At 32.7% G+C, this 57,671-nt stretch carries 60 protein-coding genes, 1 tRNA gene and 1 pseudogene (2 of these 62 running past the window's edge); 34 read left to right on the plus strand and 28 right to left on the minus strand.

Features of this window, described 5'->3' with window-relative positions; all coding sequences use genetic code 11:
- Window positions 1–401, plus strand: the 3' portion of a protein-coding gene (gene sufD / locus BC748_RS05120; protein ID WP_133532393.1) for a Fe-S cluster assembly protein SufD. Its footprint begins 916 nt before the window's first position; 401 of the gene's 1,317 nt are visible here — the last part of the coding sequence; its start codon lies beyond the left edge, outside the window; its stop codon occupies window positions 399–401.
- Window positions 402–435: 34 nt separating this feature from the next.
- Here sufD and BC748_RS05125 read toward each other — a convergent pair whose 3' ends face one another.
- Together BC748_RS05125 and BC748_RS05130 are read right to left on the minus strand one after the other, a co-directional pair.
- A complete protein-coding gene (locus BC748_RS05125) occupies window positions 436–1,137 on the minus strand; it encodes a hypothetical protein (protein WP_133532394.1) in 702 nt (233 codons plus the stop codon).
- A gap of 58 nt (window positions 1,138–1,195) precedes the next feature.
- Window positions 1,196–2,542 (minus strand): serine hydrolase domain-containing protein, encoded by a 1,347-nt coding sequence (locus tag BC748_RS05130; protein WP_133532395.1) that lies wholly within the window; start codon window positions 2,540–2,542, stop codon window positions 1,196–1,198.
- A 256-nt stretch (window positions 2,543–2,798) separates the two neighbouring features.
- On the opposite strand from BC748_RS05130, the gene BC748_RS05135 reads away from it, so the two are divergent.
- The 7 genes from BC748_RS05135 to BC748_RS05165 all read left to right on the plus strand — a co-directional run bounded on the left by BC748_RS05135 (window position 2,799) and on the right by BC748_RS05165 (window position 7,484).
- A complete protein-coding gene (locus BC748_RS05135; protein WP_133532396.1) occupies window positions 2,799–4,013 on the plus strand; it encodes an aminotransferase class V-fold PLP-dependent enzyme in 1,215 nt (404 codons plus the stop codon).
- A 10-nt stretch (window positions 4,014–4,023) separates the two neighbouring features.
- Entirely contained in the window at window positions 4,024–4,464 is a 441-nt protein-coding gene (locus BC748_RS05140; protein WP_133532397.1) for a hypothetical protein, read from the plus strand.
- Window positions 4,461–4,880 (plus strand): SufE family protein, encoded by a 420-nt coding sequence (locus BC748_RS05145; RefSeq protein WP_133532398.1) that lies wholly within the window; start codon window positions 4,461–4,463, stop codon window positions 4,878–4,880. Before BC748_RS05140 ends, BC748_RS05145 begins: the two co-directional genes overlap by 4 nt.
- A 45-nt stretch (window positions 4,881–4,925) precedes the next feature.
- Window positions 4,926–5,333: a GxxExxY protein gene (locus tag BC748_RS05150; RefSeq protein ID WP_133532399.1), complete on the plus strand. Its 408-nt coding sequence runs from the start codon at window positions 4,926–4,928 to the stop codon at window positions 5,331–5,333.
- Window positions 5,334–5,377: 44 nt separating this feature from the next.
- Window positions 5,378–5,701, plus strand: a complete 324-nt coding sequence (locus tag BC748_RS05155) for an SUF system Fe-S cluster assembly protein (RefSeq protein ID WP_133532400.1) — start codon at window positions 5,378–5,380, stop codon at window positions 5,699–5,701.
- A gap of 78 nt (window positions 5,702–5,779) precedes the next feature.
- Entirely contained in the window at window positions 5,780–6,286 is a 507-nt protein-coding gene (locus BC748_RS05160) for a DUF2480 family protein (RefSeq protein ID WP_133532401.1), read from the plus strand.
- 289 nt (window positions 6,287–6,575) lie between these two features.
- On the plus strand, window positions 6,576–7,484 hold the full coding sequence (locus BC748_RS05165) for a DUF3078 domain-containing protein (protein WP_133532402.1): 909 nt from the start codon (window positions 6,576–6,578) through the stop codon (window positions 7,482–7,484).
- 53 nt (window positions 7,485–7,537) lie between these two features.
- Here BC748_RS05165 and BC748_RS05170 read toward each other — a convergent pair whose 3' ends face one another.
- Window positions 7,538–8,680 (minus strand): cystathionine gamma-synthase, encoded by a 1,143-nt coding sequence (locus tag BC748_RS05170; RefSeq protein ID WP_133532403.1) that lies wholly within the window; start codon window positions 8,678–8,680, stop codon window positions 7,538–7,540.
- 257 nt (window positions 8,681–8,937) lie between these two features.
- Between BC748_RS05170 and BC748_RS05175 the strand changes: the two genes are divergently transcribed.
- The 8 genes from BC748_RS05175 to BC748_RS05210 all read left to right on the plus strand — a co-directional run bounded on the left by BC748_RS05175 (window position 8,938) and on the right by BC748_RS05210 (window position 15,580).
- Window positions 8,938–9,291 (plus strand): arsenate reductase family protein, encoded by a 354-nt coding sequence (locus BC748_RS05175; protein ID WP_133532404.1) that lies wholly within the window; start codon window positions 8,938–8,940, stop codon window positions 9,289–9,291.
- Window positions 9,291–10,178, plus strand: coding sequence for a DMT family transporter (locus tag BC748_RS05180; RefSeq protein ID WP_133532405.1), 888 nt, complete (start codon window positions 9,291–9,293; stop codon window positions 10,176–10,178). Before BC748_RS05175 ends, BC748_RS05180 begins: the two co-directional genes overlap by 1 nt.
- Window positions 10,179–10,265: 87 nt before the next feature.
- Window positions 10,266–11,126 (plus strand): YicC/YloC family endoribonuclease, encoded by an 861-nt coding sequence (locus tag BC748_RS05185; protein ID WP_133532406.1) that lies wholly within the window; start codon window positions 10,266–10,268, stop codon window positions 11,124–11,126.
- A gap of 44 nt (window positions 11,127–11,170) precedes the next feature.
- Complete coding sequence (gmk, locus tag BC748_RS05190) at window positions 11,171–11,743, plus strand: guanylate kinase (RefSeq protein ID WP_133532407.1); 573 nt, start codon at window positions 11,171–11,173, stop codon at window positions 11,741–11,743.
- An 87-nt stretch (window positions 11,744–11,830) separates the two neighbouring features.
- Window positions 11,831–12,412, plus strand: coding sequence for a nicotinate (nicotinamide) nucleotide adenylyltransferase (gene nadD, locus BC748_RS05195; protein ID WP_133532408.1), 582 nt, complete (start codon window positions 11,831–11,833; stop codon window positions 12,410–12,412).
- Window positions 12,413–12,417: 5 nt separating this feature from the next.
- Complete coding sequence (locus tag BC748_RS05200) at window positions 12,418–13,080, plus strand: hypothetical protein (RefSeq protein ID WP_133532409.1); 663 nt, start codon at window positions 12,418–12,420, stop codon at window positions 13,078–13,080.
- A gap of 68 nt (window positions 13,081–13,148) precedes the next feature.
- The gene (locus BC748_RS05205) at window positions 13,149–14,315 is read left to right on the plus strand and encodes an iron-containing alcohol dehydrogenase (RefSeq protein ID WP_133532410.1); all 1,167 of its coding nucleotides are present in this window, start codon (window positions 13,149–13,151) and stop codon (window positions 14,313–14,315) included.
- A 269-nt stretch (window positions 14,316–14,584) separates the two neighbouring features.
- Entirely contained in the window at window positions 14,585–15,580 is a 996-nt protein-coding gene (locus BC748_RS05210; protein ID WP_133532411.1) for an NAD(P)H-dependent glycerol-3-phosphate dehydrogenase, read from the plus strand.
- Between the two features lie 69 nt (window positions 15,581–15,649).
- On the opposite strand, the gene BC748_RS05215 is transcribed toward BC748_RS05210, so the two are convergent.
- From BC748_RS05215 to BC748_RS05265, 11 genes are all read right to left on the minus strand, one after another.
- Window positions 15,650–16,057: a hypothetical protein gene (locus tag BC748_RS05215; RefSeq protein ID WP_133532412.1), complete on the minus strand. Its 408-nt coding sequence runs from the start codon at window positions 16,055–16,057 to the stop codon at window positions 15,650–15,652.
- Between the two features lie 77 nt (window positions 16,058–16,134).
- Window positions 16,135–17,154: a phenylalanine--tRNA ligase subunit alpha gene (locus tag BC748_RS05220; protein WP_133532413.1), complete on the minus strand. Its 1,020-nt coding sequence runs from the start codon at window positions 17,152–17,154 to the stop codon at window positions 16,135–16,137.
- Between the two features lie 108 nt (window positions 17,155–17,262).
- Window positions 17,263–17,619 carry a hypothetical protein gene (locus BC748_RS05225; protein ID WP_133532414.1) on the minus strand — a complete coding sequence of 119 codons (357 nt, stop codon included), beginning with the start codon at window positions 17,617–17,619 and terminating at the stop codon, window positions 17,263–17,265.
- Window positions 17,620–17,743: 124 nt separating this feature from the next.
- Window positions 17,744–18,490 carry a tetratricopeptide repeat protein gene (locus tag BC748_RS05230; RefSeq protein WP_133532415.1) on the minus strand — a complete coding sequence of 249 codons (747 nt, stop codon included), beginning with the start codon at window positions 18,488–18,490 and terminating at the stop codon, window positions 17,744–17,746.
- Between the two features lies 1 nt (window position 18,491).
- On the minus strand, window positions 18,492–20,258 hold the full coding sequence (locus BC748_RS05235) for a BatD family protein (RefSeq protein WP_133532416.1): 1,767 nt from the start codon (window positions 20,256–20,258) through the stop codon (window positions 18,492–18,494).
- 38 nt (window positions 20,259–20,296) lie between these two features.
- Window positions 20,297–21,058, minus strand: a complete 762-nt coding sequence (locus BC748_RS05240; RefSeq protein WP_133532417.1) for a tetratricopeptide repeat protein — start codon at window positions 21,056–21,058, stop codon at window positions 20,297–20,299.
- Window positions 21,059–21,142: 84 nt separating this feature from the next.
- Complete coding sequence (locus BC748_RS05245; RefSeq protein ID WP_133532418.1) at window positions 21,143–22,183, minus strand: VWA domain-containing protein; 1,041 nt, start codon at window positions 22,181–22,183, stop codon at window positions 21,143–21,145.
- Window positions 22,184–22,273: 90 nt separating this feature from the next.
- Window positions 22,274–23,272, minus strand: coding sequence for a vWA domain-containing protein (locus tag BC748_RS05250; protein WP_133532684.1), 999 nt, complete (start codon window positions 23,270–23,272; stop codon window positions 22,274–22,276).
- Window positions 23,272–24,906, minus strand: a complete 1,635-nt coding sequence (locus BC748_RS05255; protein WP_133532419.1) for a BatD family protein — start codon at window positions 24,904–24,906, stop codon at window positions 23,272–23,274. Before BC748_RS05255 ends, BC748_RS05250 begins: the two co-directional genes overlap by 1 nt.
- Window positions 24,907–24,908: 2 nt before the next feature.
- Complete coding sequence (locus BC748_RS05260) at window positions 24,909–25,778, minus strand: DUF58 domain-containing protein (protein WP_133532420.1); 870 nt, start codon at window positions 25,776–25,778, stop codon at window positions 24,909–24,911.
- 84 nt (window positions 25,779–25,862) lie between these two features.
- Complete coding sequence (locus tag BC748_RS05265; RefSeq protein WP_133532421.1) at window positions 25,863–26,867, minus strand: AAA family ATPase; 1,005 nt, start codon at window positions 26,865–26,867, stop codon at window positions 25,863–25,865.
- A gap of 248 nt (window positions 26,868–27,115) precedes the next feature.
- Here BC748_RS05265 and BC748_RS05270 point away from each other — a divergent pair, with 248 nt between their 5' ends.
- The 7 genes and pseudogenes from BC748_RS05270 to BC748_RS14290 form a co-directional block, all read left to right on the plus strand.
- Entirely contained in the window at window positions 27,116–27,982 is an 867-nt protein-coding gene (locus BC748_RS05270; RefSeq protein ID WP_133532422.1) for an aldo/keto reductase, read from the plus strand.
- Window positions 27,983–28,054: 72 nt separating this feature from the next.
- The gene (locus BC748_RS05275; protein WP_133532423.1) at window positions 28,055–29,206 is read left to right on the plus strand and encodes an ATP-binding protein; all 1,152 of its coding nucleotides are present in this window, start codon (window positions 28,055–28,057) and stop codon (window positions 29,204–29,206) included.
- Window positions 29,199–29,927, plus strand: coding sequence for a metallophosphoesterase family protein (locus tag BC748_RS05280; protein WP_133532424.1), 729 nt, complete (start codon window positions 29,199–29,201; stop codon window positions 29,925–29,927). The genes BC748_RS05275 and BC748_RS05280 overlap by 8 nt, the downstream gene beginning before the upstream one ends.
- 41 nt (window positions 29,928–29,968) lie before the next feature.
- On the plus strand, window positions 29,969–30,463 hold the full coding sequence (locus BC748_RS05285; RefSeq protein WP_133532425.1) for a DUF6646 family protein: 495 nt from the start codon (window positions 29,969–29,971) through the stop codon (window positions 30,461–30,463).
- A 13-nt stretch (window positions 30,464–30,476) separates the two neighbouring features.
- Window positions 30,477–31,052 carry a PhnA domain-containing protein gene (locus BC748_RS05290; RefSeq protein WP_133532426.1) on the plus strand — a complete coding sequence of 192 codons (576 nt, stop codon included), beginning with the start codon at window positions 30,477–30,479 and terminating at the stop codon, window positions 31,050–31,052.
- 12 nt (window positions 31,053–31,064) lie between these two features.
- Window positions 31,065–32,465 carry a hypothetical protein gene (locus BC748_RS05295; RefSeq protein ID WP_133532427.1) on the plus strand — a complete coding sequence of 467 codons (1,401 nt, stop codon included), beginning with the start codon at window positions 31,065–31,067 and terminating at the stop codon, window positions 32,463–32,465.
- Window positions 32,466–32,477: 12 nt separating this feature from the next.
- A pseudogene (locus tag BC748_RS14290) lies at window positions 32,478–32,618 on the plus strand (PhnA domain-containing protein); the annotation flags it as partial.
- 653 nt (window positions 32,619–33,271) lie between these two features.
- On the opposite strand, the gene BC748_RS05305 reads toward BC748_RS14290, so the two are convergent.
- The 4 genes from BC748_RS05305 to BC748_RS05320 all read right to left on the minus strand — a co-directional run bounded on the left by BC748_RS05305 (window position 33,272) and on the right by BC748_RS05320 (window position 37,243).
- Entirely contained in the window at window positions 33,272–33,643 is a 372-nt protein-coding gene (locus BC748_RS05305; RefSeq protein ID WP_133532428.1) for a PEGA domain-containing protein, read from the minus strand.
- Window positions 33,644–33,770: 127 nt separating this feature from the next.
- Window positions 33,771–35,324, minus strand: coding sequence for an L-piperidine-6-carboxylate dehydrogenase (amaB, locus tag BC748_RS05310; protein ID WP_133532429.1), 1,554 nt, complete (start codon window positions 35,322–35,324; stop codon window positions 33,771–33,773).
- Window positions 35,325–35,543: 219 nt separating this feature from the next.
- Entirely contained in the window at window positions 35,544–36,080 is a 537-nt protein-coding gene (locus BC748_RS05315; RefSeq protein ID WP_133532430.1) for a 3-hydroxyanthranilate 3,4-dioxygenase, read from the minus strand.
- Between the two features lie 59 nt (window positions 36,081–36,139).
- A complete protein-coding gene (locus tag BC748_RS05320) occupies window positions 36,140–37,243 on the minus strand; it encodes an endonuclease/exonuclease/phosphatase family protein (protein ID WP_133532431.1) in 1,104 nt (367 codons plus the stop codon).
- Between the two features lie 138 nt (window positions 37,244–37,381).
- Between BC748_RS05320 and BC748_RS05325 the strand changes: the two genes are divergently transcribed.
- The 5 genes from BC748_RS05325 (at window position 37,382) to BC748_RS05345 (ending at window position 44,944) form a co-directional block, all read left to right on the plus strand.
- Window positions 37,382–40,249: a TonB-dependent receptor gene (locus tag BC748_RS05325; protein ID WP_133532432.1), complete on the plus strand. Its 2,868-nt coding sequence runs from the start codon at window positions 37,382–37,384 to the stop codon at window positions 40,247–40,249.
- Between the two features lie 18 nt (window positions 40,250–40,267).
- The gene (locus BC748_RS05330) at window positions 40,268–41,641 is read left to right on the plus strand and encodes a DUF5689 domain-containing protein (protein WP_133532433.1); all 1,374 of its coding nucleotides are present in this window, start codon (window positions 40,268–40,270) and stop codon (window positions 41,639–41,641) included.
- 2 nt (window positions 41,642–41,643) lie between these two features.
- Window positions 41,644–42,087: a lipocalin family protein gene (locus BC748_RS05335; RefSeq protein WP_133532434.1), complete on the plus strand. Its 444-nt coding sequence runs from the start codon at window positions 41,644–41,646 to the stop codon at window positions 42,085–42,087.
- Between the two features lie 199 nt (window positions 42,088–42,286).
- Window positions 42,287–44,188 (plus strand): S9 family peptidase, encoded by a 1,902-nt coding sequence (locus BC748_RS05340; RefSeq protein ID WP_133532435.1) that lies wholly within the window; start codon window positions 42,287–42,289, stop codon window positions 44,186–44,188.
- Between the two features lie 399 nt (window positions 44,189–44,587).
- Complete coding sequence (locus BC748_RS05345) at window positions 44,588–44,944, plus strand: helix-turn-helix domain-containing protein (protein WP_133532436.1); 357 nt, start codon at window positions 44,588–44,590, stop codon at window positions 44,942–44,944.
- A gap of 123 nt (window positions 44,945–45,067) precedes the next feature.
- On the opposite strand, the gene accC is transcribed toward BC748_RS05345, so the two are convergent.
- The 6 genes from accC to pdxA form a co-directional block, all read right to left on the minus strand.
- A complete protein-coding gene (gene accC, locus BC748_RS05350; protein ID WP_133532437.1) occupies window positions 45,068–46,414 on the minus strand; it encodes an acetyl-CoA carboxylase biotin carboxylase subunit in 1,347 nt (448 codons plus the stop codon).
- A gap of 91 nt (window positions 46,415–46,505) precedes the next feature.
- The gene (accB, locus tag BC748_RS05355) at window positions 46,506–46,982 is read right to left on the minus strand and encodes an acetyl-CoA carboxylase biotin carboxyl carrier protein (RefSeq protein WP_133532438.1); all 477 of its coding nucleotides are present in this window, start codon (window positions 46,980–46,982) and stop codon (window positions 46,506–46,508) included.
- 22 nt (window positions 46,983–47,004) lie between these two features.
- Window positions 47,005–48,003, minus strand: a complete 999-nt coding sequence (locus BC748_RS05360) for a beta-ketoacyl-ACP synthase III (protein WP_133532439.1) — start codon at window positions 48,001–48,003, stop codon at window positions 47,005–47,007.
- A gap of 157 nt (window positions 48,004–48,160) precedes the next feature.
- Complete coding sequence (gene rpmF, locus BC748_RS05365) at window positions 48,161–48,355, minus strand: 50S ribosomal protein L32 (RefSeq protein ID WP_133532440.1); 195 nt, start codon at window positions 48,353–48,355, stop codon at window positions 48,161–48,163.
- Window positions 48,356–48,364: 9 nt separating this feature from the next.
- Window positions 48,365–48,907: a YceD family protein gene (locus BC748_RS05370; protein WP_133532441.1), complete on the minus strand. Its 543-nt coding sequence runs from the start codon at window positions 48,905–48,907 to the stop codon at window positions 48,365–48,367.
- An 86-nt stretch (window positions 48,908–48,993) separates the two neighbouring features.
- Window positions 48,994–50,040, minus strand: coding sequence for a 4-hydroxythreonine-4-phosphate dehydrogenase PdxA (gene pdxA / locus BC748_RS05375; RefSeq protein ID WP_133532442.1), 1,047 nt, complete (start codon window positions 50,038–50,040; stop codon window positions 48,994–48,996).
- Window positions 50,041–50,100: 60 nt separating this feature from the next.
- On the opposite strand from pdxA, the gene BC748_RS05380 reads away from it, so the two are divergent.
- Window positions 50,101–50,691: a riboflavin synthase gene (locus BC748_RS05380; protein WP_133532443.1), complete on the plus strand. Its 591-nt coding sequence runs from the start codon at window positions 50,101–50,103 to the stop codon at window positions 50,689–50,691.
- 15 nt (window positions 50,692–50,706) lie between these two features.
- Here BC748_RS05380 and BC748_RS05385 read toward each other — a convergent pair whose 3' ends face one another.
- The 3 genes from BC748_RS05385 to mce form a co-directional block, all read right to left on the minus strand.
- Entirely contained in the window at window positions 50,707–50,928 is a 222-nt protein-coding gene (locus BC748_RS05385) for a hypothetical protein (RefSeq protein WP_133532444.1), read from the minus strand.
- A gap of 220 nt (window positions 50,929–51,148) precedes the next feature.
- Window positions 51,149–51,222 (minus strand) — tRNA-Ile (locus tag BC748_RS05390).
- Window positions 51,223–51,266: 44 nt separating this feature from the next.
- Window positions 51,267–51,674: a methylmalonyl-CoA epimerase gene (gene mce, locus BC748_RS05395; protein ID WP_133532445.1), complete on the minus strand. Its 408-nt coding sequence runs from the start codon at window positions 51,672–51,674 to the stop codon at window positions 51,267–51,269.
- Between the two features lie 206 nt (window positions 51,675–51,880).
- Here mce and rbfA point away from each other — a divergent pair, with 206 nt between their 5' ends.
- Together rbfA and BC748_RS05405 are read left to right on the plus strand one after the other, a co-directional pair.
- Window positions 51,881–52,273 (plus strand): 30S ribosome-binding factor RbfA, encoded by a 393-nt coding sequence (rbfA, locus tag BC748_RS05400; RefSeq protein WP_133532446.1) that lies wholly within the window; start codon window positions 51,881–51,883, stop codon window positions 52,271–52,273.
- A gap of 1 nt (window position 52,274) precedes the next feature.
- Window positions 52,275–53,474: an ABC transporter permease gene (locus BC748_RS05405; RefSeq protein WP_133532447.1), complete on the plus strand. Its 1,200-nt coding sequence runs from the start codon at window positions 52,275–52,277 to the stop codon at window positions 53,472–53,474.
- Here BC748_RS05405 and dusB read toward each other — a convergent pair.
- Window positions 53,471–54,463, minus strand: a complete 993-nt coding sequence (dusB, locus tag BC748_RS05410) for a tRNA dihydrouridine synthase DusB (protein WP_133532448.1) — start codon at window positions 54,461–54,463, stop codon at window positions 53,471–53,473. The two genes, BC748_RS05405 and dusB, sit on opposite strands and share 4 nt — an antisense overlap.
- 104 nt (window positions 54,464–54,567) lie before the next feature.
- On the opposite strand from dusB, the gene BC748_RS05415 reads away from it, so the two are divergent.
- From BC748_RS05415 to BC748_RS05425, 3 genes are all read left to right on the plus strand, one after another.
- Window positions 54,568–55,773, plus strand: coding sequence for a helix-turn-helix domain-containing protein (locus tag BC748_RS05415; RefSeq protein ID WP_133532449.1), 1,206 nt, complete (start codon window positions 54,568–54,570; stop codon window positions 55,771–55,773).
- 8 nt (window positions 55,774–55,781) lie between these two features.
- Complete coding sequence (locus tag BC748_RS05420) at window positions 55,782–56,894, plus strand: helix-turn-helix domain-containing protein (RefSeq protein ID WP_133532450.1); 1,113 nt, start codon at window positions 55,782–55,784, stop codon at window positions 56,892–56,894.
- A 177-nt stretch (window positions 56,895–57,071) separates the two neighbouring features.
- Window positions 57,072–57,671 carry the 5' portion of a DUF5694 domain-containing protein gene (locus BC748_RS05425; RefSeq protein ID WP_133532451.1) on the plus strand. Its footprint extends 249 nt past the window's final position, so only the first 600 of its 849 coding nucleotides appear in the window; its start codon is at window positions 57,072–57,074; its stop codon lies beyond the right edge, outside the window.

A 57,671-nucleotide genomic window follows, 5' to 3' on the forward strand; every position in this document is an offset into this window, starting at 1 on the left:
ATTGTGAAAGCCATCAAAACTACAAAACCATTCTTGCCGACAGCTCAACAGGAGTTTTCAACGGAAAAATTTACGTAGAAAAAGAAGCTCAAAAAACGGATGCTTTCCAACAAAACAACAATATTTTAATTGGTGATAAAGCTACAATAAACGCCAAACCACAATTAGAAATTTTCGCCGATGATGTAAAATGTTCACACGGATGCACAATTGGTCAATTGGATGAAAGCGCCATGTTCTACATGCAACAACGCGGAATTCCTAAGAAAGAAGCCAAAGCATTATTAATGTATGCCTTCTCTAACGAAGTAATAGAAAGCATCAAAATACCCGAACTTAAAAAACGAATTACAAAAATTATCGCAATGAAATTAGGCGTTAATTTAGGGTTTGATTTATAGTAAAAAGGCTTTCCAAACGGAAAGCCTTTTTTTGTTAGTTCAGTTCATGACTAGTCAAAGTCCTCGTTTTAGTTACATTATCAGTACTGCTGGTTACACTTTCCCGGATTAGCCCAATATCTTTAGCAAACCAATACTCAGCTTCTATATTGGTTACTTGTGAATTTACGGTTTCAACTGCATGCAACTGCATCTTGATTATATTGGTATAAGTTACGTCATTTAATGTTTCTGATGCATCTCTTTCCAGAATGGTACCTGTATAGGTAAGTGATGCTGGCAACTTTTGGTGAGCGCCATTGTTGTATACAATTACATGTAATGGGGTTGAACCACTCCAAGTAGCTCCAACGGACAAATCATCTCTAAACATTTTTATTTCATATTCTCCAATCTCCAAGGTTGCACCACCTTCCAGCGGCATAAGAACTTCTCCAGATTTTTGATAATAAGAAGCACCTTTTTTAAGCATCCACTGTGGGATGTTAAAATCACTACCATCATCATTGATGCGATAGTAAGGAATACCTTCAAAGTTATTAGTATAACCAACGTAAACAAGGCTAACTTCACCATTGTTAGTATACCACCACTTATTGTTCGTGATCAAAGGAAAATAATTTCCTGTAGTTATTCCATTATCTTCAACTATTGCTGCATCATCACTGCTGCAAGAAGATAAGCCTAGTAAGTATATAATTAGTATTGCAGCTTTAATTAGAGGAGCTTTTTTCATTTCAAAATTAATTAGATTTTCAAAAATAAGATATTTTTTAACAAATAACTTGAACGAGTTATTTTTTTAGGCTTTTTACGATATCACTTAACAAACCATCAAAATCAAATTCAGGATCTTCTTTCAAACCCATTCTAACAATTACTAAATCGTGACTTGGGAAAATCGCTACCATTTGTCCTTGATAACCACTTGCGTAGAACATATCTTTTGGAGCATTTGGAAATCTTCCACCAGCGTTTAACCAAAATTGTGCACCATACTGTCCGCTGGAAGTATTCGTTGGAGTTGCAACATATCTTGCCCAACTTTCGTCAAAAATTTGTTCGCCGTTCCAATTGCCTTTGTGTAAATAGAGTAATCCAAATTTTGCCCAATCTCTTGTATTTGCCCAACCATAAGACGAACCTACAAAATTCCCTGCCATATCGGTTTCTACCAAAGCAGAGTTCATTCCTATTTTGTCTAACAAACTACTGTACCAAAAATCTAAATATTCTTGATGTGTTTTAAATTGCTTTCTTAAAATTCCACTCAATAAATTAGTTGTTCCTGAAGAGTAATTCCAAGTGTTATCGGGTTTTCCAACTAATGGTTTATTGATTTGCGATTGCGTCATATCTTCTTCAATAAAAAGCATTTTGGTAGCATCACATATTTTAGAATAATTCTCTTCCCATTCCAAGCCAGAATTCATGTGAAGCAAATCGTTGATAGTAATGTTTTTGCGCTCGTCATTTTTCCATTCGGCAACTGGAGCTGGTTTTGAAATGTCGATTTTACCTTGTTTTTGCAGAATACCGAAAAAGGTTGCTGTCAAACTTTTTGTCATCGACCAACCTAATATTTTGGAGTTTTTATCAAAACCATCGGTGTATTTTTCGGCAATAATTTTGTCTTTATAAATTACAATTACCGAACGAGTGCGCTTATTTTTTTCTCCTTTTTTGTCAAAAGCTTTTTCAATAACAGCATTTAATTTTGTGTAATCAATATTTGAAAAAACAGTGTCTTTTGGTTCCAAATTTCCATACGGAAAAGGCAAATTTGGATTGATTTTATTTCTTTTTGGAACCAAATACGGTTTAGAAACATCAAAATCATCATTAATTAAAGTTGCACCCAAACCTTCACGATAAATGGCTTTTCGTTCTTTAAATCCGTAAACTTTTGAAGTCACAAATCGTTCTGTATCATTAATTTCGTTGGTTGCCCAGTCTATTTTATCAATATCATTATCACCTTGTTGTATGGTTTCCAAGGAACGATTGTCTAAAAAATGTCCAGAGGCAACACTTTTAGCAGAGAAACCCGATATTAAATCCAATTGCGGATAGATTGCTATTCGAAGATAAACTAAAAGTAATAGGACTAAAACAGCGAATATTTTGAAGAATTTTTTCATGATAAGTAGATTTTGATGCAAGTTATAAAAATTGAAACATATAAGGTATTTAAGCACATATAAGAATTTGGTAATTTTATTTCGCTGTACTCAAATTGAAAAATAGTAATAGATTATTACATAAATATGCTTTAACTTAAATGAACTTATATGACTTATATGGTTTGTAAAAACATTCAACAATTATTAACAAACGTTTGATAAAAAACCATTTCAAAATGTGTACTTTTGTATTTAGATTTTTTCTAAATAATTCATGTTAGATATACAAAAAATAAGAGCCGACTTTCCCATACTTACTCAAAAAGTGAATGGGAAACAACTTGTTTACTTTGATAACGGTGCTACATCGCAAAAACCAAAAGTGGTTATTGATGCCATTACAAAATATTACGAAGAAATAAATGCCAATATTCATCGTGGCGTACACACTTTAAGTCAATTAGCAACAGATGCTTATGAAGTTTCTCGTGGTAAAATCCAGCAGCATATTAATGCAAAATTCCCTTATGAAGTAATTTTTACCTCGGGAACAACCCACGGAATTAATGCAATTGCAAATGGTTTTGCATCGATTTTAAAAGAAGGTGATGAGGTTTTAGTATCTGCTTTAGAACATCACAGTAATATTGTGCCGTGGCAAATGCTTTGTGAAAAAACGGGTGCAAAATTGGTAGTAATTCCAATGAATGATGAAGGTGAATTGATTATTTCAGAATTTGATAAATTACTTTCGGATAAAACTAAAGTGGTTACTGTAAACCATATTTCGAATGCATTAGGAACTTTAAACCCGATAAAATATATTATTGATAAAGCACATGAATTTGGCGCGGCAGTTTTAATTGATGGCGCACAAGCTGTACCACATTTAAAACCAGATGTTCAAGAATTGGATTGTGATTTTTATGTGTTTTCCGGCCATAAAATTTGCGGACCAACAGGTGTTGGCATTTTATACGGAAAAGAAGAATGGCTTCGAAAATTACCACCATATCAAGGTGGTGGCGAAATGATTGCAACGGTTTCGTTCGAAAAAACTACGTACGCTGATTTGCCACATAAATTTGAAGCTGGAACACCAAATATCGCCGGAGGAATTGTGCTTGGAACCGCGATTGATTACTTGAATGAAATCGGTTTTGAAAACATTCAAGCCTACGAACACGAATTATTAGAATACGGAACTAAAAGATTATTAGAAATTGATGGTCTGAAAATCTTCGGAACGGCTAAAGAAAAAACATCGGTAATTTCGTTTAATATCGAAGGAGTTCATCCGTATGACATTGGTACAATTATTGACAAACTAGGAATAGCAGTACGAACCGGACATCATTGTGCGCAACCGATTATGGATTTTTATCAAATTCCTGGAACAATAAGAGCGAGTTTTGCTTTTTATAATACTAAAGAAGAAATTGATATTTTTGTAGAAGCGGTGAAAAAAGCGAAAATGATGTTGTCTTAAAACTAAGAATATGAAAGCAATAGGAATGATTTTACTAACTATTTTCCTTGGAAAAAGTTGCAGTAACGAAGCTCAAAATGACATTAATAATGCAGTTTTGCAATATTCTGCAATGACTCGTGGTTTTCATTTGAAAGTGATTATCACCAATCAAATGGCTACGATATCAAAAGGAAGAACACCTGAAACAATGTCACAAAAACAAGTAAAAATTTCTGATTCTGATTGGAATGACTTGATTGCATTGTTTGAAAAAACAAATTTGGAAGCTTTTCCAACTTTAAAAGATCCAACACAAAAACGCCATTATGATGGTGCAGCAATTGCTGATTTGAAGGTTAGATATCAGGAGAAAAACTTTGAAACAGTTAATTTTGATCATGGTTTTCCACCAGCTGAAATTGAAGGTTTAGTAAATAAAATTGTGGCATTAACCGACGATAAGGAATGACAATAAAAGAAATACAAGACGAAATTGTTGATGAATTTTCAATGTTTGATGATTGGATGCAACGCTATGAATACATCATCGAGCTAGGAAAATCATTACCATTGATTGACGAACAATATAAAACCGAAGATAACATCATTAAAGGTTGCCAGTCAAAAGTTTGGGTTCATGGTGAGCAAAATGATGATAAAGTAGTTTTTACTGCCGATAGTGATGCGATTTTAACCAAAGGTATAATTGCGATTTTAATTCGAACTTTTTCCAACCAAAATCCAACAGATATTTTGGATGCTAATACTGACTTTATCGATGAAATAGGATTGAAAGAACATTTGTCGCCAACACGAGCAAACGGTTTGGTTTCAATGATTAAACAAATAAAAATGTATGCTTTGGCGTTTAGCGCTAAGAATTAATTTCTAACCATATAAGGCATTTAAGAGCATTTAAGTTCAAATAATATGACAAAATCTGATCTTAAAGAATTAGTTTATCGAGTAAATGGTGCTGCTATTGAGGTTCATAAAGAAATTGGACCTGGGCTTTTGGAAAGTGTTTATCATAAATGCATGGAAAGAGAATTGGAGCTTAGAGGAATTTACTTTGAAACAGAATTAGTAATTCCAATAGATTATAAAGGATTGGAACTTGATGCTAATTTGAGATGCGATTTATTTATTGAAAATCAATTAGTATTAGAATTAAAATCAGTAGAAAAAGTATTGCCAATTCATGAAGCCCAAGTTCTATCTTATATGAATTTATTAGATGTTTCAATGGGTTTAATAATAAATTTTAATGTAACCAATATATTTAAGGAAGGTCAAAAAACATATGTTAATCATAAGTACAGATTATTAGAAGATTAACTTAAATGACCTCAAATGCCTTATATGGTAAAAAGCAAAATACAATGGAAGAATTTAAAGATGAAATAAACTTAGGAGAAAATGTAGTAAAGGTTTTAAAAGGGATTTATGATCCGGAAATTCCTGTTGACATCTACGAACTTGGATTAATCTACGACGTAATGATTAACGAAGACAATGAAGTTAAGGTTTTAATGACTTTAACGTCGCCAAATTGTCCAGTTGCTGAAACATTGCCTAGAGAAGTAGAAGAAAAAATCCAAAAAATCGATACCGTTAAATCCTGTGAAGTAGAAATTACTTTCGATCCACCGTGGAGCAAAGATTTAATGAGTGAAGAAGCAAAATTAGAATTAGGAATGCTTTAAAATAGTTATCAGTTGGCAGTAAAGAGTTGGCAGTTTTGCCAGTGAAAACTAAAAAACAGAATACTGAACACCAAATCTATGGACGAAATCATCAATAAAGTAGCCAATTCATCGCTCGAAGTTTTCGATTTGGAAGATTATTATCCAAACGGAATTCGAACGCAAATTGACCTTTCGCAATGGCTTTATGAAGGTTTTCTATTGAAAGAAAAAGACTTTCGCGAAGCATTGAAAAATCATGATTGGTCGCAATATCAAAATCATTTAGTTGCTATTCATTGTTCCACTGATGCTATTTTGCCTGCTTGGGCAAGTATTTTAGTAACAACTCATGTTTCTTCATTTGCCCAAAAAGTGGTTTTAGGAACAATAAATGATTTGGAAACGTCATTATATCAAGAGATTTTATCTAAAATTGATTACACGCAATATCAAGACAAACCCATTATCTTGAAAGGTTGTTCCAAAAAACCTGTTCCCGAAAGTGCTTACATTATTGCTATTCAAGAACTTCAAAAAGTAGCTAAAAGTGTGATGTATGGCGAAGCTTGTTCGGCAGTTCCATTATTCAAAAAAGCTAAATAACTCTTTTTCAACATAAAATTTTAATTGATTTTATAAACCATTAAGAAGTTAAGGTAATTAAGCACAACAATACTTAATGAAACTTAATTTCTTAATGGTTTTAGTTTTTTACTTTTAATTTTTTGTAAAATGGAACTATTTATTTTAGTTTTTTAAAATCATTGATTTTAAAAAACTAAAATCGAAATCATGTTAAATAATTAGTTGCTAGAAAGTTAGATTTTAATAATATTTTGGTCAAGCCAAATGTATTGTTACCTTTGCACCCGAAAAATTAAAATCTAACAAAATGAAGAAAATTTTACTTTCAATAACATTTTTGTTTGCTACAACAGCAGTATTTGCTCAGGTAAACGAAAAAGAGTTATTGCAAAAAAATGAAGAAGCGGCAAAAAAATTACTAGAAGAAAAACCAAACGGTTGGACAAAAAAAGGAACATTTACTTTTTTGGCCAATCAAGCAACATTCAATAACTGGCTTGCTGGAGGACAAAGCAACGTTTCTGGAAACATTGGTTTGAACTATGATTTCAATTACAAAAGCGATAATTGGAATTGGGATAACAAAATCATTGCAGGTTATGGTTTGACAAAAATTAAAGACCAAGATTTACAAAAATCAGATGACAGATTGATTTTTAACTCATTGGCAGGAAGAAAAGCAAGTGGAGAATGGTTTTACTCTTTGTTTTTTAATTTTCAAACCCAATTTGATACAGGTGTTGATTTAGCCACAGGAGTTAAAACCTCGCATTTCTTTTCGCCAGCTTTTTTCCAATTTGGACCAGGTATGTTATGGAAAAAAAGCGACAATTTAAAAGTGAATATTGCTCCAGCAACGTCCAAATTAATCATTGTTCATCCTCATTTTACTGAACTTGGACCATCATTTGGTGTAGAACAAGGAGATTCGTCACGATTTGAATTTGGAGCCGCTATAAATGGGTATTACAAGTTTACATTAGTTGAAAACGTAACTGTTGAAAATATTTTGAACCTTTATTCTAACTATTTAGAAGATCCACAAAATGTTGATGTTGACTATACTTTAAACGTTGCCATGAAAATCAATAAAACGTTGTCTACCAATTTAGCTTTTCAATTACTATTTGACGATAATGCTGTTGGAGAAGGAGCAAATTATGCAAAAGTTCAAACTAGACAAGTTATTGGTTTAGGAGTGAATTATGGTTTTTAATCTGAAATCAATTTTATAAAAAAAGTCCCGAAATTTTTCGGGACTTTTTGTTTTTATCTAAACGCTTGTTCTAAATCAGCTAATAAATCATCAATATCTTCTACACCAACGCTTAAACGAACCAAATCATCGGTAATTCCAACTTCCAATCGTTTGTCTTCAGGAATGGAAGCATGTGTCATTAACGCTGGATGATTGGCTAAACTTTCCACACCGCCAAGTGATTCGGCTAAAGTGAACACTTTTACTTTTTCCAAAAATGAAATCGCATCTTCTTTTTTTCCTGATTTGAACGTAAAAGAAACCATTCCGCCAAAACCGCTCATTTGTTTTTTGGCAATTTCATGAAAAGGATGATCAGGCAATCCAGGATAATAAACCGTTGCAACATCAGGATGATTTGCTAAAAAGTTGGCTACTTTTTCTCCGTTTTCACAATGTCTTTGCACACGTAAATGCAAGGTTTTGATACCACGTAAAACCAAGAAACTATCCATTGGTCCAAGTGTTCCGCCAGTAGCAAATTGTTTGAAATGCAATTCATCGCCCAACGTTTTGTCTTTGATAACCAAAGCTCCAGCAATAACATCTGAATGTCCGCCAAGGTATTTCGTAGCCGAATGCATCACGATATCAGCACCTAAATCCAGAGGTTTTTGCAAATAAGGCGTTGCAAATGTATTATCAACCGCAAAAAGGATGTTGTGTTTTTTAGTGATTTTGGCAATCTCGGCAATATCTGCCAATTTCATTAATGGATTTGTTGGTGTTTCAACCCAAACCAATTTGGTGTTTTCGTTAATCAACGATTGAAATTTCTCCAAATCGTTCATATCTACGAAGTGAAATGTGATACCGCTATCTTTATATAAACGAGTGAAAAGACGATACGTTCCGCCATATAAATCGTCCATAGCGATGATTTCATCACCAGCTTTAAATAGTCGTAATAAACAATCAGTTGCAGCCAATCCTGAAGCAAAAGCTAATCCGCGAGCACCATTTTCTATCGAAGCTAAAGCATCTTCAAGAGCTTGACGTGTTGGGTTTGCGGCACGAGAATACTCGTAATCGCCAACAGGTTTTCCTGGTGAAACTTGCGCATAAGTTGAGGTTTGAAACACTGGCGGCATTACAGCTCCAGTTACTTCTTCATGGTGTTGATTTCCATGTATGACTTTGGTATTGAATTTCATTTTGATTACTTATTTTTTTAATGAGGATGGAACGCCAAGACGTTTCATTGATTTTATTTTTCACAAAAGTAAACAAAAGTTCCAATAGTTTTTCTTCTAACCCCGATTGTAACGGCATCCTTTTTTGCTCTTTTTTTGAGCAAAAAAGATAGAGTGGAAAGCGGGAAAAAGGTTAGTAAATATGCCCGAAAGTTTCGTTTCTTCCTTCGACTGTGCTCAGGATGACAGAAATTGCGTATTTTTGGAAAAATAAAAAAATGGAAAATAAAATCTACTATTTAGCATCGTGTGATACTTGTAGAAAAATTATAAAATCACTTCCAAATTCAGACAGATTAACGTTTCACGACATTCGTCAAAATCCAATAACTGAGCAAGAATTGGAAGAAATGTACCAACTATCTGGAAGTTACGAAGCGTTGTTTAGCAAAAAAGCACAGCTTTACAAATCGATGGATTTGAAAAATAAAAATCTAACCGAAGCTGATTTTAAAAAGTATCTTTTAGAACATTACACGTTTTTAAGCCGACCAGTTTTTATCATAGATGATAAAATTTATATTGGAAACGGACAAAAAAACATCATCGAAGTTATAAAAACGTTAACCTAATGTCTAAAAGAAATTGGGCATTACTTGCCGCAACTTTAGTTTCCATTATTTATGGAGTAACGTTTACAATCGCTAAAGATGTAATGCCAAAATACATTGAACCATTTGGATTTATTTTGATGCGAGTTGGTGGTTCAATGCTTTTGTTTTGGCTCATTACGCCATTTTTTTCCACCGAAAAAATCGAAAAACAAGATTTCCCCCGAATTATTGCTGCGGCGTTTTTTGGCGTAGCTTTAAACATGCTTACTTTTTTTAAAGGATTGAGTTATACTTCGCCAATTATGGGTGCGGTTTTAATGGTTACAACGCCAATGATTGTGCTCGTTCTTTCGGCAATATTGATGAAAGAACGAATGCAAAACCGAAAGATTTATGGCCTGATTTTAGGATTGATTGGAACTGTTTTTCTAATTCTTTATGGAAAATCCGTAATCAATGCTAGCAATGCAACTTTGGGAAATATTTTGGTTTTTATCAACGCGGTTTCCTATGGTTTTTACCTTATAATCGTAAAGAAGTTAATGGATAAATACAATGCTTTTACTTTTGTAAAATGGATTTATACTTTCGGGTTTTTGATGGTTTTGCCTTTCGGTTGGAGCGAGTTTCAAGCCGTTGATTTCACGAATATTCCAATGGATATTTTCTGGAAAATAGGTTTTGTTGTGGTTTTTTCAACGTTTTTGACCTATTTGCTCAATTTGGTTTCCATGCGCGAATTAAAACCAACAACCGTTGCGGTTTTCATTTATTTGCAACCACTTTTTGCCACTATTTTTGCCGTAAGTTTAGGAAAAGACGATGTTACTTGGGTAAAAATTATTTCGGCAGTTTTAATCTTTAATGGAGTTTATTTGGTAACGCAGAAAAAAAGCAGTCAGTAAACAGTAATTAGTTGGCAGAAAACACTGAATACTAATAACTGAACACTGAACACTTTTTCATATATTTGAAGTCAATAAAACACAAGAATGATACAATCAATGACCGGTTTTGGAAAGGCAACTTTACAATTACCAACCAAAAAAATAACAGTAGAAATCAAATCCTTAAATTCAAAAGGTTTGGATTTGAATACTAGAATGCCATCTGTTTTTAGAGAAATGGAATTGGGTTTACGCAATCAGCTTTCGCAAAAATTAGAGCGCGGAAAAGTTGATTTTTCATTGTATGTTGAGGTTACAGGCGAAGAAACATCGTCAAAAATCAATGTGCCAATTGTAAAAGGTTACATCAATCAAATGAAAGCAGTTATTCCAAATGCTGATGAAACCGAACTAATGAAAATGGCAGTTCGTATGCCAGATGCTTTAAAAACTGAACGCGACGAAATTGACGAAAACGAATGGAAACAAATTCAAACCGTGATTGATGAAGCGTTGCAAAATATCATTCAATTTCGAATTGATGAAGGTGTTTCGCTAGAAAAAGAATTTTTGCACAGAATTGCCAATATCATGACCTTGATGAACAATGCAGTAGCGTATGATGCTGAACGTGTTGAAACCGTTAAAACGAGATTGCGAACCGCTTTAGATGAATTAAAAGAAAACGTAGATGAAAATCGTTTTGAACAAGAATTGATATTTTATTTAGAAAAATACGATATTACAGAAGAGAAAGTTCGTCTTGAAAATCACTTAAATTATTTCATAGAAACCCTTGCAGGAACTGAAGCCAACGGAAGAAAACTAGGTTTCATCACTCAAGAAATGGGAAGAGAAATCAACACCATGGGTTCAAAATCCAACCATTCCGAAATGCAAAAACTAGTCGTAATGATGAAAGATGAATTGGAAAAGATTAAGGAACAGGTTTTGAATGTTTTGTAAAGAAAAGAGAGAATAGAATAAAGAAAATAGACTTTTAGCCATATATGAATAAGGGAAAACTACTCGTATTTTCAGCGCCATCAGGTTCGGGAAAAACAACCATAGTAAGGCATTTATTGCAACAAGACGATTTGAATTTAGAGTTTTCAATTTCGGCTGCAACTCGCGAACCACGTGGACAAGAAGTTGACGGAAAAGATTATTACTTTATGTCTATTGCTGATTTCAAAAAACACATCAAAGCCGAAGATTTTATCGAATGGGAAGAAGTATATCGCGATAATTTCTACGGAACACTAAAAAGCGAAGTCGAACGCATTTGGGCAAAAGGCAAAAACGTAATTTTCGACATTGATGTAGCTGGCGGATTGCGCATCAAATCCAAATTTCCTCAAGAAACATTAGCCGTTTTTGTAAAACCACCAAGCGTTGATGAACTAAAACGCCGTTTAAAAGAACGTTCCACCGAAAGCGATGATAAAATCAATATGCGAATTGCAAAAGCACACGTTGAATTAGCAACTGCGCCACAATTTGACAAAATCATCAAGAATTATGATTTGGATGTAGCAAAAGCTGAAGCGTATGAATTAGTAAAAGATTTTATTTCTAAATAAAAATTATTGCACAAAGTTTGCTCCAAGAAACACAAAGACTTTGTGAAACTTTGCGAAAAACTTCGTGAAACTCTGTGAAACAAAAAAATGAAAATCGGTCTATATTTCGGAACATTTAACCCAATTCACATTGGTCATTTGATTATCGCTAATCACATGGCGGAACATTCTGATTTGGAGCAAATTTGGATGGTTGTAACGCCACATAATCCGCACAAGCAGAAGAACACCTTGCTCGATGATTACCAACGTTTGCACATGGTTCAATTGGCAACCGAAGATTTCCCCAAAATCAAAGCTTCTGATATTGAGTTCAAATTACCACAACCTAATTTTACAGTAAATACGTTAGCCCATTTACTTGAAAAATATCCAAAGAATGAGTTTTCATTAATTATGGGCGAAGACAATTTGAATTCGCTCCACAAATGGAAAAACTACGAGTATATTTTAGAACATCACAATATTTATGTTTATCCTAGATTGAATTCGGGTGAAATAGATGAGCAATTTGTCAATCATAATAAAATCCATCGTGTTGGTGCGCCAGTCATCGAACTTTCATCAACTTTTATTCGCGAAAGCATCAAAAACAAAAAAAATATAATGCCGATGTTGCCTTATAAAGTTTGGGAATATGTTGATAATAATAATTTTTATAAGAAATAGAAATTATGTTTCAAGGAGAAATTTTCATTCCTGGTAAAAAGCCATTTCTGAATTTGACGTTATCTGAAAAGTTGAATTGGGGTTCGTGGTTGAGTATGTTGATTTATGGTTCTATTTTTTTTGCAGATGAAAAATGGAATTCAGGTCAAATAAAGAACTATATATATCATTATACATCAATTAATGAAATATTTGCTGGTATTTTTGTAGTTGCTTTCATTTCAAGTTTTTTTCTTCGCCTTAAAGAATTTGAAAACTTAAATGGAGAATTAAAAGGCAAATTAATCATTGACAGAAATGGAATTACTATCAATGATAATTTATACGAAGCTTCAAAAATTTTAAATTTTAAGATAAATATGATTGATTATTATGGACAAAAGACAAACTACTCAAAATCTGGTCCATATTATTTTTTAGGTGTAAAAAACAATTTAAGCTTTGATTTTGAAACAGAGAAAGTTGCTATTAATTTTCAAATAAATTCAGAAACACATCTTTATGAATTGAAATGGATTTTACTCAATATTATTTGTGAAGAAAAAATTCCTTTTCAAAGAAGTTATTTAAAGTTTTTTGATGATGAGTTTAGAGATACACCAACATTTAAAAAATTTACCGAAAAACTTTTGTTGGATAAAAGATTAGTTCTTTCAGATATCGAATAATAACTTAACATTCCTTTACCACTTGTTCCTTCAATCGTTTCGTAAATTTGTTCTCTAAAATTTTTACAATGAACAATTTCGAATTATACAATCCAGTCAATTATATTTTTGGCAAAGGACAAACAGAAAAACTAGCTACATTAGTTCCAAAAGGCGCAAAAGTTCTATTGGCTTATGGTGGCGGAAGTATCTTTAAAAATGGCGTTCACAATGCCGTAACATCAACTTTAAATGGTTATGATATCACTGAGTTTGGTGGCATCGAACCCAACCCAAGATTTGAAACCTTGATGAAAGCCGTTCAAATTATTCGCGAACAAAAAATCGACTTTATTTTAGCCGTTGGTGGTGGAAGCGTGATTGATGGCGTAAAATTTATTTCCGCAGCTGTCAATTTTGAAGGCGATGCAGCCGATATTCTTAAAAAGAGAATTTTATTTACCGATTTGTCTAAAGTGATTCCGTTTGGAACCGTTTTAACTTTGCCAGCAACAGGTTCCGAGATGAATTCTGGTGCTGTGGTAACGATAGAAGCAACCCAAGAAAAACTAACGCTTGGTGGAAGTGCTTTGTTTCCAAAATTCTCAATTGTAGATCCAACTGTAATTACTTCTTTACCAAAACGTCAGTTACAAAACGGTGTCGTCGATGCTTTCACTCACGTAATGGAACAATATTTAACGTTTCCTCACGATGCGCTTTTGCAAGACAGATTTGCCGAAAGCATTTTGAAAACACTAATCGAAGTTGGACCAAATGTCGTTGAAAATCCTAGTGATTATAAATTGGCTTCCAACTTTGTTTGGAGCGCAACGATGGCATTAAACGGATTGATTCAAAAAGGCGTTCCGTCCGATTGGGCAACGCACATGATTGGTCACGAATTAACCGCTTTATACGAAATTGACCATGCCAGAACGTTGGCAATTATCGGTCCAAATTTGTATAAAGTCATGTTCGAAACTAAAAAAGATAAACTAGCACAATACGGCGAAAGAGTTTGGAACATCACCGGAAATTCTATCGAAGAAAAAGCCGAAAAAGCCATTGTAAAAACTGTTGAATTTTTCCACACGATGGGAATGAAAACCAAAATCTCCGAAAACGCAGAAAACATCGAAAAAACAGCCGATTTTATCGTAAACCGTTTTGAAGAAAGAGGTTGGAAAGCCATGGGCGAAAAACAAAACATCACTTTAGAAAAAGTTCGTGAAATTGTTGAGATGAGTTACTAAGTTTTTACAATAAAAATAGTTGAAGCGTTTAGAAGTAATTCTGAGCGCTTTTTATTTAGAAGCTAATCCTGCTTTCCATTCCAAGATTGCTTGCAAAAATCTTTTTTTCTAAATCCTAGAAAGAGCTTCCGTTGGTCGCTTTTCTAAGACAAGAAAAAATAGATTTTCTCTGCGCAATGCTTTCCATTTTAATCAGGGCTAAACTAGTCAGTGAAGGTTTGCCAATGAATTAAAAAAAGAGTATTTTTGGTCATTCAAACGATATAGTAATGAATACAAAACCAAAGTTTGCCGTTATTGGCGGTGGAAGTTGGGCAACTGCGATTGCCAAAATGCTTTGTGTAAATCTCGATGAAATTGCTTGGTACATGCGAAACCAATCCGCAATCGAACATTTAAAAGCTTACAAACACAATCCAAACTATCTAAGTTCGGTTGAATTTGATACCAACAAACTAAAACTAACATCAGATATCAATGAAGCTGTAGCTTATGCTGATTATTTGATTTTCGCTATTCCTTCCGCGTTTTTAAGCGCTGAATTAGAAAAACTGACCGTTTCCCTTCAGGACAAAGTTATCTTCTCTGCTATCAAAGGTATCGTGCCTGAAACCTTTTTGATAGTTGGCGAACATTTCAATAAAAAATTCGACATTCCTTTTGAAAATATTGGAGTAATAACTGGTCCGTGTCATGCTGAAGAAGTCGCTTTGGAACGACTTTCCTATTTAACGATTGCTTGTGGCGATTCTAGTAAAGCAAAAGTTATGGCAAAATATTTAGCCGGAAACTACATCAAAACCAAAATTTCCGATGACATCATCGGAACCGAATATGCCGCGATGCTCAAAAATATTTATGCCATTGCTGCCGGAATAGCACATGGATTGGGTTATGGCGATAATTTCCAATCGGTAATTATGAGTAATGCCATTCGCGAAATGAAGAAATTCATTAGAAAAGTACACAAAATGAAACGAAATATCAATAATTCCGCATATCTAGGCGACTTATTGGTAACCGGTTATTCTGTTTTTTCCCGAAATAGAATGTTCGGAAACATGATTGGAAAAGGTTATACCGTTCAAGCTGCAATGATGGAAATGTCAATGGTTGCCGAAGGTTATTATGCCGTAAAAAGTGCCTACAAATTAAACCAAGAATATAAAGCTAAAACACCAATCATCGATGCCGTTTATGAAATTTTATATGAAGGTAAAGATGCCAAAAAAACGTTTAAGAAATTAACGGAGAAGTTGGATTAGATATTTCAAATAGAGAAAAGAAGTTAAATGAAAGATGGTTTAGTCTTTTCTCTTTCTTTTTTCTTTTTTTTATCTCACAATTACACCATTCACGAACAAAATTGGCACTTCTTCAGTAGCGTGTTCGTTAATCATGTTTTTTCTAAAGGTGAATTTTTTATCGTATAAAGTATTTCCAATAAAATAAGTTACCATAAATTCATTGTTTAAAGCCAAAACACTTTTTTCAACCATTTCTACTTTTACAACTGAAACTGATGGAACTTGCATAAAAGCATGACGTAAAAGCGATGTTTTTTTCATTTCGCCATCAATAGTGCCAAAAGCTTTTGAAACGACCATTACGCTGTCTAAATCAAAGTCAGAATCGTTGACTAAATAGATGTACCAAACTTTTTCCATAAAATCGTCGCTCCATTCTTGAACGGCAGCAAGGAAAACGTTTTCAACTTTTGGGATTATTATATCGGATTTCATGATTTTAGTAAAAAGGGATTAGAGATAAGGGATAAGAAATTAGCTTTTGACTTTTCCCTTATCCCTTTCGTCTTTTTTTATATACTCGATTTAAATTGTTCCAAGAAACGAACATCGTTTTCATAGAACATTCTGATGTCGCCAATTTGGTATAATAACATTGCAATACGTTCGATTCCCATTCCGAAAGCAAATCCGTTGTATTCGTCAGGATTGATACCGCAGTTTTTCAAAACATTTGGATCTACCATTCCGCAACCCATGATTTCCAACCAACCTGTTCCTTTAGTGATACGATAATCGGTTTCGGTTTTTAAACCCCAATAAATATCAACTTCGGCACTTGGTTCTGTAAATGGAAAATAACTTGGACGTAAACGAATTTTCGATTTTCCGAACATTTCTTTGGTGAAATATAAAAGCGTTTGCTTTAAATCGGCAAACGAAACGTCTTTGTCTATATACAAACCTTCAACCTGGTGAAAAATACAGTGAGAACGAGATGAAACCGCTTCATTACGAAAAACTCTTCCTGGAGAAATGGTACGAATTGGCGGTTTGTTGTTTTCCATGTAACGAACCTGAACCGATGAAGTGTGAGTTCTCAACAATACATCAGGATTGGTTTGGATGAAAAACGTGTCTTGCATATCGCGAGCTGGATGGTATTCTGGCAAGTTTAATGCAGTAAAATTATGCCAATCGTCTTCGATTTCTGGACCTTCGGAAACATTAAATCCGATGGTAGAGAAAATATCGATAATTTGATTTTTTACAATAGAAATTGGATGACGAGAACCGATAGTTATTGGTTCCGCTGGACGTGTTAAATCGCCATAGAAACCTTTTACTTCTTCTTTGCTTTCCAGTTCTTCCTGAATTGCTTTTACTTTTTCTTCGGCAACGGTTTTCAACGTATTGATAACTTGTCCAAAGTCTTTTTTCTGGTCGTTCGGGATATTTTTAAATTCGGTAAAAAGCTCTTTTAAAAGTCCTTTACTTCCTAAATATTTTATACGAAAGTTTTCTAAAGCTTCCTTGTTTTTGGTGTTGAACGCTTTCGCTTCTTCAATATGTTCTTTAATCTTATCTATCATCGGTCATTTTTGTAAAGGTGCAAATTTAGTTAAAAGTTACGAGTTGCGAGTTAGGAGTTGCGAGTTTTTTGAATATTCTAATCTGAAAACTGCGACTGCGACTGAGAGCTATTCAATCACTTCTTTCTCCAAAAAATAATTCACAATCGCATCTTTCATCAAAATGGATTGTTCGCCAGCTTTTAATGGTGGAAGTTCTTCTTTTATTTTATAATGTGGCCAACCGTCTTTATCAAAATAGTCGAATTCGTAGTAACCATAAGGTTCGAGCAAACGGCAAATGGCGATATGCATTAGGTTTACTTTTTCATCTTTTTTGAAAGCTTCTTTGAATTTGCCTAATTCTTGCACACCAATTAGGTATATGATTGCGTCTAAATCCAACACTTCGCCATCAGCAAACTGATTGGAAAGGATTTCAACGACTTTGTTCCAGCGGTTTTTTAATTGTTCGTCTCTTGACATTTTAAAATAGAAAAAAGAAAATAGAAAAAAGAAAATAAACTTTATGTCTAAACTTCAAACTCTACATTCTAAGTTAGGATTGCAAAGATAGATATACTGAACACTAAATACTGAACACTGACGACTAATTCTTAATTTCCTTAATCGCGGAACTTTCAATCCAACCGGTTGTTTCGTCGGTGAGTTCGATTTTTTTCCAGTTGGCAATGCTTTCAAGAATATAGACTTTTGTTCCTTCGTGAAGGATAAAAGAATCTGGACTTGCCGTTTTTGGTTCGCTTTTTACTGGTGCAGTTTCGGCAAAAACGATGGCTGGTTTTTCATTTTCCAAACGGTTTCTTTCAAATATTCCAGCGGAAACACTCAATGTAATTCCTAATAAAATAACAAACATTCCTGTGAAAAAAATGCGTTTTTTTAATGTTGTTCCGGAAAAATAATAGCCTAAAAAGAACAAAAAGAAAACCAATGCCAAAGCTACTGCAATCCAAGCCCAAGTATCATAATAATAGGTTGAGGTAAAATCCTGAATGAGTTTGTGAAAACCAACTTTTGGAATGATTTTTATATCATCGATTGCCATTTTTCGGGCAAAATCAAGATTGGTTTTTATTTCGTCATCGTTTGGATTAAGTAACAATGCTTTTTCTAAATTATAAACTGCTGGACCAACTTTATGTAATTTGTAATAACAATTTCCAAGATTGAAATACACTTCAGCCGATTCTTTTCCCGAAGCGATGATGCTTTCATAATTTTGAATGGCTAAATCATACTTTCCTTTGGAATAATATTGATTTCCAAGTTCAAAAGGACTTTGTGCCCAAGATAATTGAGCAAACAAAAACAATAAGTAGAATATGTTTTTCATGTTAGACAATCTGTTTTGCTAAATCTGAAATAATACTAACGGCTTTGTCATAATCTTGTTGAATACTGGCTTCGGTTGATGGCGCATAACGAGCAAAATCGCAGTTTTCAGTAAGTTTGATAAATTCAGAAACGGTTTCCGGATTTCCTTTTCGTGAAAGCAAAATTTCAGTGATTTTTTCTTTAGTCATTTCCGAAGTTTCAATACTTAGCTTTGCTTTCAAAAAGTTATGCATCGCTTTTTCCAAAGCAACATAAAATGCTTCTTTATTAGCTAATTGTTTGTTGGCTTCGGATAAATATTTTTTTGCCAAAGCATTCGATTTTCTGATTTTGTTACCAATAACATCATTGTCTAAGGCTTCTTTTTTCTTTTTAGCAACAACTACAAATGGAATTGCCAAAAACGGTAAAATTAACAACGAATAAAACAATCCCGAACCTAAGAAATCATCTTTTTCGGTTGATTTTAAAGTTGTTTTTTGTTTGATATAAGCAAATGATTTTGCGGTTTCAATTTTGTTTTTGGCAACTTCACTTTGAGCTACATTAGGCGAAGCGGCAATTCCTGGACCATCGAGCACATTGATAACTATTTCGCCAGAATTGATGGTTTTGTATCGTTTTGAACTCAAATCAAAGTAGCTAAATGTCAACGGTTTTATTTGATAATTTCCTTTGAACTGCGGAATAATAGTGTATTTATCAGTGATGCTTCCAGTCATTCCAGTTAGTGGTGTTGATACATTTTCGGTATGTTCTGGTTCATACATTTCTAAAGCAGCAGGAACAACTGGCTTTGGTAAATTGAATAGTTTTAAGTTTCCTTTTCCAACAACTTTTACAGTCAAATCAAATGATTCTCCATTTTTTAAAGTGGTTTTTGACGGAGTAACTTTGAAATCAAAAGTTCCAACAGCACCATTAAAATCGATTGGTTTTCCAGCTTCGGGCAATGGTTTCACGTTGATTACTTTACTTCCAGCAGAAACTCTTTTATTGTCTTCGGCTAAAATAGGTTGTCCCCAAAAATTTCTCCTGTTCGTTGGAACTTGACAATCAATGTCTAACGAAAGTGGTTCGATTTCTAGTTTTCCAGATTTTTGCGGATATAAAACCGTTTTTCTTAAAACAACATAACGATAACGTTCACCTTTAAACATGCCTTCTTCGGCAACAAGTTGTTTGATATCAATATTTTGGCTCCAAAAATCGTTGTATTTTGGTTTGCTTAATTCGCGCCAGTTTGAAATACCGATGTTATAACTGAAATATAGTTTGTAAACTACGGTAATTGGTTCGTTTACATAGGGATTTGAATTAGAAATATCAGCTACCAGATAGAGATTGTCATCTGCAGAAACAGCTGGCATTTCGTTCGGATTTTTTGGTAATTCAACCGCATTGGTAACGTTGATTTTTACAGGTAACGTTTTGTATATCTGATTGTTAATTTCTATTGTGGCCTGACGAATTGTTAGCGAACCTTTTTGGGTTGGCATCAAAATATAAGTGTATGATTTATTGAAAGAGCTTTTTCCGTTTATCCACGATTGACTTATGGATTGACTTGGTCCGCCAACAACTCTAAATCCAGAAGCTTCAAAATTTGGCGGCGAAAAATTATCACCATCAGCATTCATGGTGAAATCAATGCGTAATTTTTCGTTTAATCCCAAAGAGTTTTTGCTCACTTTTGCTTCAAACTGAACTTGAGCAAAGAGAGTGTTGGTTATAAATAGAATAAGGATTATAAAATACTTTTTCATTTTTTTAATTCGTAATTTTTAATTCGTAATTAGATAAATTACCAATCTTTTTCGGGTTTATTCGGGTTTGCTTTTACTTTTTGTTTGTTGACTTTATCTTGAACTTTTTTCTCTTCATTTTGCACAGCATCCAACAAGTTTTGTAATCGTTCTTTTGAAATTCCGCCTGGTTGAGGTTGTGGTTTTCCTTGATTATTATCTTTATTATCCTTGTTGTCTTTATCGTTTTTGCCGTCTTTTTTGTCGTCTTGCTTGTCCTTATTATCTTTTTTGTCTTTATCGTCCTTCTTGTCGTCGTTTTTTTCTTTTTGGTCGTCTTTTTTCTTTTGGTCTTTGTCTTTGTTTTTATCGTCGTCTTTTTTTGGCGGATTATTTTTTAAATATTCTTTTGCCAAAGCATAGTTATAACGTGTTTCTTCATCATTAGGATTATTACGCAACGCATTTTTATAGGCTTCAACAGCACCGCCATATTCTTTTTCGGTGAACAAACAATTTCCCATGTTGTGAAAAGCACGGTGTTTTTCAGTTTTGGTTTTTGCTGATTGGATTGCTTTGGCGTAATGATATTTTGACTCAGCGATTTGCTTTTGACGGTAAATAGAATTTCCTAGATTATAAGAACCAACAGCTTTTTTTGAAAATTTTGCTTGTGAAATTCTATAATCAGCTTCAGCGTCGGCATATCTTTTTTCAGCAAAGGCTTCGTTTCCTTTTGGCAACGATTTATCTTTTTCTTTTTCTTGGGCTGTTGCCAAAAAAGAAAATAAGAATAAAAGATATGTTATTGTTTTTATCATTTTTATATATATAATTTGAAGATATTTCATTTTTCTCGCTAAAACACAAAGGCGCAAACTTTTTACTCTTTTGTCTTTTTTCTATTATCTCTTTTCTTCATTAAATAAATTCATTTTTCGAACCCATTTGGTTTTCTTTTCTAAAAGGAAAATATCAATAAACAACACAAAAAAACCAAAAGCTAAAAACCATTGAAACTGTGATTTAAAATCGGCCATTTGTGTGCTTTCAAATTCTGTTTTTTCAATATTATCCAACGCATTTTTGATATAATCTAAAACAGCCTTGGTTGAATTTCCGTCAACATAACCACCTTTTGTGCTTTTTGCGATGGTTTTTAATACTTCTGAACTTCTTTTTGTAATGACAACTTCGTTGTTTTGATCTCGTTGGAAACTTTCTACAACACCATTTCTTTTTAATGGAATTGTTCCGCCTTTTTCGGTTCCAACTCCAATTGTAATAATTTTTAAGCCCAATTTTTTAGCTTCTTCTGCGGCATCTTCGGCATTATCTGAATGGTCTTCACCATCAGAAATAATGATTAATAATTTGTTTGTTTTATCTTTTTTATCAACAAATGTTGAGGCTAAATTTATGGCTTCATCAATTGATGTTCCTTGTGATGAAACAATTCCTGGATTCATTCCTTGCAAAAACATTTTAGCAACGCTGTAATCACTTGTTATTGGAAGAACAGGAAATGCACTTCCTGAGTAGGCAATAATTCCTATTCTATCGCTTCCTAATTGATTGATAATCTGTGAAACTAATTGCTTGCTTTTTTCCAATCGATTTGGTGCAACATCTTCTGCTAACATACTTTTTGAGACATCGACTGCAAAAATAATATCGATTCCTTCGCGTTTTACAGTTTCTAACTTTGTGCCAATTTTTGGATTCACTAATCCAATTATTAGGAAAGTTAATCCCAACAAGACTAAAGTCAATTTTAAAACCGATTTGAATGTTGATTTTTCTGGACTTAGTTTTTTGATTAACTCCAAATCACCAAATTCACGCTGCTTTTTCTTTTTCCAGTATTGAATGTACAGGAAAAGTACTGTCAATGCTGGAATGACTAGCAATAAATAAAAATATCCTTTTTCTTCTAACTCGTACATATTTTTCAATTACGAATTACGAATTAAAAATTATGAATTAATGAATTCTGTTATCGAAATCGTAATTCGTAATTTGTAATTCATAATTTATTATATAAAACTTCTAAAAATCGTATTTCGTAAACTTATTTCGATTAAAACTAGAATTCCTGCAATCCAAACAAATAGTCTGTATTTTTCGTCATAGTCGTAGAATTTTAATTCTTCGATTTCGGTGGTTTCTAGTTTATTTATTTCGTTATATATTTCCTCTAATTTACTGTTGCTTGATGCTCTAAAATATTTTCCACCCGTATTTCTTGCAATAGTTTTCATTAAATCTTGGTCGATTTCTACAGGCATCATTTTGAATAAAAAACCATTGCCATTTGGAGCGTAAGCATAAGGAAATAGGGCATTTCCGTTAGTTCCAATTCCGATGGTATATACTTTTATTCCATATTCTTTTGCGATTTGAGAAGCAGTTTCTGGTTCAATAAATCCAGCATTGTTTACACCATCAGTCAAAAGAATAATCACTTTACTTTTGGCTTTACTTTCTTTTAATCGATTGATGGCTGTGGTTAATCCCATTCCAATTCCTGTTCCATCTTGAAGAACGTTATCGTATTTTATACTTTGAATGGCTTCTTGAATTATAGCTTTGTCACTTGTTACTGGTGTTTTGGTATAACTTTCGGCAGCATAAACAACAATTCCAATTCTGTCGTTTGGTCTTCCTTCAACGAAATTAGAAGCTACTTTTTTCAATGCTTCCATTCGGTTTGGTTTTAAATCTTTTGCCAACATACTTCCCGAAACGTCAATCGCCATAACGATGTCAATTCCTTTGGTGGTTTTGGTTTCATTACTGATATCAACTGTTCGTGGTCTTGCCATTGCTATTATCAACGAACCTAAGGCTAGAATTCTGAATACAAATAAAAACGGTTTTACTTTGGTTTTCCAAGTCGAAGAAAATCCTTTTGTAGAACTTATTTTGAAAGTTGCATTTTGTTCATTTCGTTTCCAAAAATGCCACGCAATAGCTACCGGAAGTAATAAAAACAACCAGAAAAACTCAGGATTTAAGAATGAAATATCTTTTATCATGATTGACTATTGTTTTGGAGTTCTACTGAATTTAGAATGCGTTCCAGCATTTGTTTTCCATATTTATCATCTTCTCGGTGCATAATCGTGATTTGTTGTAAACCATTATCTTGCCCGAAAATCAGAATCTCATAATACATTTTTATTGATTTTCCACTGATTTTATCAACCATAACCATCGTTCCATAAGCTTTTCTGCCTTTGATGCCTTTTTGTGTATCAAACTCTTCGGTTTTTACAAAAATATTAGTTGCGCCTTGTGCTTCAAATATTTTCAAACTTCCTTCAGCGGCTTGCTCTAAATCAATTTGTGCTTGTTGTTTGAATGTTGTTGTAGAAACGCCAATGTAGAAATCATCGGTAAGACTTCCATACATGAAAATCTGCATTTCTTTTATTAAAGCCATAGTATTTTTAGGCATAACTTTTTCAACATCCATTCGTTTCAAGACTTTTGGTGTTTCGATTTTTACAGTAGGATTTCCATATTCGCTATAAATCCATTCGCCTTCAACCAATTCTTTTGTTGGATGACCAAGGAAATTATCTTTAACATAGTCAAATCCTTTGAAATAAATTAAAACCAATAAACTCATTAGCAACACACCAGCAACAATTGCTATCGTTGCCATTATTCGAGTACGTTTTTGTTTTTTTAGTTTTTCAAGTCGCGCTTTTTCCTTCTGTTGTTCGTTCCAAAGTTCTAATTCGTCATTTTCTTCAACTACTTCAGGTATAGAGTTATGAATGGTTACGATGCTATTCGAAATGCGTTTTTTGTCTTCTTCGATTTCAAAATCTAGCGGTTTTACTTTAGCGAATTTTACTAAATCGGCTTGTTTTAAAACCTTTTCTAGATTTTCTACGGTTTCGCTGGAGAGTTTTAATTTCTTTTGTTTTGCTGCATTTCTTAAGCCTAGAATAAGTTCAGAAGTAGTGCTTTCCATCGCAGGAATTTGAATTTCTTCTTCGATATAATTTCGAGCAATATCGGTCAACTCAGAATAATAGTTTTTTACTTCACCTTTTTGCCAAAGTTCTTTTTTCTCCAATTGTTGAAGCAAAGTTGTGGCTTTTTCGATAGGCGATTTGAACTCAATTACAACTGGTTTTTCCTTCGACTGTCTTTTTTTAATAAATAAATAGATAAGAAAACCAATAACAACTAGCACTACAAGAACTAAAAGATAAATCCACCAATTTCCATAATCACTTTTGGCAGGAATAATATCTTTAATATCATACATTTTTTGTTTTAATGTGTCGACTTTTACATTGCTGATTTCAATTTTAATGCTGTCACTAAAGATTTTTTTGCCATTGATGATAATCGGTAATCTTGGAATCAAATATTTCCCACTATCAAATTGGGTTAAACCATATTTTTTTATGAGTTCGTAGCGGTTTCCGTTTTTAATAGTGTCAATTTTATAGCTTTCAAGTACTTCTAAATTTCCAAATAGTTTTCCCGAAGGGAATTTTACTTTTGATGACGTATCAACTTCGGTTTTTAACGTCAATTTGAATTCTGAACCAATTTTTTTCTTAATAGAATCGACGGAAGTTGTGACTTTTTGAGCAAAAATCACATTAGAAATTAATAGAAATACGATATATAATTTTAATTTCATTTTTAACCTCTAGATTTAAAATATCCTAATAGTTTCGTTACATAACTTTCGTCAACACGAGTATTTACTGTTCCAGAACCACATTTTGAAAAAATATCTTTGAAATAATTTACTTTTTGTTGGTAGTTTTTTTCGTAGTTCATTCGAACATTTTTCGAACTAGTATCAACTAACATAATTTTACCCGTTTCGGCGTCTTCCATTTCTACTACACCAATATTCGGCATCTTTTCTTCTCTTTGATCATAGACACGAATTCCGGTAATATCATGTTTTTTACCAGCAATTTTTAATGTTTTTTCATAATCATCATCTACCATAAAATCAGAAATCAAGAATACAATTGCTTTCTTTTTTTGTGTAGCTGAAAGAAATTTCAAAGCTTGTGACAAATCTGTATTTCTACTTTTTGGCTGAAATTCAATCAGTTCACGAATGATTCTTAAAACGTGTGATTTTCCTTTTTTGGGTGGAATGTATAATTCGATTTCATCCGAAAATAAAATCAAACCAATTTTATCGTTGTTTTGCGTTGCCGAAAATGCCATTGTTGCTGCAATTTCGGTAACGATTTCACTTTTTAATTGATTTTTTGTTCCAAAATTTTCTGAACCCGAAATATCAACCATTAACATCATGGTCAATTCACGTTCTTCTTCAAAAACTTTTACGTGAGCTTCGTTATATCTTGCCGTAACATTCCAGTCAATCGCTCGAATATCGTCACCATATTGATATTGACGTACTTCAGAAAAAGTCATTCCACGTCCTTTGAACGACGTATGATATTCTCCCGAAAAGATGTGATCGCTCAATCTTCGGGTTTTGATTTCAATTTTACGAACTTTTTTAAGTAAGTCTTTTGTTTCCATTTTTGATAGTGTTCAGTGTTCAGAGATTAGTGTTCAGTAAAATAAATAACTGCCGACTTAAAACTGACCACTGCCAACTTTGAATTAAGGTACTTCAATTTCATTCACGATTTTGTTTATGATATCAACCGAAGTAATGTTTTCGGCTTCAGCTTCATAAGTAATCCCGATTCTGTGACGTAATACATCATGTACAACGGCGCGAACATCTTCTGGAATTACATAACCACGACGTTTGATAAATGCATAACATTTTGCAGCAGTTGCTAAATTGATACTTCCACGAGGAGATGAACCAAAACTGATTAACGGTTTTAGCGATTCTAATTTATATTTTTCTGGGAAACGCGTTGCGAAAATGATGTCCAAAATATATTTTTCAATTTTTTCGTCCATATAAACTTCGCGAACCGCTTCTTGCGCACGAAGAATTTGGTCAACTGAAACGACTTGGTTCACTTTTTCATAAGAACCTTTTAAATTTTGACGAATAACCAAGCGTTCTTCATCCATTTTTGGATATTCGATTACGGTTTTTAGCATAAAACGATCGACTTGTGCTTCAGGCAAAGGATAAGTTCCTTCTTGCTCGATTGGATTTTGAGTTGCTAAAACTAAAAAAGGTTTGTCTAGTTTAAAAGTGGTATCACCAATAGTTACTTGTTTTTCCTGCATGGCTTCAAGCAAAGCAGATTGTACTTTGGCTGGCGCACGATTAATCTCATCAGCAAGAACGAAATTGGCAAAAATTGGTCCTTTTTTTATAGAAAATTCGTTAGCCTTAATGTTATAAATCATTGTTCCAACAACATCAGCCGGAAGTAAATCAGGTGTAAACTGAATACGACTAAAGCTTCCATTGATGGCTTGAGAAAGTGTGTTTATTGCTAATGTTTTTGCTAAACCAGGAACGCCTTCAAGAAGTATGTGACCTTGACCCAAAAGTCCAATCAGTAATCGTTCCACCATGTGCTTTTGACCCACAATAACTTTGTTCATTTCCATCGTTAGTAAATCGATGAAAGCACTTTCTCTCTCAATTTTTTCATTGATTGCTCTAATGTCTAAAGCGGCAACATTTTCTTCCATAAATTCTATTTTTATAACTTATATAGGTTCAAAAAATTTAACATTTCAAAAGTGACAATTAATTCACAAGTTGGATGTTAATAATGCGTTAAAACTTTATAAAACATGCCAATTTTAAGGACGAATTATGATTTTCTTTTCATAATTTTAAGACCTCTAACTAGATTGTAAAATTTGGTTGCCAAAATAGTAAAATTTTCAAAAATCAAACACAATCTTTTTATAATTTAAAAAACCAAAAAAAAAACATGAAAACACAACTTTCACCTATAATAGCAGGAACAATGAATTGGGGAATTTGGGATAAAAAATTATCCACTCAAGAGATGGTTCATTTGATGAATATTTTTATCGAAAATAAAATTTCAACTTTTGATCATGCTGATATTTATGGTGGTTATACAACCGAAGCTGAATTTGGAAAAGCTTTTGCAGAAGGTAAAATTTCTCGTGAAAAAATACAGTTAATTTCAAAATGCGGAATTCAACTTACGCATGGAAGAAATAATACAATTAAGCATTATGACTATTCTAAAGATTACATTATTTGGTCAGTTGAAAATTCATTAAAAAATCTTCAAACGGATTATTTGGACATCTTGCTTTTACACCGTCCAAGTCCGCTGATGATTGCCGATGAAATTGCTGAAGCGGTTGAGAAACTAAAATCAGAGGGAAAAATTATTGATTTTGGTTTGTCTAATTTTACTTCATCACAAACAGAATTGATTCGCCAAAAAACGGAAGTAAATTATAACCAAATTCAATTTTCGGCAACGCATCATGAAGCAATGCTCGACGGAAGTTTAGATTATATGCAACTTCACAAAATTCAACCGATGAGTTGGAATCCACTTGGAACTGTTTTTAGAGAAGATACAGAGCAAACGCGACGATTGAAAAAGATTTTGGCTGAATTGGTTGAAAAATATGGCGTTGGTTCGGATACCATTTTACTAGCATGGATTTTACAACATCCAGCAAAAATTTTGCCTGTTGCAGGAACTGTTAACATAGCCAGAATTCAACAATTCATAAAAGCCGTGGAATTAAAGATGGATAAATTAGATTGGTTTGCCCTTTGGACAGAAAGCATGGGGAATGAAGTAGCTTAATTTAGTATTCAGTGTTCAGTAATTAGTTGGCAGTAACTGAACACTAAAGACTGAACACTGAACACTCAAAATATGATCAACAAACGTCTTCTTATCAAAAATCTCCTTGCTCACAATGATGAGAGTACTTTTTATGATAAAAAACGCCAGTTGAATTTGCATACCAAAGAAGGAAAGGCCAAGTTTTTAAAACACATTTGCGCATTGTCCAATTCAAATCCTTCTAATAATTCCTATATTGTTGTTGGCGTTGAAGATGAAAATAACGAAATAACGGGCGATGATTTTTTTGACGACAGTCGCATTCAAAACCTTGTGAATGCTTTTTTAGAAAATCCGCCTAAGATTTTATATGAAAATATACCTTTTCCCAATTTACCAAAAGATAAAGTAGTTGGATTAGTGACGATTAAACCAAAGCACAAGGTTTCTTTTTTTAAAAAAAATATTCATACCATTTTAGCCAATACTGTTTTTGTTCGTAGAGGAAGCAATTCTATTCCAACGGACGAAAAAATACCTTATACCAAACAAAATATTGAAACGATTATCAGTATAGAAAATAATTCTAGAAACAGTATTGCTCATACGCTTGATGGTGTGATGAATTTTATGGTGGAAAGACATGGTGATATGCTCTCGCAGTATAAAGTTTTCAAAGAATTATTTGTAATTTGTTGGGCTGGAAAACCAAAAAAAATCAGGGATACAACTTATTTGTCACGTGTTGATATTGAGTTAATTAACGAACAAATCAAATTGTTTTATTCAACACTTGATGTAGTTACTATTTCATTTGATGACGAAAGTTTTACTATAATTGAACACGTTCTGCTCGGTTTGAATGATAAAACGAGTTATTATCCTTTAGAAAAAGTAACGATTCGGTTTTTTGACAATGGTTATTATAAAATGGAAACTCAAATGCTTTTTGAGCCGCCAAAATACAATACTAAAATGTTGCATCACATTTATAATGCTAATTTGGCAGTTTTGACTAAATTTCAAAAAGGAATTTCAATTTCTGAGCGCGAAGAAAATGACTTAGAAAATTTTCCTTATACATTAATGATTTGTTATCTCAACGGTTTTAATGATGCTAAACAAAAATTGATAGAAGCTAAACCTTTTTTGAAAGCCAGTAAAAACCAATTAGTATATTTAAACTTTAAAGAAGCGATGCGAATTTTACGAAAAATGAAATACAATAAAAATAATGAGTAGAATATTAGTAATTGGTGATATTCATGGAGGTTTGCGCGCTTTGCACCAAATTTTTGAAAGAGCAAAAGTAACTTTAGACGACACGTTAATTTTTCTTGGCGATTATGTTGATGGTTGGAGCGAATCGCCACAAGTAATAGATTTTTTAATCGATTTAGGACAGAAACAAAATTGTATTTTCATTCGTGGAAATCATGATGAATTGTTACTGGAATGGTTAAACGAAAGTAAAGACAATCTCCAATGGTATCAACATGGTGGAGAATCAACGGTTTTGGCTTATGAAAAAGTAACTTATGAAACCAAACAAAAACACATCGAATTTCTCAAGAATTTACAAAATTATTATCTCGATAATGAAAATAGATTGTTTGTTCATGCTGGTTTTACTAATATGAATGGGATTAATTTTGAACACTTTCCAAAGCTTTTTTACTGGGATAGAACTCTTTGGGAAACTGCGTTGGCACTAGACGATAGAATTCAAAAAACAAGTGAGTTTTACCCAAAACGATTGACGTTGTATAAAGAAATTTATATTGGTCACACACCAGTTTCGAGAATAAACGAAACAATACCAATCCAAAAAGCAACTATATGGAACGTGGATACAGGTGCTGCTTTCAAAGGTCCATTAACCATTATGGATGTAAATACTAAAGAATTTTGGCAAAGTGAAAATCTTAATGAATTGTATTTTAACGAAAAAGGAAGAAATTAATTATAAACAATTACTTTTGTAAAATAATAAATAGTTTAAATATGAAAAAAATATTCACAGTTATTGCAGTACTTTCAGTTGCTTTTGCAAGCGCTCAAGCATTCAAAGGAAAAGGAGATTTGAAAGGTCAAGTAGGTCTAACGCTTCAAGATGGCGGAACAGGAATTGGAATTTCAACCGATTTTGGAATGGGTGAAAACATGTCATTTGGAATTGTTGCTGGTTATATGCTAAATGCAAATGAAGTAGCTGGCGTAAAAACAAGATTTGAAGACAGAGCCGATTTAAGAGTTCGTTTTAATGCAAACATTGGTAATGTTTTAAAGCTAGATGAAAATATGGATGTTTATCCAGGATTAAATTTAGGATTGAGAAATTTTGGAGGACATCTGGGTTTTAGATACTTCTTTACGGATGGTTTTGGAATGTTTGCCGAAGCAAATACACCATTGGCTCGATATGATACAGATGTAAATGGATATGAGAATTATAATAATCAGTTTGTCTTCACTATCGGAGCTTCTTTTAATTTATAATTCAGAAAAATAAATGAGCATAGTTACCGAAAAAAGATTAAAAGACAGAAGCGGTTCAAAGTGTGAAATTAGTGGAAGCGATGAAAATTTAGTTGTCTATTTAGTTGAACCAAAAACCGAAGAAACTCCCGAAAACTGCATTTTAATCACCAAAAATTTAAAAGACCAAATTGACAATCCAGAAACAACTAATCCCAATGATTGGCGAGGTTTAAGCGATAGCATGTGGAATGAAAATCTTCCGGTGCAAATTGTTTCTTGGCGAATGCTAGCGCGTTTGAAAAACATCGATTTACTAGAAATGATGTATCTTGATGAAGACGCATTAGAATGGGCAAAAGCAACTGGTGAAGCCGATGACGACGAAGGAAAAATTATCCACAAAGACTCTAACGGAAATATACTAAAAGATGGCGATTCTGTAGTTTTAATTAAAGATTTAGATGTAAAAGGCGCAACATTTACGGCAAAACGCGGAGCAGCCGTTCACAATATAAAACTAGTTTGGGATGATGCGAACCTTATCGAAGGTAGAGTCGAAAACCAAAGTATTTTTATTTTAACACAATACGTAAAGAAGACGAAGTAAAATTCAAGAAAAATGAAAAAAATTATATTCATACTATTATTTATGTCAGTACAGCTGTCCAGTGCTGTAGAATTATTTTCATATAAGTTAAATGAAAATGAGAAATTAGAGGGTAATTTTTCACTAGTAGTAAATGATAAAGAGACTTGTCATTTTTTATTTATCAAAAACACAGAGTCAAAAAAATATATTGTTAAGTCTTGCATACTATCATCAGAAAGAAAAATAAAACAACTTGATGATTTAGTTCTAGAAGTTGAGCCAAATTTTTATACAAGTCATACAAATGGAGATGTGCTAACAGTCTCTAGTTATGACGAAAAAAAGGAAATGTTGACGGTTATTGATTTCAATATGGCTACTGGAAAGAGTAATTTTCAAAATCTAAATAATTTTAAACCAGACTTATATTTTAATCAAAACAATAGATCTATTCTTGTAAATCTTGGTAAAAATGATGTTTATGTACAAGTAATTACAAATACAAAATCTACTGAAAAAAAAGTTTTTAACATACCAGAATCAATAATTAAAGATTACAAAAACATTAAGAATGGAAGGTATCCTATTGAAGGAATTAACCAAAGTGAGTTTGTAAAAAATGGTTCAATTAATAAATCCAGAGCCTATTTAGGTGCTGATAATTTATATTTTACAACATCCAAAGATGATTCTCAAACAGGAGTTTTAAAATTTGATTTAAATACTGACGTAGTTAAAAGTCAATCTATTGATTACAACTTCAATTCACCTTATATTGATAGAAATACATTTATCTTCGATGAAAAACTGTATGTATCTTCTCTTTCAGCTAATGATGTAGTTATAAAATCTTTTAATCTTTTAAATAATTCTGAAAATGGAAAATTATCAGTAATGAATGATTTATCCAACATAGTTGATAATACTGTAGTTCAGGATTATTTTTCTCAAACTAAACTAGCAAATTTAAAAACTACCATTACAGTAAATAAGACAATAGACAATTTGTATAAAATAAGAATTGATCGTGTAAATAAATTTGCATACATGTATAATTACAATTGGTGGTGGCAACATCAATTTATGAGGATGCAAATGCAAATGATGCAAATGAACCAAATTAGAAGCTTGTCAATGCCTGGAGGTTTTGGTCCAAGTGCTGCTGATTTTGATGATGATCTAATAATGATTTCAAGCAAAGCAAAAGAATACAATTACTTCGAGTTTGTTGTTGATGCCAATTTTATTCCACAAAAAAATTCGACTTCTGAAACAAAATATAAAAATTTTGAGATTGACGAGTTAATTAAAGAATTTGAAAATAATTCAAGTATTAAAAAATTTGCACCTGCATTTTTGAAAGATGAAATGAGATACATCTATCAAAATAATAAAACAAAAGAAATCATAATAGATTTTAAGAAAATTTAAAATTTAGACGTAAAAGGCGCAACATTTACGTCAAAACACGGAGCAGCCGTTCACAACATAAAACTAGTTTGGGATGATGCGAACCTTATCGAAGGTAGAGTGGAAAACCAACATATTGTTATTTTAACGCAATACATAAATAAGACAAAGTAACACTATTTGTCATTCCGAGGAACGAGGAGTCTCATTAAGTTAAGATGTATATTATTTTAGATTATGAGATTCCTCGTTACTCGGAATGACAAGATGACAAATAAAAACCCTGAAATTTTCAGGGTTTTTTAACGTTTCGTGGTTTTGCATCAGTTGCGAACTTCGCAACTGAGTATTTTCCACTAAGATAAATTTCTTGAGGAACGCAAACTTTAATCTACCACAACATTCGCATACCTTACTGAAATAGTGTTTTTAAAAACTATTTTTTAGTTGTTAATTCCTCTATTTATTTACAAAGGTTCACATAAATTGATGATAAAAGCATTTACTTGGTTGTAAAGACCTGCTAAGTTTACCTTTAATACTAACTTAACAGGTATTAATGGTAAACTTAGTTAACCTTTAAGGCAAACTCAGCAGGTCTTTAAGGTAAACTTAGTTAACCTTTAAGGTAAACTCCGCAGGTCTTTATGGTTAACTTAGTTAGCCTTTAAGGTATGATTATTTTGTATTTAAAGTATGGTTACTTAGTATTAAAGGTATGGTTTTTGGAAAATAAATGTTTTACAAAATACTTTTTGCACATAAAAAAAACGCTTCGGTTGAAGCGCTTTTCTATATTCTTTAAAGAAAATTGTAAGGTCAAAAAATTAATTAGCTACTAGAGTTACATTAATTAGCTCAGGAATAACGTGACATTCATCTCTTGTAATAATTGTCATTTCGGAAGTATAGGTTTGATAACCTTCTTTGGAAACAGTTACAATGTAATTTCCTTGTCGTTCAAACGCGCCAATAAATATTGGATTGGTTGCATCTACAACTTGTAATGTTTCAGTATAATCGCCATCAGTTGCAACGACAGTTACACCTTCGCTTGTTGGAGTAGTCGAGTCGCCCAATCGAACTGTAACGTTAAGTGCCGCAACGGCTTCTGTGGTGCAAAAAATGGTTTCGTCATCATCGCAAGTTGTTGCTAGAAGTAAAGGAGCGCAAAACAGTAAAAGAATAATTTTTTTCATTGGTGTTAGGTTTTGTTTAATTGAAGATGTGAAATCTTCAAAATAGTTGCGTAGCAAAACAAAAAGCGTCCCAAAAATTATTTCCGGAACGCTTTTTCTATTTTGTTTGTTCTTTTCTCTTCAAAAACTACAAATCAAATTTAATTCCTTGTGCCAATGGCAAACTAGTAGTATAGTTGATAGTATTAGTTTGTCTTCTCATATATACTTTCCAAGCATCAGAACCTGATTCTCTTCCTCCACCAGTTTCTTTTTCACCACCAAAAGCACCACCAATTTCAGCACCAGAAGTTCCAATGTTTACATTGGCAATTCCGCAATCAGAACCAGCTTGTGATAAAAATGCTTCTGCTTCACGAAGATTATTTGTCATAATTGCTGATGATAATCCTTGTGCAACGCCATTTTGAATAGCAATCGCATCATGAACATCTCCAGAATATTTTAATAAGTATAAAACAGGTGCAAAAGTTTCGTGTTGAACGATTTCAAAATGATTTTGAGCTTCGGCAATCGCTGGTTTTACATAACAACCGCTTTCATAACCAGTTCCAGAAAGAACGCCACCTTGAACGATGATGTTTCCGCCTTCGGCAACTACTTTTTCTAAAGCTTTGTTGTATAATTCTACTGCGTGTGTATCGATAAGTGGACCAACGTGATTGTTTTGATCCAATGGATTTCCGATGCGTAATTGTCCATAAGCCGAAACCAAAGCGTCTTTTACTTTATCATAAATGCTCTCGTGAATGATTAAACGACGTGTTGAAGTACAACGTTGTCCAGCGGTTCCAACAGCTCCAAAAACAGCTCCGATTACTGTCATTTTAATGTCAGCATCAGGAGTAACGATGATAGCGTTGTTTCCGCCTAATTCTAAAAGTGAATTTCCTAAACGTGCCGCACAAGCTTGCGCAACTATTTTACCCATTCTGGTTGAACCAGTTGCTGAAACTAAAGGAACACGTTTATCGTGTGTCATCATTTCACCCACTTTATAATCACCATTGATTAAACATGAAATTCCTTCTGGAAGGTTGTTTTCTTTCAATACTTCGGCGATGATATTTTGACATGCAATTCCGCATAAAGGTGTTTTTTCGGATGGTTTCCAAACGCAAACATCACCACAAATCCAAGCCAAAGCAGTATTCCAAGACCAAACAGCTACCGGAAAGTTGAATGCCGAAATAATTCCAACAACGCCAAGCGGATGATATTGCTCGTACATTCTATGTCCAGGACGTTCAGAATGCATGGTTAATCCGTGAAGTTGACGAGAAAGACCAACGGCAAAGTCGCAAATGTCTATCATTTCTTGAACTTCTCCGAAACCTTCTTGCAACGATTTCCCCATTTCATAGGAAACTAATTTCCCAAGTGGTTCTTTATATTTTCTAAGTTTTTCTCCAAATTGACGCACAATTTCACCTCTTTGTGGCGCTGGCATCATTTTGAATGTTTTAAAAGCTTCGGTTGCTGTTTGCATTACTTTTTCGTAATCTTCGGCGGTTGTAGTTTTTACTTTTCCGATTAATTGTCCATCTACTGGAGAATAACTTTCAATGATGTCTCCGTTTGAAAAATGATTATTTCCTGTTGATGTTCCTTCGTTGATGGCTTTTACACCCAAGATTTCTAATGCTTCGGTCATGCCGAATTGTTGTGCAATTGTTGACATTATGTGTTTTTTAGTATTGTTTTTTAAAGTTTATGCAAAAATAGTGGTTTATTTTGAATTTTTGTCAATTAGCCCTGATGGAAGCGGCATCCTTTTTTATTGTTTTTGTAGAAACGCACTTCGACTGCTCTCAGCGTGACAAAAACAATAAAAAAGATTGCTCCGCCAGTTCGCTGCGCTCGTGTTAGCGGACAGCAGGATTCAGCTCCTGAAAAAAAATTATTTGGTTACGAATCTTTTGTCACTTTCCATAATGGTTCCACATTTATCACAAGTTCTTAGTGCTTCGGAGTTGTAAAAATGGTTGAAATGTTTTAGGAAATCTTTTTCGATGTCATTGAGTTCAAAATAGACTTCATACAATTTGTGGTTACAGTTGTCGCAAAACCAAAGCAAACCGTCGGGAATGTCTTTTCCTTGTCTTTTTCGTTCTACAACTAATCCTATTGAATTTTCTGTTCGTGATGGTGAATGTGGCACTTTTGCAGGAAGTAAAAACATGTCGCCAGCCGAAAGTTCCATGGCTTTCTTTTTACCATTGTCTTGAACGTAGACAGTTATTTCGCCTTCGAGTTGGTAGAAAAGTTCTTCGGTTTCGTTGTAATGATAGTCTTTTCGAGCGTTTGGTCCAGCAACTATCATGACGATATAATCGCCTGAGTCGATATATAAATTTTTATTGCCAACAGGTGGTTTTAGTAAATGACGGTTTTCGTCTATCCATTTATTTAGGTTGAAAGGCTTTGCGATTGACATATATAAAAGTTTATGTAAAGTTACAAAATAAAAAATCCCGACAGAATCGGGATTTGAATTTATTTAATTTCTTTTATTAGATATATATAGACAGGAAAGTGATCACTATAGCCTATCTCAGTCATTGTGTGTCGTAGCGGATAACCTTTATATTGTCCAGTTGTTTGTATCATGTAAGGCTTGTTATAGATTCCCGCTTTCCAATATTGAAAGTTAGAATAATCTTTTTTGACGAATGTTTCAGAAACCATGATTTGATCAAAAATATCACCAGCATCTCTGTAGAAGAGCGTTGCATTACCCTTGTAGAACATTTCTTCAAATGGGTTATAAATGTCAAATTGTTTTAATTCTTCTTTTTTACGTTTGGCTCCAATTTCTTTTTTTACACTTTTATTATAGGATCCATCATTTAAATCGCCCATGGTGATAATTTTTGCATTTGGATTAATAGCAAAGAGCGAGTCAATTATTTTTCTGTTTAATCTTCCTGCAGCTTCACGGAATGGAGAACTTTTCTTTTCACCTCCTGAACGTGATGGCCAGTGATTAACGATAAGACTGATTTCTTCTCCATCAAGAAATCCTGTAATTAATAACTGGTCACGAGTATAAACTCTATCAGCTGATTTGTCTACTACAACAATATCATCTGTTGCTTCTTCAGTATCTTTTTTATCTGTTTTTCCTTCTTGGTTTTTGTAGATAAGTAATGGTATATTACTATAGCTTGTTACTTTGAAATGTTTTTTTTGATAAAGTAATGCAACATCAATACCTCTTTTATCAGGCGAATCAAAATGAACAATCCCGTAGTCTTTATTAATAAGTAAAGGTTCTTTGATTAAGTCCTCTAAAACTCCTCTATTTTCTATTTCACATCCTCCAATAAACGTTGGTGAATTGTTCGGATTTTCAGAAGTACCAATTTCAGATAAAACTTTTGCTAAATTGTGTAGTTTTTGTTTGTACTTTTTCCCAGTCCAATTTTGAGCACCATCAGGTAACCATTCTTCATCATTGTTTGGACCATTGATAGTATCGAATAAATTTTCGAAGTTATAAAAAGCCACCGTATGAATATTATACTTTTTTGACTGTGCATTTGTCTCAATTATTGCAAAAAAAGCAATGAAAAGCACCATAATCGTTTTAATTCTCATAAATTGTAATATTAATTTAATATCAAGTTTGATACAAACTTGATGCCAAAAGTATATAATATTATTAAAAGATGTACATTTGTTGCCGTTATGTTTTTATTAACATATCAAAAGAAAAAAATTAACATTATTTTATTTATGAAAAAACTTGTCATTAGTACATTATTTGTATTGCAGATAGTTTTTGTTTTTGCCCAATCCACGGGGTTTTCTGGAAAGGTTATAGATTCAAAAACTCAGAAGCCATTACAAAATGTAGTTGCCTCAATTCAAAACACCAGTATTACATCGCTATCCGATGCTACAGGTGCTTTTATTTTTAATGATCTAACTCCAGGAAGTCAAATGGTACTTTTTAGAAGTAACGGTTACAAAGATCAGTTACTTGTAATTGAAGTTCAAGAAGGAAAAGTGCTCGATTTAGGTGTCATTGTACTTGAGGTAGATTTAACAATTGAACAACAAATTAATTTAATTACAATCCTCGAGAATGATTTGGGTGATGATAACAGTGGTTCTGAAAATACTGCTGGATTATTACAAGCTTCAAGAGATGCATATCAACAGACGGCAGCTTTTAACTGGGGTCAAGCACGTTTTAGAATTAGAGGTTTAGATAATGAATATGGAAATACTATGTTGAATGGAGTTTCTATGAATAAATTATTAGACAATAGACCACAATGGGGAAATTGGGGTGGATTAAATGACGCTACAAGAAACCAAGAATTCACTATGGGTTCAGCACCTTCAGATTATACTTTTGGTGGAATTCTTGGAACACAAGAAATTAATACAAGAGCTTCGGGCTATAGAAAAGGAACGAGAATATCATTTGCAGGTACAAACACAAACTATAATTGGAGAGCAATGGCAACCCATGCATCTGGAATGGATAAAGATGGTTGGGCATATATGATTTCTGCATCTAGACGCTGGGCAGAAGAAGCTTATTTCGAAGGAACTGACTATAGTGCAAATTCATTTTTTGCTAGTGTTGAGAAAAAAATAAATGAAAAACACAGCATAAATTTTACAAGTATTTATGCGCAAAATAGAAGAGGTAGAAATTCTTCAAATACAGATGAAATTAACAGTATCGCTGGTATTAATTATAACTCGTTTTGGGGTTGGCAAGATGGTAAAAAAAGAAACTCCCGTGACAGAGAAGTTGAAGAGCCAATATTTATGCTAACTCATTATTGGAAATTAAGCGATAAAACTCGTTTAACAACAAACTTAATGCACCAAACAGGAAGTATTGGAAATACTAGAATCGATTTCCTAAATGCTCCTGACCCAAATCCAACTTATTATAGAAATTTACCTAGTTATTTTACTTCATTATATGAAAATGAACCAAGTTTAGTTCCAATTTCAGCTTATCAACCAGGTGGATTAGGTGGAGTTCCAAATCCTGATTTATTAGGTGCAATAAGTGCACCATTTTTAACAAATAGACAAATTGATTGGGCAGCAATGTATAAAGCCAACACGTCTTTAGTAGGTTATGATGCTCAAGGAAATGAAATTAGAACTGCTGCAACGAGTAAGTATATTTTATATCAAGATAGAACAGACGATAAATTATACACTGCAAACACAATATTAAGTAGTAATTTATCTGATAACATTATTATGAATGCTGGAGCAAGTTATAGTAGATTAAAATCAGAAAATTTTCAATATTTAACAGATCTTCTTGGAGGAACATCATTTTTAGACGTTGATCCTTTTCAAACTGGATCTGCTTCTCAACCAGATCTTAATAGCCAAAACAGAGAAGTAAAAGAAGGCGATCGTTTTGGGTACAATTATAATTTATTTGCTGAGCATATTGATGTTTTTACACAATTTAAGTTTACTTATAAGAAAATAGATTTTTATTTAGCTCAATCGTTTAATAGAAAGACTTACCAAAGAGAAGGATTATATCAAAACGGAATTTATGCAACTACATCTCTAGGGAGAAGCGAAAAAATCGATTTTGACAACTTTGGTTTTAAAGGAGGAATGACATATAAAATATCTGGAAAGCACTTTTTGACATTTAACTCATTATATATGTCGAAAGCACCTTCAATGAGAAATGTATTTTTTAATGCTAGACTAAGTAATACACCAGTAAGAAATATTGATAGTGAAACAGTATCAAATTTAGATTTAAGTTATGTTATTAAAACACCATCTTTCAAAGCGCGTTTAACAGGATTTTATGCTAATATAAAAGATGCAACCGAAACTTCATTCTTCTTTGCAGAAGGAGCTTTCGAAGACTCTGACGGAGATGGAGGTGATGCTTTTGTAGCCGAAATAGTTACTGGACTAGATAAATTAAATATAGGAGCAGAACTTGGTTTAGAGTATCAAATTACTTCAACAATAAAAGCAACGGCAGCTCTATCATATGGTGAATATATTTATAATAGTAATCCTAATGTGTTTTTAAATGACGATACCAGAGCAGCTAATGGATTGTCAACTATTGTTAATTTGGGCGAGTCTAAATTGAAAAATTACAAACAACCAGGAATGCCACAACAAGCATATGGTTTCGGTCTTGAGTATCGTGATCCTAAATTTTGGTGGGTTGGAGCAAACATAAACCATTTATCAGAGACTTATTTAGATGTTTCTTCAGTTTTAAGAACACAATCTTTTGTTAGAAATCCTGCTTCCGTTCTTGGTTCACCTTTCCCAGAAATAACCCAAGAAAGAGTAGATGCAATTTTAAAACAAGAAAAATTTGATCCATACACTCTTTTAAATTTAACAGGAGGAAAATCATGGAGAGTTCCTGGAAAAAGTCCTGTAACTATCGGTATTTTTGCAACTATAAATAATCTATTAGACGTTAGATATAAAACAGGTGGTTTTGAACAAGCTCGTAACGCTAATTTTAGAGAATTAAATCAAGATTTAGCAAGCGGAACACCTGCTTTTGCTCCTAGATATTTTTATGGATTTGGAAGAACCTATTTCTTCAACTTTTACATCAATTTATAATAAAAAAAAAATTACAATATGAAAACAAATTTTTTAAAATCAATATTTTCACTTGCTTTTATCGCAAGTCTTTCAACAAGTTGTGTTGATGATGAATACGCAACACCAACTTTTGACTGTGTTGAAACAACATTAGTTAAGAATAAAGAAGTTTCAGAAATTCCTGCAACGGCAATTGTAAAACAATATCTTGAGGATGATATCATTGAAGCTTATGCTGTATCTTCTGATAAAGACGGAAACTTCTTCAAAACAGTATCTTTCCAAACATTAGACGGAACAAGAGCATTTAGTGTACCTATGGATGTACAAGGAACTTTCACAACATTTGAACCAGGAAGAAAAGTACTAATTAAAATGCAAAACTTATATACAGATGTTTCAAATGGAGGAGTGAGAATTGGTGGATTATTTGTCAGTAATTCTGGAACTCCAGGGGTAGGAAGATTAACTAGGGCTCAAGTTCAAGCGTCGATTGTAAGAACTTGTGATGTTGTTGCAGAAAGTAATTTAGTACAGAACGTTTCTTTGTTTGATTTAAAAAATGATATTTATATAAATAAACTAATAGAACTAGATAATGTTCAATTCACAACAGATGCTCTGGATGATACTTATTATGTAGAAGGTGCTACAAATACTGTTGGTGGAGCAACAAATCATTTGTTAACTGATAATCTTGGTAGTACTGTAATCTTTAGAACAAGTAGTTTTGCAGGTTTCGCTAATAAAGCTGTTGCTCAAGGCAGCGGTAAAGTAAGAGGTATTTTAACAAAATTTGGTGATGATTATCAGTTTGTTGCTCGATATGAAAGTGATATTATGCTAAGTTCTCCTCGTTTTCAGCCACTACAACCATATTATTTAGAAAACTTTGAAAGTATTTCTAACACAGGAAATGGTGCCTTTGTAGCGCTACCAGGATGGAGTAATCTATCGATGAATGCAGTTTCACCAGGAGAAAGATGGGAAGCACGCATATTCAGTAATAATAAATACGCTCAAATGTCTGCTTTTGGAACAAATGAAAGTAATTTAGATGTTAGATTAATCACTCCAGCAATTACTTTAAATCCTGGACAAAACTTCTTAAAGTTTGGTTTGAAAACATCCTTCTTTAATGGTACTGCTGTAACTGTTTGGTATTCTACTGATTATAATGGAGCTAACACTGTAGCAGCAGTTAACAATGCTACTTGGACACAATTGAATACTATAATCCCAACAATAACTGATAATAGTTTTGCACCTAATTTCTATGATATTATTGCAAATTTATCCTCTTTGAGCGGTCAAAATGTATATATTAGCTTTAGATATCAAGGTTCTACAACTGCACCAATTGTTACAACAACTTATCAAATTGATAATGTTCAAATTTTAGGACAATAATTATGAAAAAAATATTTTTATCACTTTTATCACTTTCAGTTTTCCTGCTTTCTTGTGAGTCATCTGATGATGATATTACTTACGTAAAACCTGATTATCTTTCAGGAACATGGGAGTTTAGTAAAATAGGAACTATAAACGCTCAAAACGTTTTAGTTTATGAGGACTATCAAAATGAAACAGGTTGTGAAGCAGACAATTTAGTTTTAAAAAATGACAATACTTTTGTTTCTAACGATTTTAGCACAGAAGGAATAAATTGTGTGAATGCGAGTTTTAGTGGCGACTTTATTTTGGATAACAGAGATTTAATTTTTAACTATGTTATTGAAAATATCGAATATGAAAATGTTCTAACAATCGTAGCGTTGACAAATACTGAAATAACAGTATCAGGAACGAATGACTTAGGAGAAATAGTTTTTTATAAACTTTCAAAACAGTAAAAAAATATCTCAAACATAGAAAATCCCTTCTCGTTTTAAAAACGAGATTGGGATTTTTTTTATTTTCTTACTATTCCTTTTTATAAGAAACACGTTGGTTAGCAAATATTTTATCAAAAAAACTAATTTTAAAACTAAATATTTCTTCAAAAAAGTATGTACCTTAACATCTCTTTTTAGTTAATTTATAAATAAAATCATGAAAAAATTATTTTTAATCTCTACAATTATAATGAGTACAACTTCATTGGCTCAAGAAGTCCTTTCTCCTGAAACACTATGGAAATTAGGAAGAGTTACACCACTCGGAATTTCCATCGACGGAAAAAATATCGTTTATAAAGTGGCAATTCCTTCCATAGAAGAAAACAAGTCCAACTCTAAATTCTATACCATTCCAGTTACTGGAGGAAATGCTATTGAGGTAAAAGAAACCAAAGATTTAGTCAAAGACAAAAATGTTTCTCCCGATGGAAAATACATACTTTCTTCCCAAGAAGTAAAAACCGAAAATATTCTCGGAAAAGAAATTTACCCCGAACTTAAAAAAGCCGATGCACAAGTATATAACGGGTTAGATTATCGCCATTGGGATACTTGGAACAACGGAAGCCACAACCACGTTTTCTTTGCCGAAAACAAAGAAAAAGCCAAAGTAATAGACATTATGCCTAATGAGCCGTATGACAGTCCACAAAAACCATTTGGTGGCGATGAAGATTACACTTGGTCGCCCGACGGCAAAAGCATCATTTATGTTTGCAAAAAGAAATTCGGTACCGATTACGCTTTGTCAACCAATACTGATTTATACGAATACAACATCGAGACAAAAACGACAACTAATTTAACCGAAAGCAACAAAGGATACGACACCAATCCAATATTTTCCCCAACCGGAAACTTAACTTGGCTTCAAATGAAACGTGATGGTTATGAAGCCGATAAAAACGACATCATCGTTCGTTTTAAAGGAATGGACATCAATTTAACCGCCAATTGGGATGGTTCTGTGGACAATATGCTGTGGAGCAACGATGGAAAAAAAGTCTATTTCACTGCAGCTGTTGATGGAACAAAACAATTATTCGAAGTGAATTTTCCAGGATTAACAAGAATTGCTGTTACGGTTAAACAAGTTACTTCAGGTGATTTTGATGTGAATGATTTCATAGGTTTTTCAGGCGATAACATCATCGTTACAAGAACCGATATGAACCATGCTCCAGAAATCTATTCGTATAATCTAAAGAAAAAAACCTGGCTACAAATCACAAAAACCAATGACGATACTTACGCTAAATTAGCTTTACCAAAATACGAAAGACGTTATGTAACCACAACCGATGGCAAAAAAATGTTGGTTTGGGTAATTCTTCCGCCAAATTTTGATAAAAACAAAAAATATCCAGCCTTATTGTATTGTCAAGGCGGACCGCAATCACCATTAACCCAAAGCTATTCGTTCCGTTGGAATTTCTCCCTAATGGCTTCACAAGGTTATGTAGTTGTAGCACCAAACCGTCGCGGAATGTTCGGTCACGGACAAGAATGGAACGAAAAAATCTCAAAAGATTGGGGTGGACAAGTAATGGACGATTACCTTTCCGCAATTGATGATGTAGCAAAAGAAACCTATGTCGATAAATCACGTTTAGGAGCAGTTGGAGCAAGTTATGGTGGTTATTCCGTTTTCTACCTTGCCGGAATTCATAACAATCGCTTTAAAACCTTTATTTCACACTGCGGCGTTTTCAATATGGAAAGTATGTATGGAACAACCGAAGAAATGTTCTTCACTGATTGGGAAAATGGTGGCGCTTATTGGGAAAAAGACAATGCAATAGCACAAAAAACCTATGCCAAATTCAACCCAATAAAATTAGTTGACAAATGGAACACACCAATCTTGGTTATCCACGGTGGAAAAGACTACCGTGTACCAATTGGTCAAGGACAAGAAGCCTTTCAAGCAGCACAACTTCGCGGAGTAAAAAGCCGTTTTCTATATTTCCCTGAAGAAAACCATTGGGTACTAAAACCACAAAATGCGTTAGTTTGGCAACGAGAATTTTATAAATGGTTAAACGAAACGTTGTAAATCAAATAACAACCGGTTTAATCAAAACCGTCAGTTCGAGTTTTTTTTGTGTAGAGAAACGGAACAAAAAAAGTATCGAGAACCAATTACTCCAATACAATAAATAAAATAGCAATAAAAAACCCAACTTTCTCGAGTTGGGTTTTTTATAGAACTAACTAGATACTTTTAACTATTGCAATATAACTTTTATATTATACAATACTGTTTTTAAGTATTGCAATATTACTTTTATATAATACAATATCACTTGTAGTTATTACAATTCTTGTTTTTATTTTTAGAAGTAGTATTGTTAGTTGTTGAATTCTTGTTTTATTTTTTGTTAATATTATTGTAAGTAATGCAATACTATTTTTACTTTTTACTTACTTTTATAATAGTTAAACAATAATCATTATGCTATATCTCAATCTCGCATCCATTTTTAAGGCACGACAAATAGAAAAACCCTACTCATTTCTGGTCAAAATAGGTATTGCGCCACATACAGCTTCAAAAATCATTCGCAACGATATGCACGTTTTACGTTTAAACCATGTCGAGTTAATTTGTCTTCACCTTCATTGTGAACCAAATGATTTATTAGCCTTTAAACCTGAAAAAAACATGCTTTTAAACAACAATCATCCATTAAATAAGTTAATTCCACAACAAGAAGAATTCAATTGGCAGGAAACACTAAAAACACTTCCGGTTTCTAAACTCAAGGAAGTTGCCAAGTTCCTTAACGATACCAATCAAGAAGACCAATAAGTATAAAAGCTAAAGTCAAGAAAGAAATATACAGAGTGAAGTCCAAATACTTTCAAAGAGTTAATATCAGAAAGAGAAATAGGCTAAAAAACAAAAACCTCACTAATTAGTGAGGTTTTCTATTTATTCCGGATCGTTCATTTTAAACGTTTCCATAAACTTAGTAGTATAATTTCCAGCAACATAATCTGGTTCATCCATCAATTGTCTGTGGAATGGAATAGTCGTTTTAATTCCTTCAATATAAAACTCATCCAAAGCACGTTTCATTTTATTAATGGCTTCTTCTCTTGTTTGCGCTGTTGTAATCAACTTAGCAATCATCGAGTCATAATTTGGCGGAATAGTATATCCAGCATATACGTGAGTATCCAAACGAACACCATGACCACCTGGCGAATGTAAAACAGTAATCTTTCCTGGCGAAGGTCTAAAATCATTATATGGATCTTCAGCATTAATTCTACATTCGATTGAATGCAACTGTGGAAGATAATTTTTACCCGAAATTGGCACACCAGCAGCAACTAATATCTGCTCACGAATTAAGTCATAATCGATAACTTGTTCCGTAATTGGATGTTCCACCTGAATACGAGTATTCATTTCCATAAAATAGAAATTACGGTGTTTATCTACAAGAAACTCAACAGTTCCTGCACCTTCATAACTAATAAATTCAGCTGCTCTAACTGCTGCTTCACCCATTTTTGTTCTCAATTCGTCAGTCATGAAAGGCGATGGCGTTTCTTCTGTCAATTTTTGATGACGTCGTTGCACAGAACAATCTCTTTCAGACAAGTGACACGCTTTTCCAAAAGAATCACCAACCACTTGAATTTCGATATGTCTTGGTTCTTCAATAAGTTTTTCCAAATACATCCCATCATTTCCAAACGCGGCAGCAGATTCTTGACGAGCACTTTCCCATGCTTTTAATAAGTCTTCTTTTTTCCAAACGGCACGCATTCCTTTTCCACCACCACCAGCGGTTGCTTTTAGCATTACTGGATAACCAAATTCATCAGCAATTTTTTCTGCTTGTTCATAGGACTCTAAAATCCCTTCTGATCCAGGAACACAAGGAACTCCAGCAGCTTTCATTGTAGCTTTTGCAGAAGCTTTGTCACCCATTCTGTCAATCATTTCAGGAGAAGCACCAATAAACTTGATACCATGTTCCTGACATATTTTAGAGAATTTTGCATTTTCAGACAAGAAACCATAACCTGGATGAATTGCATCAGCATTAGTGATTTCGGCAGCTGCAATAATGTTCGACATTTTCAAGTAAGATAAATTACTTGGCGGCGGACCAATACAAACGGCTTCGTCTGCAAATTTTACATGTAAACTTTCCGAATCGGCTGTTGAATAAACCGCTACGGTTTTGATGCCCATTTCTTTACAGGTTCTAATCACACGAAGTGCAATTTCACCTCTATTGGCTATAAGTATTTTTTTAAACATAATTTTATAATTAGATAATTAGACAATGTGTCAATTAGACAATTTGTGAAGAAAGAAAACTTCTAACTTCCAACTTCTAACTTCTAACTTTTTATGATGGATCAACTAAAAATAATGGTTGATCAAATTCTACTGGCGACATATCATCAACCAATATTTTAACAATTTTACCAGAAATTTCAGCTTCAATTTCGTTGAATAATTTCATCGCTTCAACTACGCAAAGGACATCACCTTTTTGAATTGAACTACCAACTTCTACAAAAACAGGTTTGTCTGGTGAAGGTTTGCGGTAGAAAGTTCCAATCATTGGCGATTTTATAGTGATATATTTTGAATTATCATCTGCCGCAACTACTGGTGCTGCAGGTGCTGCAACTGCTGGAGCCGCAACAGGAGCTTGGATAGCTTGTTGCATTGGCGCTTGTTGTACATAAGTGATATCAGGTGAGTTACCTTCAAGAGTTGTTCTGATAGTAATTTTTATTTCACCAGTTTCTAACTTTACTTCAGCAACTCCAGAATTGGATACAAATTTGATAAGGTTTTGAATTTCTTTTAAATCCATAATTAGTTAGTTTAAATTAGTTTTATTGTTTGTTGTATGCCCATTTTAGATAAATCGAACCCCAAGTGAATCCGCCACCAAATGCTGCAAATATTAAGTTATCTCCTTTTTTTAGTTTATCTTCAAAATCATGAAGTAACAATGGTAAAGTAGCAGATGTTGTATTGCCATATCGATGAATATTTACCAATACTTTTTCTTCATCTAGTTCCATTCTATTGGCAGTTGCATCAATAATTCTTTTATTAGCTTGGTGAGCAATTAACCAATTAACGTCATCTTTGGTTAAATTATTTCGCTCCATTATTTTTGCGCTTACATCAGCCATTCCAGAAACAGCATATTTGAAAACAGTTTTACCATCTTGAAAAACAAAGTGTTGTCTATTTTCTACTGTTTCAATTGATGGAGGAAGAATAGAACCTCCAGCATCTATTTTAAGGTATTCTCTACCAATACCGTCACTTTTTAAAATTTCATCTTGTAGTCCAAGACCTTCGTAATTTGGCTCAAACAAAACAGCTCCAGCACCATCACCAAAAATAATACACGTTGCTCTATCCGTATAATCAATAATTGATGACATTTTATCTGCACCAATCAGCAATACTTTTTTATATCTTCCAGATTGAATATAAGCTGCGGCACTTGACATTCCATATAAAAAGCTTGAACATGCAGCTTGTAAATCGTAAGAAAAAGCATTAATAGCTCCAATTTGACTTGCTACATAAACTCCTGTTGAAGCAACTGGCATATCAGGCGTTGTAGTTGCCATGATTACTAAATCAATTTCTTCAGGGTTAATGTTAGCTTTAGCGATTAAATCTTGCGCAGCTTTGATTGCCATAAAAGAAGTTCCTTTTCCTTTTTCTTTCAAAAGTCTTCTTTCTTTGATTCCTGTTCGAGTGGTAATCCATTCATCATTGGTATCAACCATAGTTTCCAGTACTTGATTTGAGAGTACAAATTCTGGAACATAGGCTCCAACTGCGGTAATTGCGGCTGTAATTGTAGTCATAAAAATGGTATAATTCTTTTCAAATTAATGAAATTGAAAAGTTGTGGAAATTACAAAAAATAATTATATCTAGTATAATTAGATTTGGATATTTTTTTAAATTAAGTAAAACAAAAAACTCCCACATAGTGAGAGTTTAGTCCTTTAAAAACTTTACTTATGCAACAGCTACTGATTTATCAATAACTACTTGTCCTCTGTAATACATTTTACCTTCATGCCAGTAAGCTCTGTGGTATAAATGTGCTTCTCCTGTTATAGGACAAGTTGCAATCTGAGCTGCAGTTGCTTTATAGTGAGTTCTTCTTTTGTCTCTTCTCGTTTTGGAGATTTTTCTCTTAGGATGTGCCATTTTACTATATTATTTATCCGTTAATAGTTGTTTTAATTTGTCCCAACGTGGGTCAATATTTTCTTCTTTTTTATTTTCTTCCTCTTCGTCTTTTACCTGAATTGCATTTAGTTTGTCTAAAGCATCCGATTTTAATGTTCCATCTTTAACACCAGGATGAACCCTTTTTTGAGGTATAGAAAGTGCAATTATTTCATAAATATATTGCGACAAATCTATTTGATGTTCACCATGTGGAAGAATTAATAGTTCATCATTATCATTATTAAATTCTTCACCAAATTGAACAACTAATTTTAGACTTCCTTTTATTGGTAAATCGAAAAATTCGCCTGTCAAATCGCAAGGGACATTAACTGTTCCTTTGTGTTTAAAGTTGATTTCAAGCATGGTGTTTTTTTTATCTAAAACAACAGCGACTTTTATATCGCAATGCTCAAATTCATCAAAACCAAATTCATCAAAGAACTTTTTACTGATTTGAAAATCAAATTGATGCTTTCCTAATTTTAATCCTATAAAAGGTATTAAATATTCATTGGTACTTTTCATCTCAACAACAATTTTCCTTCAAATATTCAGGAGTGCAAAGATATAAAATTATTGCAATTCCAATAATCTTATCAACATTTTTTTGTTTATAATTGCTTTTCCTTTGTTTTTAAGGGGTTTTTACTGATTTCTGCGTGCTCTAATCGTGAATTATAGATGTCAATTGCCAAATAAACGGCTTCTCTAAACGAATTATTGTCGGCAATTCCTTTTCCTGCAATTTCATATGCTGTGCCATGATCAGGAGAAGTTCTAATTTTATTTAATCCGGCAGTATAATTTACTCCGTTTCCAAAGGACAATGTTTTAAAAGGAATTAATCCTTGGTCATGATAGGTTGCAATAACCGCATCATATTTTTCATATTGTCCACTTCCAAAAAAACCATCGGCAGGAAATGGTCCAAAAACTAATTTTCCGCTTTCAAATATTTTTTTAATGGTAGGTTTTAAAATTTTATCATCTTCATTGCCAATAACACCATTATCGCCGGCATGAGGATTTAGTGCTAACACTGCAATTTTAGGTTTGTTTATACTAAAATCTTGACTTAATGTTTTATGGATGACGCCGATTTTTTTTGTAATTAAATCTTCAGTTAGATGTTTCGCTACTTCATTTACTGGGATGTGATCAGTAATTAATCCTACTCGCAGTGTGTCTTGAACCATTAACATCAAGGCATTTCCATCTAATTCTTTGTCTAAATAATCGGTATGTCCAGGAAATTTAAATTCCTCCGATTGAATGTTGGATTTATTAATTGGTGCAGTAACTAAAGCGTCAATAAATCCTTCTTTCAAAGCTTTTGTAGCAGCAACAAATGATTTTATAGCGTATTTTCCAGCGTTTTCATTATTGTTTCCAAAAGATATATCTACACCTTCACGCCAAACATTTAAAATATTTATTTTTCCAATAACGATTTGTTCTAATTTATCAATTCCATGAAGTTGAGCGGTAAGTTCAAAGTGTTTTTTTATGAAAGAAACAATTTTAACGTTAGCAAAAATTACAGGTGTACAAAGTTCTAACATTCGACTGTCTTCAAATGTTTTTAGGATAATTTCACTTCCAATTCCGTTTAAATCTCCTATAGAAATACCTACAATTATATTTTCTGCTTTTTTCATAAGAAGGGCAAATTATTTATTGCTAATTTTGAGGTGCAAATTTAGTAAAATAAAACTACAATGTTTACAGGAATAATAGAAACACTCGGAATTATAAAGGATATTGAAAAAGAAGGTGATAATCTTCACATAACAGTTTCTTCATCAATAACTGATGAATTGAAAATTGACCAAAGTGTAGCGCATAATGGCGTTTGCTTGACGGTTGTTGCAATCAATAATGATGAATATAAGGTTACGGCCATTAAAGAAACTATTCTTAAAACAAATTTATCTCAATGGAAAGTTGGTGATTTTGTTAATTTAGAACGAGCCATGAGACTTGGAGATAGACTAGATGGTCATATTGTTCAAGGACATGTTGATCAAACTGGAGAATGTATTTCTATTGAAGAAGCTAATGGTAGTTGGTATTTTACTTTTGAATATGATTGTAAACTAAACAACATAACTATTGAAAAAGGTTCTGTCACTGTTAATGGTGTTAGCTTAACGGTCTTAAATTCAAAGGAAAATCAATTTAGTGTTGCCATAATTCCATATACTTATGAGCATACTAATTTCAATAGCTTTTCAGTTGGCTCAAAAGTCAACTTAGAATTTGATGTTATTGGTAAATATGTAACTAGGCTAAATTCTTTACATAAATAAAAAAAAAGCTTCAAATTAATTTGAAGCTTTTTTTATTGCGTTGGATTTTCCGATTTTATAAAATCCATAAATTACAGAAATTAAAATAAGAATAATTACACTATTATCAATAGGTAATCCTGGCGGCGGCGGCGGCAAAGTTGGCGGCGGCGGCGCTGGTTCGTCAGCAAATGTTGGGATAAAACTCAACAAAAATGCAGAAATAACTAATAAATTTTTATTCGGGACAATTCTCATAGTGCGTAAAAGTATAAAAAAAATCTAATCTCCAAAATAAATTATTTGTTTTATCTAAAAATTAATACAAATTTAATCTAGAAAAGGACTTAACCTTTGTCTAGATTAGAAATTTCTAATTTAAAAAAAACATTTTATATCTATAAAATAATAAACGTTTTTTTTTGCATTCTGGTTTTATTAAATAAAAAAACCTCAAAATGAGGTCTTTTTAAAAATGTGGTCCCACTTGGGCTCGAACCAAGGACCACCTGATTATGAGTCAGGTGCTCTAACCAACTGAGCTATAGGACCAGTTTTGAGGTTGCAATATTACTACTATTTTTTATTCGATGCAACTATTTTTCTTGGATTTCTTGACAAAGTTCAATTAGAACGCCATTTGTGCTTTTTGGATGAAGAAAGGCAACTAATTTATTGTCGGCTCCTTTTTTGGGAATTTCGTTGAGAATTATGAATCCTTCTTTTTTTAATCTAGCGATTTCATCAACAATGTTTTCTACGTCAAAAGCAATGTGGTGAATTCCTTCGCCTTTTTTTTCTAAGAATTTTGCAATTGGACTTTCTGGGTTTGTGGCTTCTAGAAGTTCAATTTTATTTGGTCCGTTCATGAAGAATGAGGTTTTTACACCTTCGCTTACCACTTCTTCTTCTTTATATGGTGGATTTCCGAATAGTTTTTCGAAAAGTAAATTGGAGGTTTCTAGGTTTTTTACGGCAATGCCAATATGTTCTATTTTTTTCATAATGTTTGGAATTGAAACAAAGATAACAAAAATTAAAAAGGCTTTTCTTTAGCCCCGATTAAAGTGGAAATCAACTTTATCAAAGTTTTTAACTTTGATAAAGTTATTGTAACGGAAAGCGGGAAAAGGGCTTATAAATAGTCCAAATGTTTCGCTTCTTAATTTTGACTACGCTCAGGATGATAGAATTTGTGTATTTTTGCAGCATGGAAACGAACAGACAGAAAAAAATTGGCAGTGTATTGCAAAAAGATTTGGTGGATATTCTTCAAGGTGAAGTGCGTAAAAATGGCATTAGCAATTTAGTGATTTCAGTGTCAAAAGTTATTGTAACGACTGATTTGAGTATTGCTAAAGTGTATTTGAGTGTTTTTCCACAGGATAAGGCTAAGGATTTGTTGGAAGCTGTTAAAACTAATGCGCCTTTGATTAAGCATGATTTGTCTCAAAGGGTAAAATTGCAGCTTAGAAAAGTGCCTAATTTGGCTTTTTATATAGATGATTCATTAGATTATATTGAAAAAATTGATAATGCTTTGTCTGGAAAAGAAAATCCGATTGTAAATAGAGATCTTTTAGAAAAACGCAAGAAATTTTAAGTTGAATTTTTCGCTATACATAGCCAAACGGTATCTTTTTAGCAAAAGCAAGAGTAGTGCTATCAATATTATTACTGGAATTGCTTCGGTTGGAATTATTGTTGGTACAATGGCTCTTTTTGTTGTGCTTTCTGTTTTTAGTGGATTGAAAGATTTTAGTTTGTCGTTTTCTAATACGTTTGATTCTGATTTAAAAGTAAACCCAATTACAGGAAAATCCTTTTTTATTTCAGCTGAGCAAGACAATCAACTTAAACAAATTAATGATATCGCTTCCTTTAGTAAAGTTGCTGAGGAACGTGTACTTTTCTTTTTTGATGGAAAAGAACAAGTTACTTATTTGAAAGGTGTTGATGCTAGTTTTATTCAAACGAATGAAGTTTCAAAAAATCTTTTTAACGGACAATGGTTAAAAAACGACACTTATCAAGTGGTTGTTGGTTATGGAATTTCGGAAAAACTATCACTTGGTTTATTTGATTTTAATAATCCGTTTGAAGTTTTTGTTCCAAAAAAAGGAAAAGGTGTTATTGAAAGTGAATCGGAAGCATTTAATAAATCGACTTTGATTCCTGTTGGAATTTATGCTGTTAGCGAAGATTTAGACAGCAAATATGTTTTTTGTGATTTGGCTTTAGCCCAAGAATTGCTTGAGTTCCAATCGGATCAAGTTTCTTTTTTAGAGATAAAATTGAAACCAGAAGTTGATGAAAGCGAGGTTGTTGAAAAAATAAATGCTGTTTTTCAGAACAAAGTTGAAGTAAAAAATAGAGCACAGCAAAATGCTACGTTATACAAAATGTTGAATACCGAGAATATTGCAGTGTATTTGATATTTACTTTAGTAATCATTATTGCACTTTTCAATTTGATTGGCGCTTTGATTATGATGATTTTGGATAAGAAAAGTAATTTGAAAACGCTATTTAATTTAGGTGCTGAAATCAAAGATTTGAAGAAAATATTTTTACTTCAAGGTAGTTTGTTGAGTGTTTATGGTGGAATAATAGGTTTGGTTTTGGGAATTCTTATCGTTTTGGTTCAACAGCAATTTAAATTAGTTATGATTACCGAAACACTTGCTTATCCTGTTGTTTTTAGTTTTAAAAACGTTTTGCTGGTTTTCTTAACGATTATTGTACTTGGTTTTATTTCAAGTGTAATTGCTAGTAGTCGCGTGAGTAAAGAATTGTTGAATTAAACAAATTGATAATCAGCATAAACTTCCTGAATTTCGTCTAAGGCTTTGAACAATTCTTCGGGATTTTCTAGTGTTACTAATTTTAAACGATGTTCTTTAAAGTTAGAAATTCCTTTAAAATAATTGGTGTAATGACGGCGCATTTCTACAATTCCAATGCGTTCGCCTTTCCAGTCCATTGACCAAGTTAAATGATTTCTTGCGGCTTCTACACGGTCAATCATTGTTGGTGCTGGTAAATGTTCACCTGTTTTAAAATAATGTTTTATTTCGTTAAAAATCCATGGATAACCAATTGCGGCACGACCAATCATCATTCCGTCAAGGCCAAATTTATTTTTATATTCTAATGCTTTTTCTGGAGAATCGATATCGCCGTTTCCAAAAATTGGCATTGTAATTCTAGGATTGTTTTTTACGCGTTCAATATGAGTCCAATCGGAATGACCTTTATACATTTGGGCACGAGTTCTAGCATGAACCGTTAAGGCTGCAACGCCAATATCTTGCAAACGCTCGGCAACTTCATCAATATTAATCGAATTTTCATCCCAACCCAAACGTGTTTTTACCGTTACGGGAAGATTGGTTCCTTTAATAACGGCTTTGGTCAAGCGTACCATCAAATCTACATCTTTCAAAACACCTGCGCCTGCGCCTTTGCATACCACTTTTTTCACTGGACAACCAAAATTAATGTCTACTAAATCGGGTTGAACAGCATCTACAATTCGAGACGACATTTCCATTGCTTCTTCATCGCCACCAAAAATTTGGATGCCAACTGGACGTTCGTAGTCAAAAATGTCTAGTTTCATTTTGCTTTTTACCGCATCACGAATCAATCCTTCTGAAGAAATAAATTCAGAATACATTAAATCGGCACCGTGAAGTTTACACAACCTGCGAAACGGCGGATCGCTTACGTCTTCCATTGGCGCAAGTAAAAGCGGAAAATCGGGTAATATGATGTTGCCAATTTTGGGCATAAGACATTTTTTTTGCAAAGATAGTTAAGAATATTTAGTTATGAAATTAATATAGAAGTAACAAACACAATACAATTAATACTTATTTTTACAAAAACTTCTTCATGCTTTTTCAATTTGGCTCGTACAGTTCGCTTTTACTTATTTCCTTTACACAAGGGATAATTTACAGTGTTTTATTGTTAGTAAAAGCCATGCGAACTGAGAATAAATCTAACTATTGGTTAAGTCTTTTCATCTTTTTATGTAGTTTGTTTATTGCGCCTTGGATGCTTGGTTTTGCAGGTTGGTATGATAATCAACCCTACAGAGATATTCTATTTTACTTGCCTTTTCAGCATTTATTCTTTTTGGGACCAATTATCTTTTTTTACACCCAAAGTTTATTAAATCCAATTTTTAAACTTACAAAGAAAGATTTTTTACATTTTTTACCTGGCATTTTATACTTAATTGTGATGCTCAGTTTTTGGATTTATGATAAATTTATTTTTAAAGGATATTATTTTTACGAAGATCAGACAGATAAAGATTTTGATAATTGGTATCAATACTCTGGTTTTATTTCGATGACCATTTATTTTGGTTTGAGTTTGAGATATTATTTCAAATACAAAAATCTTATTGTTCACGTTGCTAGTAATGCTGATGAGTTATTATTCAAATGGATTAGAAATTATCTTTTTGCTTTTTTGAGCATGATTTGTATCCGATTGACTTTTACTATTGCGAGTATATTTTTTCCAGTTTTGGACTCATATCAAGGTACTTGGTGGTTTTTTCTGATATTTTCTGTTGTGTTGTATTATATTGCTGTTACTGGTTATAGTAATGCTGTTATTTCAAAAATTGCATTTAAATTATCGGTTCTTAACAACAACCAACCGATTTATCTTCTATCTTCAAATAGTGTATCGGAAGAAGCTGTAATTGATATTGAGCACGAAACATTTGAAGAAATAAATTCACCAGAAATTAACCTTTGGAAATCTAAAATTGAAACCTTACTTCAAGAAGAAAAACTCTATCAAAATCCTGAACTAACGCTCACTGATTTGGCAAAAAAACTTGAAACTAATGCTTCGATAATTTCCAAAACCATTAATCAAGGTTTTCAAATGAATTTTAATGATTGCATCAACAACTATAGAATTGAAGCTGTAAAAAATAGTTTTACTAATGGCGAACATAAAAAATCTACTTTATTAGGAATTGCTTATGACTGTGGATTTAATTCCAAAGCCACTTTTAACCGTGCGTTCAAAAAAAATACTGGAAAAACACCTAAAGAATATTTGTTAAATAGTTAAAATAAATCATGAATCAACTACTTGTTAATTTAATTGCTGGCTCAAGTTTACTGATTGCTCTTTTAATTTTTTTGAACCCAAATAAATACAACATAGCAGGAAATAGATGGTTGAGCTTATTTATTTTTTGTATTTTTTTAATGAATATTGATGAATTTCTTTATTATAATAATTTAGATTTTGTTACTGTAAAATTTTATGTTTTTTCAAGATATTGTATTGTTCCTATTTTTTATTTTACCATTATTTATTACATAAAACCCAATAAAAAATGGAAACCAATATACTTTTTGCATTTCATTTTTGGGTTGCTTTTTATCATTTTTGAACAAAACTCCACACAAATTGTAAACGGCAATATGGTAATTAGCAAAACAGTTTCTTCAAGTTTCTTACTATATTTTAATCAGTTTTTGATGTATATCGTTTTGCCTTCACAATTTATAATCTACTTCTGGCAATGTTTTAAAGAAATTGAAAAACACAATCAAAACATAAAAAATTTCAGTTCTAACACCGAGGGAATTGACTTAAAATGGTTAAAACATATTTTATATATCATCATTAGTTTTTCATTTTTCTTTGTAATATATATTTTTACTCAAAGCGCTGTTATGATTAATACGCTTTTGCTTATTAGTTTACTTTTTATTGGATATAACGCAATGAGGCAAAAGGAAATTTTCCCCTTTTCTGATAGTTCTAAAAAAGAAATAAAAACCATCATCAAACAAGAGAAAAAGAATAATTCTTCGAAAAAACGTAAAGCATCTGATGACGATTATAAGTTATATGAAGCACTTTTACACTTGATGGAAACCGAAAAACCATTTCTAAGTTCAGATCTTTCGCTTTTTAGTTTAGCAAATCAACTCTCAGTTTCTGCTCATAATTTGTCTTTTATAATAAATGAATATAGTGGCGAAAATTTTAATCAATTCGTAAATCGATATCGAGTAGAAGAAGCCAAAAAAATGATAGTAAACTCAAAAAACAATCATTTGAGTATTTTAGGTATTGGGTTTGAAGTTGGTTTTAATTCGAAATCTGTTTTCAATACAACATTTAAAAAACTAACCAACCAAACTCCAAATGAATTTAAAAAAGCTAATTCTAGTTAAAAAAATTAGTCCTAAATTATAAATTAAAACCTTTTCAGTGTGATAATGTTGCAGTTTTGTGTAAAATAAAATTGCGACATAACTGGTTTCAAGAATTTCCAAATTTAAATTTTGTGATCTATACTTTTAATCAATTTGTGATGTAATTCTACAAAACAATCAACCACAAACTGAACAATGAAAAGACTACTTTTTTTTTCTTTATTATTGGGTACAACTCTTTTTGCTCAAGCTCCCAAAAAACCAATTGAAATTTTAGTGATCGGAACCTATCATTTTAATAATCCTGGTCTTGATGTAGCCAAATTTAAAGTTTTGGACATTATGGGCGAAAAACCCCAACAGCAATTAGAAGAAATTTCAACTGCCATTGCTAAATTCAAACCAACCAAAATTTTTACTGAATGGGAACTCAAAGATCAATTAGCTTTAGATACCTTATATAACAAATATCAAGAAGGAACTTACTTTGATTATGTATCCAAAAAATACCCGAAAAGAAAATTTTACACACACAATGAAATTGTACAATTAGCTTTTAGAACAGCCAAAAAAGTAAATCATAAAAAAGTATATGGAATAGATTATCAAGAAACAAGCTTTGATTTTGATAGTGTAATGAAATTTGCAGACAGTATTAGGCTTCCAAACTTTAAAAAAGAAGTGATGAATGATATCAAAGTAATTGAAGCAAAATCAAACGTCCTTTTTGCGGAAAATGATCTTTTAAAATGTTTGTACTACTATAATAGTGAGGAACTGAGAAAAAGTGACATT

The organism is Flavobacterium dankookense (genome assembly GCF_004362665.1).
GTDB lineage: Bacteria > Bacteroidota > Bacteroidia > Flavobacteriales > Flavobacteriaceae > Flavobacterium > Flavobacterium dankookense.

Excerpts from the sequence above, each read along its gene's own strand:
- BC748_RS05255 (WP_133532419.1), bottom strand. The coding sequence starts at position 24,906 with ATGAAATTAAAATTATATATCGTATTTCTATTAATTTCTAATGTGATT.
- BC748_RS05265 (WP_133532421.1), bottom strand. The coding sequence starts at position 26,867 with ATGGAAGAAAATGTTGCCGCTTTAGACATTAGAGCAATCAATGAAAAA.
- BC748_RS05385 (WP_133532444.1), bottom strand. The coding sequence starts at position 50,928 with ATGAGAATTGTCCCGAATAAAAATTTATTAGTTATTTCTGCATTTTTG.
- BC748_RS05415 (WP_133532449.1), top strand. The coding sequence starts at position 54,568 with ATGCTTTTTCAATTTGGCTCGTACAGTTCGCTTTTACTTATTTCCTTT.
- BC748_RS05370 (WP_133532441.1), bottom strand. The coding sequence starts at position 48,907 with ATGAAAAGTACCAATGAATATTTAATACCTTTTATAGGATTAAAATTA.
- BC748_RS05185 (WP_133532406.1), top strand. The coding sequence starts at position 10,266 with ATGATACAATCAATGACCGGTTTTGGAAAGGCAACTTTACAATTACCA.
- BC748_RS05260 (WP_133532420.1), bottom strand. The coding sequence starts at position 25,778 with ATGGAAACAAAAGACTTACTTAAAAAAGTTCGTAAAATTGAAATCAAA.
- BC748_RS05175 (WP_133532404.1), top strand. The coding sequence starts at position 8,938 with ATGGAAAATAAAATCTACTATTTAGCATCGTGTGATACTTGTAGAAAA.
- BC748_RS05305 (WP_133532428.1), bottom strand. The coding sequence starts at position 33,643 with ATGAAAAAAATTATTCTTTTACTGTTTTGCGCTCCTTTACTTCTAGCA.
- accC (WP_133532437.1), bottom strand. The coding sequence starts at position 46,414 with ATGTTTAAAAAAATACTTATAGCCAATAGAGGTGAAATTGCACTTCGT.
- BC748_RS05270 (WP_133532422.1), top strand. The coding sequence starts at position 27,116 with ATGAAAACACAACTTTCACCTATAATAGCAGGAACAATGAATTGGGGA.
- BC748_RS05340 (WP_133532435.1), top strand. The coding sequence starts at position 42,287 with ATGAAAAAATTATTTTTAATCTCTACAATTATAATGAGTACAACTTCA.
- BC748_RS05215 (WP_133532412.1), bottom strand. The coding sequence starts at position 16,057 with ATGAAATCCGATATAATAATCCCAAAAGTTGAAAACGTTTTCCTTGCT.
- BC748_RS05380 (WP_133532443.1), top strand. The coding sequence starts at position 50,101 with ATGTTTACAGGAATAATAGAAACACTCGGAATTATAAAGGATATTGAA.
- rpmF (WP_133532440.1), bottom strand. The coding sequence starts at position 48,355 with ATGGCACATCCTAAGAGAAAAATCTCCAAAACGAGAAGAGACAAAAGA.
- BC748_RS05165 (WP_133532402.1), top strand. The coding sequence starts at position 6,576 with ATGAAGAAAATTTTACTTTCAATAACATTTTTGTTTGCTACAACAGCA.
- BC748_RS05290 (WP_133532426.1), top strand. The coding sequence starts at position 30,477 with ATGAGCATAGTTACCGAAAAAAGATTAAAAGACAGAAGCGGTTCAAAG.
- BC748_RS05245 (WP_133532418.1), bottom strand. The coding sequence starts at position 22,183 with ATGTACGAGTTAGAAGAAAAAGGATATTTTTATTTATTGCTAGTCATT.
- BC748_RS05285 (WP_133532425.1), top strand. The coding sequence starts at position 29,969 with ATGAAAAAAATATTCACAGTTATTGCAGTACTTTCAGTTGCTTTTGCA.
- BC748_RS05325 (WP_133532432.1), top strand. The coding sequence starts at position 37,382 with ATGAAAAAACTTGTCATTAGTACATTATTTGTATTGCAGATAGTTTTT.
- BC748_RS05345 (WP_133532436.1), top strand. The coding sequence starts at position 44,588 with ATGCTATATCTCAATCTCGCATCCATTTTTAAGGCACGACAAATAGAA.
- dusB (WP_133532448.1), bottom strand. The coding sequence starts at position 54,463 with ATGCCCAAAATTGGCAACATCATATTACCCGATTTTCCGCTTTTACTT.
- BC748_RS05295 (WP_133532427.1), top strand. The coding sequence starts at position 31,065 with ATGAAAAAAATTATATTCATACTATTATTTATGTCAGTACAGCTGTCC.
- BC748_RS05140 (WP_133532397.1), top strand. The coding sequence starts at position 4,024 with ATGAAAGCAATAGGAATGATTTTACTAACTATTTTCCTTGGAAAAAGT.
- BC748_RS05240 (WP_133532417.1), bottom strand. The coding sequence starts at position 21,058 with ATGATAAAAACAATAACATATCTTTTATTCTTATTTTCTTTTTTGGCA.
- BC748_RS05315 (WP_133532430.1), bottom strand. The coding sequence starts at position 36,080 with ATGTCAATCGCAAAGCCTTTCAACCTAAATAAATGGATAGACGAAAAC.
- BC748_RS05235 (WP_133532416.1), bottom strand. The coding sequence starts at position 20,258 with ATGAAAAAGTATTTTATAATCCTTATTCTATTTATAACCAACACTCTC.
- gmk (WP_133532407.1), top strand. The coding sequence starts at position 11,171 with ATGAATAAGGGAAAACTACTCGTATTTTCAGCGCCATCAGGTTCGGGA.
- BC748_RS05360 (WP_133532439.1), bottom strand. The coding sequence starts at position 48,003 with ATGACTACAATTACAGCCGCAATTACCGCAGTTGGAGCCTATGTTCCA.
- BC748_RS05160 (WP_133532401.1), top strand. The coding sequence starts at position 5,780 with ATGGACGAAATCATCAATAAAGTAGCCAATTCATCGCTCGAAGTTTTC.
- BC748_RS05320 (WP_133532431.1), bottom strand. The coding sequence starts at position 37,243 with ATGAGAATTAAAACGATTATGGTGCTTTTCATTGCTTTTTTTGCAATA.
- BC748_RS05230 (WP_133532415.1), bottom strand. The coding sequence starts at position 18,490 with ATGAAAAACATATTCTACTTATTGTTTTTGTTTGCTCAATTATCTTGG.
- BC748_RS05275 (WP_133532423.1), top strand. The coding sequence starts at position 28,055 with ATGATCAACAAACGTCTTCTTATCAAAAATCTCCTTGCTCACAATGAT.
- BC748_RS05170 (WP_133532403.1), bottom strand. The coding sequence starts at position 8,680 with ATGAAATTCAATACCAAAGTCATACATGGAAATCAACACCATGAAGAA.
- mce (WP_133532445.1), bottom strand. The coding sequence starts at position 51,674 with ATGAAAAAAATAGAACATATTGGCATTGCCGTAAAAAACCTAGAAACC.
- BC748_RS05200 (WP_133532409.1), top strand. The coding sequence starts at position 12,418 with ATGTTTCAAGGAGAAATTTTCATTCCTGGTAAAAAGCCATTTCTGAAT.
- BC748_RS05125 (WP_133532394.1), bottom strand. The coding sequence starts at position 1,137 with ATGAAAAAAGCTCCTCTAATTAAAGCTGCAATACTAATTATATACTTA.
- BC748_RS05205 (WP_133532410.1), top strand. The coding sequence starts at position 13,149 with ATGAACAATTTCGAATTATACAATCCAGTCAATTATATTTTTGGCAAA.
- BC748_RS05145 (WP_133532398.1), top strand. The coding sequence starts at position 4,461 with ATGACAATAAAAGAAATACAAGACGAAATTGTTGATGAATTTTCAATG.
- BC748_RS05210 (WP_133532411.1), top strand. The coding sequence starts at position 14,585 with ATGAATACAAAACCAAAGTTTGCCGTTATTGGCGGTGGAAGTTGGGCA.
- pdxA (WP_133532442.1), bottom strand. The coding sequence starts at position 50,040 with ATGAAAAAAGCAGAAAATATAATTGTAGGTATTTCTATAGGAGATTTA.
- accB (WP_133532438.1), bottom strand. The coding sequence starts at position 46,982 with ATGGATTTAAAAGAAATTCAAAACCTTATCAAATTTGTATCCAATTCT.
- nadD (WP_133532408.1), top strand. The coding sequence starts at position 11,831 with ATGAAAATCGGTCTATATTTCGGAACATTTAACCCAATTCACATTGGT.
- BC748_RS05420 (WP_133532450.1), top strand. The coding sequence starts at position 55,782 with ATGAATCAACTACTTGTTAATTTAATTGCTGGCTCAAGTTTACTGATT.
- BC748_RS05330 (WP_133532433.1), top strand. The coding sequence starts at position 40,268 with ATGAAAACAAATTTTTTAAAATCAATATTTTCACTTGCTTTTATCGCA.
- rbfA (WP_133532446.1), top strand. The coding sequence starts at position 51,881 with ATGGAAACGAACAGACAGAAAAAAATTGGCAGTGTATTGCAAAAAGAT.
- BC748_RS05220 (WP_133532413.1), bottom strand. The coding sequence starts at position 17,154 with ATGATAGATAAGATTAAAGAACATATTGAAGAAGCGAAAGCGTTCAAC.
- BC748_RS05180 (WP_133532405.1), top strand. The coding sequence starts at position 9,291 with ATGTCTAAAAGAAATTGGGCATTACTTGCCGCAACTTTAGTTTCCATT.
- BC748_RS05335 (WP_133532434.1), top strand. The coding sequence starts at position 41,644 with ATGAAAAAAATATTTTTATCACTTTTATCACTTTCAGTTTTCCTGCTT.
- BC748_RS05135 (WP_133532396.1), top strand. The coding sequence starts at position 2,799 with ATGTTAGATATACAAAAAATAAGAGCCGACTTTCCCATACTTACTCAA.
- BC748_RS05225 (WP_133532414.1), bottom strand. The coding sequence starts at position 17,619 with ATGTCAAGAGACGAACAATTAAAAAACCGCTGGAACAAAGTCGTTGAA.
- amaB (WP_133532429.1), bottom strand. The coding sequence starts at position 35,324 with ATGTCAACAATTGCACAACAATTCGGCATGACCGAAGCATTAGAAATC.
- BC748_RS05280 (WP_133532424.1), top strand. The coding sequence starts at position 29,199 with ATGAGTAGAATATTAGTAATTGGTGATATTCATGGAGGTTTGCGCGCT.
- BC748_RS05150 (WP_133532399.1), top strand. The coding sequence starts at position 4,926 with ATGACAAAATCTGATCTTAAAGAATTAGTTTATCGAGTAAATGGTGCT.
- BC748_RS05155 (WP_133532400.1), top strand. The coding sequence starts at position 5,378 with ATGGAAGAATTTAAAGATGAAATAAACTTAGGAGAAAATGTAGTAAAG.
- BC748_RS05130 (WP_133532395.1), bottom strand. The coding sequence starts at position 2,542 with ATGAAAAAATTCTTCAAAATATTCGCTGTTTTAGTCCTATTACTTTTA.